The organism is Enterococcus sp. DIV0183, assembly GCF_050541505.1.
In the GTDB taxonomy this organism is placed as follows: Bacteria; Bacillota; Bacilli; order Lactobacillales; family Enterococcaceae; genus Enterococcus; species Enterococcus faecalis.
Genome location: NZ_CP172932.1, coordinates 173,015 through 229,679 on the forward strand (window position 1 = coordinate 173,015; position 56,665 = coordinate 229,679).

The following is a 56,665-nucleotide window of genomic DNA, read 5'->3' on the forward strand; positions in this document are numbered from 1 at the left end:
GATTTTTTAAATCGTCTTCAATAATAGTTGTGCGTGCATAACCAATTCGTTTCATATATTATCCTTCCTATATAAATAATCTTTTTTCACACATTCTTAACGTGCGGGAACATGTAAGGTTTTCGGTCCATCTTCATAACCGACGATTACCATAGAAACCATATTTAAAAATAAGCCGTGTTCAACGACGCCAACCAAGTTGTCTAAATAAGAACCTAAAGCTTCTGGATCTGTAATTTTTTCTAAATGCAAATCGATGATATGGTGGCCTCCATCTGTTATTAATGTTTCGCCAGCAGCGTTTAAACGAAGTGTTGGGTGATAGCCTTTTTCTTCAAATAAATGCACTAATTGGCGGCTGCCATAAGGAACAACCTCAACTGGAAGTGGGAAAGCTCCTAAATCGTCCACCATTTTTGATTTATCCACAATCCAAATACATTTCTTTGAATAAGTGGCCACAATTTTTTCAAAAAGTAAGGCAGCCCCACCGCCTTTGATTCCTTGAAAATCAGCGCTGATTTCATCGGCGCCATCAATCGTAAGATCCACATACGGAACCTCATCAATACTTTTTAAAGGAATGCCCAAGGCCAAGGCTTGTTTCTCTGTTTCTTTTGAAGTAGTAACCCCTACGATTGACAATCCTTCTTCTTTTACGCGACGACCAATTTCGTCTACCATAAATTTTGCTGTTGAGCCAGTACCCAAACCGACAATCATGCCGTCTTCTACATATTTTGCAGCTTCGATTCCTACCATTTGTTTCAGATTCATCGCTGTTTTCCGCCCCCTTCAATAGTCAAAGATATTGTACCGTTATTTAACTAAAAAAGATAGAAAGTTTTTGAAAAAGTCATAAAAATTTTTAAAGGAAAAGTACGTTTAAATAGAAGGAAAAGCTTTTTTTCGAAAGGCGAAAGAAGAGGGTTGACAGCTGATGCTTATCGTGGTATCCTAACAAAGGTGCTTTATCTACAGGTTCCTTATAGGGACGTGCTGACTGTCTATCAAAGCATATTTGATAAAGAGTGCAGAGATTGCATTATTTTTTATCGCGAAAAAAGAACCACCTGGATGTGTGGAACTAGAAGCGAAGTAAGGAAGGAGGAGAACAAGGAATGCCTACAATTAACCAATTAGTACGTAAACCTCGTAAATCTAAAGTAGAAAAATCTGATTCACCAGCCTTAAACAAAGGATATAACAGTTTTAAGAAAACTCAAACAAACGTTAACTCTCCGCAAAAACGTGGAGTTTGTACACGTGTGGGTACGATGACACCTAAAAAACCGAACTCAGCTTTACGTAAATATGCCCGTGTTCGTTTGTCAAACTTAATCGAAGTTACAGCTTATATCCCAGGTATCGGTCACAACTTACAAGAACACAGCGTGGTATTATTACGTGGTGGACGTGTAAAAGACTTACCAGGGGTACGTTACCATATCGTTCGTGGTGCGCTTGATACTGCCGGTGTTAACGACCGTAAACAAAGCCGCTCTAAATACGGTACAAAACGTCCTAAAGCTTAATTATAATAAGACAATAACAACTTGAAAAATCATATTTCGGAAGGAGGAGTTACGGATGCCTCGTAAAGGTCCTGTTGCAAAACGTGATGTTTTACCAGATCCAATTTATAACTCAAAATTAGTAACTCGCTTAATCAACCGTGTAATGGTTGACGGTAAACGCGGGATTGCTGCTAACATTATCTATAATTCATTTGATATCATCAAAGAATCTACAGGTAACGATCCATTGGAAGTTTTTGAACAAGCAATGAAAAACGTTATGCCTGTTCTTGAAGTTAAAGCACGTCGTGTTGGGGGTTCTAACTACCAAGTACCAGTTGAAGTTCGTCCAGAACGTCGTACAACTTTAGGTTTACGTTGGGTAGTTAACTACGCACGTCTACGTGGTGAACACACAATGGAAGAACGTCTAGCGAAAGAAATCATGGATGCTGCTAACAACACTGGCGCTTCTGTTAAAAAACGCGAAGACACACACAAAATGGCAGACGCAAACCGCGCATTTGCTCATTATCGTTGGTAAGATCCTCTCTGTCTGTCGCGTAAAGTGGCAGCAGAAAGTCAATTTACAATCGATTTAAATAAAGAGAGGAGTAAACATACAAAATGGCAAGAGAATTTTCACTTGAAAAAACTCGTAACATTGGTATCATGGCCCACGTTGATGCTGGTAAAACAACAACAACTGAGCGTATCTTGTACTACACTGGTAAAATCCATAAAATCGGTGAAACCCATGAAGGTGCTTCACAAATGGACTGGATGGAACAAGAACAAGAACGTGGTATCACGATTACATCCGCTGCGACAACTGCACAGTGGAAAGGCTACCGTGTAAATATCATCGATACTCCAGGACACGTGGACTTCACAATTGAAGTACAACGTTCTCTACGCGTATTAGATGGTGCGGTAACAGTTCTTGACTCTCAATCAGGTGTAGAACCTCAAACAGAAACTGTTTGGCGTCAAGCGACTGAATATAAAGTTCCTCGTATTGTATTCTGTAACAAAATGGATAAAATCGGTGCGGACTTCTTCTATTCAGTAGAATCATTACATGATCGTTTACAAGCAAACGCTCATCCAATTCAAATTCCAATCGGAGCTGAAGAAGACTTCACTGGAATCATTGACTTGATTAAAATGAAAGCTGAAATCTACACAAATGATTTGGGAACAGATATTCAAGAAACTGATATTCCTGAAGATTATTTAGAAAAAGCGCAAGAATGGCGCGAAAAATTAGTTGAAGCTGTTGCTGAAACTGACGAAGACTTAATGATGAAATATCTTGAAGGTGAAGAAATCACTGAAGAAGAATTAGTCGCTGGTATCCGTCAAGCAACAATCAACGTTGAGTTCTTCCCTGTATTAGCTGGTTCAGCATTCAAGAATAAAGGGGTTCAATTAATGTTGGACGCTGTTCTTGATTACTTACCATCTCCATTAGATATCGATGCTATCAAAGGGATCGATACTAAAACAGACGAAGAAACAACTCGTCCAGCTGATGACGAAGCACCTTTCGCTTCATTAGCATTTAAAGTTATGACTGACCCATTCGTAGGTCGTTTAACTTTCTTCCGTGTTTATTCTGGTGTCCTTGAAAGTGGTTCATACGTATTGAACGCTTCAAAAGGCAAAAAAGAACGTATCGGTCGTATCCTACAAATGCACGCCAACACTCGTCAAGAAATTGACAAAGTGTACTCTGGTGATATCGCTGCTGCTGTTGGTCTAAAAGACACAACAACTGGTGATACATTATGTGCATTAGATGCACCAGTTATTCTTGAATCTATTGAATTCCCTGACCCAGTTATCCAAGTCGCTGTTGAACCTAAATCAAAAGCTGACCAAGATAAAATGGGCGTGGCTCTACAAAAACTTGCTGAAGAAGATCCATCATTCCGCGTTGAAACAAACGTTGAAACTGGTGAAACAGTTATCTCTGGTATGGGTGAATTGCACTTAGACGTTTTAGTAGACCGTATGAAACGTGAATTCAAAGTTGAAGCTAACGTAGGTGCTCCTCAAGTATCTTACCGCGAAACATTCCGTGCTGCGACTAAAGCAGAAGGTAAATTCGTTCGTCAGTCTGGTGGTAAAGGACAATACGGTCACGTATGGGTTGAATTTACACCAAATGAAGAAGGTAAAGGCTTCGAGTTTGAAAACGCAATTGTCGGTGGTGTGGTTCCTCGTGAATACATCCCAGCAGTTGAAAAAGGGTTAGAAGACTCTATGAACAACGGTGTTCTTGCTGGTTATCCATTAGTTGATATCAAAGCAAAACTTTACGATGGTTCATACCACGATGTCGATTCAAATGAAACGGCCTTCCGTGTAGCTGCTTCTATGGCATTGAAAGCTGCGGCTAAAAATGCAAACCCAGTTATTTTAGAACCAATGATGAAAGTTACAATTACTGTTCCTGAAGATTACTTAGGTGATATCATGGGACACGTAACAAGTCGTCGTGGACGTGTGGAAGGTATGGAAGCACACGGTAACTCTCAAATCGTTAATGCGATGGTACCTTTAGCTGAAATGTTTGGTTATGCTACAACATTACGTTCAGCAACACAAGGACGCGGTACATTTATGATGGTATTTGACCACTATGAAGACGTACCTAAGTCTGTTCAAGAAGAAATCATCAAGAAAAACGGCGGCAACGCATAATTTTCCTTGAGAATAAAAGGTTTGTTTTTAGAACTATCCTTTTTTCAAGATTTCGTGTAAAATAGCTTATGATGATCAGACGATTTTTAGTAGCGTCTATCACATATAAAACAAACAATAAAATTTATATTTTTAGGAGGAACATTCAAAATGGCAAAAGAAAAATTTGACCGTTCTAAATCCCATGTTAACATTGGTACTATCGGACACGTTGACCATGGTAAAACTACATTAACAGCTGCAATTGCTACTGTATTATCAAAACACGGTGGCGGGGAAGCACAAAGCTACGATTCTATCGATAACGCTCCAGAAGAAAAAGAACGTGGAATCACAATCAACACTTCTCATATCGAATATGAAACTGAAACTCGTCACTATGCACACGTTGACTGCCCAGGACACGCGGACTACGTTAAAAACATGATCACTGGTGCTGCTCAAATGGACGGAGCTATCTTAGTAGTTTCTGCTGCTGATGGTCCTATGCCTCAAACACGTGAACATATCTTATTATCACGTAACGTTGGTGTACCATACATCGTTGTATTCTTAAACAAAATGGATATGGTTGATGACGAAGAATTATTAGAATTAGTAGAAATGGAAGTTCGTGACTTATTATCAGAATACGATTTCCCAGGCGATGATGTTCCAGTTATCGCAGGTTCTGCTTTGAAAGCTTTAGAAGGCGACGAGTCTTATGAAGAAAAAATCTTAGAATTAATGGCTGCAGTTGACGAATATATCCCAACTCCAGAACGTGATACTGACAAACCATTCATGATGCCAGTCGAAGACGTATTCTCAATCACTGGACGTGGTACTGTTGCTACAGGCCGTGTTGAACGTGGTGAAGTTCGCGTTGGTGACGAAGTTGAAATCGTTGGTATTAAAGACGAAACATCTAAAACAACTGTTACAGGTGTTGAAATGTTCCGTAAATTATTAGACTACGCTGAAGCAGGCGACAACATCGGTGCTTTATTACGTGGTGTAGCACGTGAAGATATCGAACGTGGACAAGTATTAGCTAAACCAGCTACAATCACTCCACACACAAAATTCAAAGCTGAAGTATACGTATTATCAAAAGAAGAAGGCGGACGTCACACTCCATTCTTTACTAACTACCGTCCTCAATTCTACTTCCGTACAACAGACGTTACTGGTGTTGTAGAATTGCCAGAAGGTACTGAAATGGTAATGCCTGGTGATAACGTTGCTATGGACGTTGAATTAATTCACCCAATCGCTATCGAAGACGGAACTCGTTTCTCTATTCGTGAAGGCGGACGTACTGTAGGTTCAGGCGTTGTTACTGAAATCGTTAAATAATTAACTTTTTAACTATGGTTTTAACCAGCGTGAAAAGCTGGGGTATTCGGACGTAAGACCAGAGAATTTATTCTCTGGTCTTTTTTTTGTTTAGAAATTGGCTGGCTAAAAAATAAGCCAATTGGCTGTTTTAGCAGACTTGTTTCTTCAGTATACTTGGAGAAAAGGGTAGGTGATTTAATGGAAAAAGTATTGACGATTGCAGGCTCCGATTCAACTGGAGGGGCAGGGATTCAAGCAGATTTAAAAACATTTGAAGAGTATGGAGTTTTTGGATTTTCAAGTTTAACCTCGATTGTGACGATGGATCCTACGACAGGTTGGTCACATGAAGTAACTGAATTGCCAGAAACGCTCTTAGAAAAACAATTGATTTCGGTTTTTGCAGGCGGTCCAGTAGCGGCTTTGAAAACAGGGATGATGGGTAATGAACAAAATATTAAAATGGCTAGTAAGTACATTAAACAAGAGAAAATTCAAAAAGTCGTGATTGACCCAGTCATTGCTTGTAAGGGAACGGCACAAATTCTGCAACCCAAAAGTGTGGAAGGCCTAAAAAACGATTTACTGCCATTAGCATTAGTTGCCACGCCTAATTTAATTGAAGCGGGCATCTTATCTGGTTTAGGCGAAATTTCTTCCGTGGCGGAGATGGAAGAAGCGGCAAAACGAATTGTACAAATGGGAGCCAAACATGTCGTGGTTAAAGGGGGACATCGCTTAGCTGGAGAAAAAGCACTGGACTTATTTTACGATGGTCACACTGCGCATCTTTTGGAAAATGAATTATATCCTACTGATTATAATCATGGTGCAGGTTGTACTTTTTCAGCGGCAATCACAGCTGGCTTGGCGAAAGGTTATTCGGTGTTAGAAGCAGTAAATTTAGCGAAAAAATTTGTAGCAGCGGCGATTAAACACGGTATTCAAGTTAATCCTTATGTGGGGCACGTGTGGCATGGAGCATACACTCATGCGGAACAACGGATGCGTAAGAAAGAATAATATTTAGAACTAGAGGAGTCTGTCAAGGACTGGCTCTAGTTTTTTTGTGATAAAGAATAACAATAGTAGGTATTACGTTAAAAGAATGTTCAAATTTTTAAAAGAGGAGTAGAATAGAACTGTAATTGCAAAAAAAGAAGCGGAACATAGAAGGGGTGATAACTTTTCTGTGCTTCAGTTTAGAACGGACTGTGGTGTTTGTTTTGACGAACTACCGGAAAGCGACTTCTTTTTGTTTTGGCTTCAAATGGTATTTAATGGAGGGAATGCAATGTTAGAAAAAGAAACGTACAGTCAACTGTTTAAATGGTCTTTTTCAAAAAAGACACAAGTCACATACTGGGATGGTACCGTCAAAGAGTATGGGCAAGGGTCGGGGGATCCGGTTTTTAAAATTGTATTCAATGAAAAAATTCCTGTGAAGGATTTACTGAATAACGCTTCGTTAACTTTAGGGGAAGCCTACATGGATCGCAAAATTGAAATCGAAGGCGATATCCAAGCGCTGATTTATGATGTGTATAACCAAAAGGATAGCTTTTTACACAATGCTAAATTTATTAAATGGCTTCCTAAAGAAAGTCATTCAAAAAAACGCTCGCAAGAGGATATTCACAGCCATTACGATCTAGGAAATGATTTTTACAAAAAATGGCTTGACCAAACAATGACGTATTCATGTGCTTATTTTAAAACGCCTGAAGATACATTAGAACAAGCGCAAGTGAATAAAGTTCATCATATTTTAGATAAATTGTTTATCAAAGAGGGCGACACTTTACTGGATATTGGCTGCGGCTGGGGCACGTTAATTTTAACTGCGGTGAAAGAATACGGAGCCAAAGCAACTGGGATTACATTAAGTGAAGAGCAATTTCATCATATTCGCCATATTATAGAAAAAGAAGGCCTACAAGATCGAATGACTGTCAAGTTGATGGATTATCGTGATTTAAAAGGAGAGTCTTTTGACCATATTACGAGTGTTGGGATGTTTGAACATGTCGGTGCGGAAAATCTACATGAATATTTTGATGTCGTTCAGCGGAATTTAGCGCCTAAAGGTACGGCGTTGATTCATGGGATCAGTCGCCAACAAGGTGGGGCTAAAAATGCTTGGATTAATCGTTATATTTTCCCGGGTGGCTATATTCCTGGTGTCACTGAGCTAGTCGGCCATATGACAGAAAACGACTTGCAAGTGATTGACTTGGAAAGTTTGCGCAGAGATTATCAATTGACGTTGGAACATTGGACAAAAAACTTCCATAATATAGAAACAGAAATTGTTGACGAAAAAGGCGAGCGCTTCTATCGAATGTGGGACTTATATTTGCAAGCATGTGCAGCCTCATTCCAAGCAAGCAATATTGATGTTATTCAATATTTATTGGTTCATCCAGATAACAATGATATTCCAATGCGCCGGATTGGTTAATAGAATAAAAAAGAAAGAATTTGAGATTCTGGTAAAAAAGGAATCCCAAATTCTTTTTTTATAAAAATAGAATGAAAAGAATTGAAAAACAAAACAAATGCTTTTCAAAACAAGAAAAAATTCTTTCAAAAAAACGCAGAAAATCCTTGCTAACACTATCCTTTCATAGTATAATCAAAAAGGTGCTGTTTACAGGAGTGTAAAAAGCATTGGTAGATCAACGATTTGATTTGCCGGCTGTGAAGCGAGAGGTTGCGACACGCTCGGACGCTTTGCCATGAACGAGCATGCCGGATAAATTTTCGTGGAGCTATGTCTACTTTTAAAATAGGCGAAGGAGGGAACAAGATGGCAAAACAAAAAATTCGTATCCGTTTAAAAGCGTATGAACACCGTATTTTAGATCAATCAGCGGATAAAATTGTGGAAACAGCAAAAAGAACTGGAGCTGACGTATCAGGTCCGATTCCATTACCAACAGAACGCTCACTTTACACAGTTATTCGTGCGACTCATAAATACAAAGATTCTCGCGAACAATTCGAAATGCGTACTCACAAACGTCTAATTGACATTGTGAACCCAACACCAAAAACAGTTGACGCTCTAATGAAGCTTGACTTACCGTCTGGTGTTAATATTGAAATCAAACTATAAAATTAAGATGGAGGTGTACTCATGACCAAAGGAATCTTAGGGAAAAAAGTGGGAATGACACAAATCTTTACTGAGTCTGGTGAATTAATTCCAGTAACAGTAGTTGAAGCTACGCCAAACGTAGTTTTACAAGTAAAAACTGTTGAAACTGACGGATACGAAGCTATCCAAGTTGGTTACCAAGACAAACGTGAAGTTTTATCAAACAAACCTGCGAAAGGTCATGTTGCAAAAGCAAACACGGCTCCTAAGCGCTTCATTAAAGAATTCAAGAATGTTGAGCTAGGAGAATATGAAGTAGGTAAAGAAATCAAAGTAGATGTTTTCCAAGCAGGAGACGTTGTTGATGTTACAGGTACTACGAAAGGTAAAGGATTCCAAGGGGCAATCAAACGTCACGGCCAAAGCCGCGGACCTATGTCTCATGGTTCTCGTTATCACCGTCGTCCTGGGTCAATGGGTCCAGTAGCGCCTAACCGTGTATTTAAAAATAAACGACTAGCCGGCCGTATGGGTGGCGACCGCGTAACAATTCAAAACCTTGAAGTTGTTAAAGTGGACGTAGAAAGAAATGTTATCTTAATCAAAGGAAACATTCCTGGAGCGAAAAAATCTTTAATCACAATCAAATCAGCTGTGAAAGCTAAATAAGTGTAGGGAAAGGAGGAACTAAGGAATGCCGAATGTAGCATTATTCAAACAAGATGGAACTCAAAACGGTGAAATCACTTTAAATGAAGAAATCTTCGGAATCGAACCTAATGAAAGTGTTGTCTATGATGCAATCATCATGCAACGTGCTTCATTAAGACAAGGAACACACGCAGTTAAAAACCGTAGCGCTGTTCGTGGCGGTGGCCGCAAACCATGGCGTCAAAAAGGAACTGGTCGTGCTCGTCAAGGTTCAATCCGTTCACCACAATGGCGTGGAGGTGGCGTAGTCTTTGGACCAACACCGCGTTCATACAGCTACAAACTTCCTAAAAAAGTTCGTCGCTTAGCAATGAAATCTGTATTATCAGATAAAGTTGCTGAAAATAACTTGGTAGCAGTAGAAGGTTTAAGCTTCGATGCACCAAAAACAAAAGAATTCAAACAAGTTCTTGCTAACTTGTCTATCGATACTAAAGTATTAGTTGTTTTAGAAAATGGTAACGACTTTGCAGCTTTATCAGCTCGTAACTTACCAAACGTTTCTGTAGTAACTTCTGATAACGTTAGTGTGTTAGATGTTGTGTCAGCTAACAAAGTCTTGGCAACACAAACAGCTCTTACTCAAATTGAGGAGGTGCTTGCATAATGGAATTACTAGACGTAATCAAACGCCCAGTGATCACTGAAAAATCCATGTTAGCTATGGACGAAAAGAAATATACTTTCGAAGTGGACACTCGCGCAAACAAAACTTTAGTAAAACAAGCTGTTGAATCAGCATTCGATGTTAAAGTAGCAAACGTAAACATCTTAAACGTGCGTCCAAAATTCAAACGCATGGGTAAATATGCAGGTTATACAAAAAAACGTCGCAAAGCGATCGTTACATTAACTGAAGATTCAAAAGAAATTCAATTATTCGAAGCTGCTGAATAAGCAGTCCTGAACAATATCAACGTAGGAGGGAAATAAGACGTGGCGATTAAAAAGTACAAACCTACCACAAATGGCCGTCGTAACATGACAAGTTCTGATTTCGCTGAAATCACAACTTCAACACCAGAAAAATCATTGTTACAGCCATTAAAAAACAATGCCGGTCGTAACAACAACGGTCGCATTACGGTTCGTCACCAAGGTGGCGGTCACAAACGTCAATACCGTGTGATTGACTTCAAACGTAATAAAGATAACGTCGCAGCGGTTGTTAAAACGATCGAGTACGATCCAAACCGTTCTGCTAACATCGCGTTAGTTCATTACGAAGACGGGGTTAAGGCATACATCTTAGCACCAAAAGGATTAGAAGTAGGCATGCGCCTAGTATCTGGTCCAGAAGCAGATATTAAAGTAGGTAACGCATTACCATTGGAAAACATTCCAGTTGGTACAGTTATCCACAACATTGAAATGAAACCTGGTAAAGGTGGACAATTAATCCGTTCAGCTGGAACAAGCGCGCAAGTACTTGGTAAAGAAGGCAAATACGTATTAATCCGCTTAAACTCTGGCGAAGTTCGTATGATCTTAGCAACTTGCCGTGCAACAATCGGTTCAGTTGGTAACGAACAACACGAATTAATCAACATTGGTAAAGCTGGCCGCTCTCGTTGGATGCGTAAACGCCCAACTGTTCGTGGTAGCGTAATGAACCCTAACGATCACCCACACGGTGGTGGTGAAGGTAAAACACCAATTGGACGTAAAGCGCCAGTATCTCCATGGGGTCAACCAGCAATTGGATACAAAACACGTAATAAAAAAGCTAAATCAGACAAACTTATCGTTCGTCGTCGTACTAAATAATTTTTTTGACCATGTGTCGTACATTTTGAGAGGAGGTTCACCATGGGTCGTAGTTTAAAAAAAGGACCTTTCGTCGATGATCATTTGATGAAAAAGGTCGAAGCACAACAAGGTGCCGAAAAGAAAAAAGTAATTAAAACTTGGTCTCGCCGCTCTACAATTTTTCCATCATTCGTAGGTTTCACAATCGCTGTATATGATGGACGGAAACATGTCCCTGTTTACATTCAAGAAGACATGGTAGGACATAAATTAGGTGAATTTGCACCAACTAGAACTTATCGTGGCCACGTTGCTGACGATAAAAAAACTAAACGCTAATTTTGAGGGGAGGATATGCAAATGTCAGAACAAATTACATCAGCTAAAGCAACTGCAAAAACAGTTCGCACTTCACCTCGTAAAGCACGTTTAGTAATCGATCTTATCAGAGGGAAAAGCGTTGCGGATGCAATTTCAATCTTGAAATTCACACCGAACAAGTCTGCTGGAATCATTGAAAAAGTTTTAATGTCAGCAGTTGCTAACGCAGAAAACAACTTTGACTTAGACGTTGAAAGCTTAGTCGTATCTGAAGCATTTGTTAACGAAGGACCAACAATGAAACGTTTCCGTCCTCGTGCAAAAGGTTCAGCTTCACCAATCAACAAACGTACTAGTCACATCACAGTAGTTGTAACAGAGAAATAAGTCTCATGAAATAGGCTGTTTTCTTTATGAAAACAGAGCTTAAACATTTAAGAGGAGGGACAATCAGTGGGTCAAAAAGTACATCCAATTGGAATGCGTGTAGGCATCATCCGCGACTGGGATGCGAAATGGTATGCTGAAAAAGAGTATGCTGAATTCTTACACGAAGATTTAAGAATCCGTAAATTTATCGCAACAAAACTTGCTGATGCTGCTGTATCTACAATTGAAATCGAACGCGCTGCAAACCGTGTTAACATTTCAATTCACACAGCTAAACCAGGTATGGTTATCGGTAAAGGCGGATCTGAAGTCGAAAACCTAAGAAAAGAATTAAACAAATTAACTGGCAAACGAGTTCACATCAACATCGTTGAAATCAAAAAACCAGATTTAGATGCAAAATTAGTAGGCGAAGGAATTGCACGTCAATTAGAAAACCGTGTTGCTTTCCGTCGTGCTCAAAAACAAGCCATCCAACGCGCAATGCGTGCTGGCGCTAAAGGAATCAAAACTCAAGTATCAGGTCGTCTAAACGGTGCGGATATCGCTCGTTCAGAAGGATACTCTGAAGGAACTGTACCACTTCATACATTACGTGCGGACATTGATTACGCATGGGAAGAAGCGGACACTACTTACGGAAAACTAGGAGTTAAAGTGTGGATCTATCGTGGAGAAATTCTTCCAACGAAAAAAAACACTGAGAAAGGAGGGAAATAATCATGTTAGTACCTAAACGTGTAAAACACCGTCGTGAATTCCGCGGAAAAATGCGCGGTGAAGCTAAAGGCGGAAAAGAAGTAGCATTTGGTGAATGGGGTTTACAAGCAACTGAATCTCACTGGATTACTAACCGTCAAATCGAAGCAGCCCGTATTGCAATGACTCGTTACATGAAACGTGGCGGGAAAGTATGGATTAAAATTTTCCCTCACAAGTCTTACACAAGTAAAGCTATCGGCGTACGTATGGGTAAAGGTAAAGGGGCACCAGAAGGCTGGGTATCACCAGTTAAACGTGGTAAAATCATGTTTGAAATCGCAGGCGTTCCTGAAGAAGTAGCTCGTGAAGCTCTTCGTCTTGCATCTCACAAATTGCCGGTAAAAACTAAGATCGTAAAACGTGAGGAAATGGGTGGTGAATCGAATGAAGGTTAAAGAAATCAGAGAATTAACCACTGCCGAAATGCTAGATAAAGAAAAACAATTAAAAGAAGAATTGTTCAACTTAAGATTCCAATTAGCAACAGGTCAATTAGAAAACACTGCACGTATTAAAGAAGTACGTCAATCGATTGCACGCATCAAAACAGTATTGCGTGAACAAGCTAACTAATAGTGGAAGGAGGCCAAACGCGTATGACTGAAGAAAGAAATCAACGTAAAGTTTACCAAGGTCGCGTGGTATCAGACAAAATGGATAAAACAATCACAGTTGTCGTTGAAACAAAGAAAAACCACCCTATCTATGGCAAACGTATGAAATATTCTAAAAAATATAAAGCGCATGATGAAAACAACACAGCGAAAGTTGGAGACATCGTAAAAATCATGGAAACTCGTCCATTATCAGCTACAAAACGTTTCCGTTTACTAGAGGTAGTCGAAGAAGCAGTTATTATCTAATAAAACGAGAATTTCCTAATAGATTGAAGCACAAAATCTGAAAGGGGGATACACATCGTGATCCAACAAGAAAGTCGTTTAAGAGTCGCTGACAATTCTGGCGCACGTGAAATTTTAACGATCAAAGTCCTAGGCGGATCTGGTCGTAAAACTGCTAACATCGGTGACGTTATTGTTGCTACTGTCAAACAAGCAACGCCAGGTGGGGTTGTTAAAAAAGGTGAAGTAGTTAAAGCCGTTATCGTTCGTACAAAATCTGGCGCTCGTCGTGCTGACGGTTCTTACATCAAATTTGATGAAAATGCTGCGGTAATTATCCGTGACGATAAAAGCCCACGCGGAACACGTATCTTCGGACCAGTTGCACGTGAATTACGTGAAAACAACTTCATGAAGATCGTTTCTCTAGCACCAGAAGTATTATAATCTCGAGCCCACGTTAAAGGAGGTGCGAAACAGTAATGTTTGTTAAAAAAGGCGATAAAGTAAAAGTTATCACTGGTAAAGATAAAAACAAAGAAGGCGTTGTCTTAGCAGCGTTTCCTAAACAAGATAAAGTTATCGTTGAAGGTGTCAACGTCGTTAAAAAACACCAAAAACCAAACCAAGCAGCCCCACAAGGTGGAATCCTTGAAGTGGAAGCGCCAATTCATGTTTCTAATGTAATGGTGATTGATCCTTCAAACGGAGAAGCTACTAAAGTTGCGTTTAAAGAAGTCGACGGCAAAAAAGTCCGCGTTTCTAAAAAAACAGGTGAAGTTTTAGATAAATAAAAATTGCGGAAGGAGGGCTTACTGAATGAACCGCCTGAAAGAAAAATATATTAAAGAAGTAACACCATCATTGGTGGAAAAATTTAATTACAGCTCAGTTATGCAAACACCTAAAGTTGATAAAATCGTTATCAACATGGGTGTGGGTGATGCAGTATCAAATGCTAAAAACTTAGACAAAGCTGTTGAAGAATTAGCATTAATCACTGGTCAAAAACCACTTATCACAAAAGCTAAAAAATCTATCGCTGGATTCCGTTTACGTGAAGGAATGCCAATCGGTGCGAAAGTAACGCTACGCGGCGAAAGAATGTACGAATTTTTAGATAAATTAGTAACAGTTTCTTTACCTCGTGTACGTGACTTCCACGGTGTCAGCAAAAAAGCTTTCGATGGTCGTGGTAACTATACTTTAGGTATTAAAGAACAATTAATCTTCCCAGAAGTTGATTATGATTTAGTAGATAAAGTACGCGGTATGGACATCGTAATTGTTACAACAGCGAACACTGACGAAGAGTCTCGCGAATTGTTGGCACAATTAGGTATGCCATTCCAAAAATAATATAAGGAGGCGAACTACGTGGCTAAAAAATCAATGATTGCTAAAAACAAACGTCCTGCTAAACATTCAACACAAGCTTATACTCGTTGTGAACGTTGTGGACGTCCACATTCAGTTTATCGTAAATTTCATCTTTGCCGTATTTGCTTCCGCGAACTTGCCTATAAAGGTCAAATTCCCGGCGTGAAGAAAGCTAGCTGGTAAACAAGTAAACTCGCATAAAGGAGGTAAATAGTTCAATGGTCATGACAGATCCAATTGCAGATTTTCTAACTCGCATTCGTAATGCGAACATGGTTAAACATGAAACTTTAGAAGTACCTGCTTCAAAAATCAAACGTGATATCGCAGAAATCCTGAAACGTGAAGGATTTATCCGCGACGTAGAATACATCGAAGATGACAAACAAGGCGTAATCCGTGTTTTCCTAAAATATGGTAAAAACGAAGAACGTGTTATCACAAACTTAAAACGTATTTCTAAACCAGGTTTACGTGCATACGTAAAAGCTGACGAAGTACCAAAAGTATTAAACGGTCTAGGAATTGCAATCATCTCTACATCAGAGGGTGTAATTACTGACAAAGAAGCTAGAGCGAAAAATATCGGCGGCGAAGTAATCGCCTACGTATGGTAATTCTAAAAAATACACAAGGAGGTGTCTCTAAGTGAGCCGTATTGGTAATAAAGTTGTTGTTCTTCCTGCTGGTGTTGAAATCAAGCAAGACGGAAACAACATTACAGTTAAAGGACCTAAAGGTGAATTAACACGCGAATTTTCTTCTGATATCAAAATGAACATCGAAGGAAACGAAGTGACATTCACTCGTCCAAACGATTCAAAAGAAATGAAAACAATCCACGGAACAACTCGTGCAAACTTCAACAACATGGTTGTTGGTGTTTCTGAAGGTTTCCAAAAAGCACTTGAACTTATCGGGGTCGGATACCGTGCCCAAGTACAAGGCAACAAATTAACTTTAAACGTTGGTTATTCTCATCCTGTCGAAATGACAGCACCAGAAGGCGTAACATTTGAAGTACCTGCGAACACACAAGTTATCGTTAAAGGCATCAACAAAGAAGTTGTTGGTGAATTAGCTGCTAACATCCGTGGCGTTCGTCCTCCAGAACCTTATAAAGGCAAAGGGATTCGCTATGTTGGTGAATTTGTACGCCGTAAAGAAGGTAAAACTGGTAAATAATAACAGCTGTGTAGAAAACAGAAGTCAACAACAAGCAACTGTCATTTTATGGGATTTTTCCAATAAAATGCTTTTGTCTTGTCTGCCAGCTTCTCTTTTCCGTAATCTGCTGACTGCTTGAAATATTAGTAGTAAACATTAAATCAAAGAGGTGAAAATTGTGATTACAAAACCAGATAAAAACAAAACACGTCAAAAGAGACATCGTCGTGTACGTAACAAAATCTCTGGTACTGCTGAGTGCCCACGCTTGAACATTTTCCGTTCTAACAAAAACATCTACGCGCAAGTCATTGATGACGTAGCGGGTGTGACGCTAGCAAGTGCCTCTGCCTTGGATAAAGAAATTTCAGGTGGAACAAAAACAGAAACAGCTGCAGCTGTTGGTAAACTAGTTGCTGAACGTGCCGCTGAAAAAGGCATCAAAAAAGTAGTCTTCGACCGTGGTGGATACCTTTACCATGGCCGCGTGCAAGCTTTAGCTGAAGCTGCTCGTGAAAATGGACTAGAATTTTAGGAGAAGGAGGAACACCATTCATGGTTTATATTGATCCAAAACATTTGGAATTAGAAGACCGCGTTGTAGCGATCAACCGTGTAACAAAAGTTGTTAAAGGTGGACGTCGTTTACGTTTCGCAGCTTTAGTTGTTGTCGGTGACAAAAACGGACACGTTGGTTTCGGTACTGGTAAAGCACAAGAAGTACCTGAAGCTATCCGTAAAGCAATCGAAGACGCGAAGAAAAACTTAGTTGAAGTGCCTATGGTTGGTTCTACTATCCCGCACGAAGTAATTGGCGTATTCGGTGGCGGCCGTATCCTTATGAAACCTGCAGTAGAAGGTTCTGGGGTAGCTGCTGGTGGACCAGTTCGTGCCGTATTGGAATTAGCTGGTGTAGCAGATATTACATCTAAATCACTAGGTTCAAACACACCTATTAACGTTGTTCGCGCAACTGTTGAAGGTCTAAAACAATTAAAACGTGCCGAAGAAGTGGCAGCACTTCGCGGTAAATCTGTAGAAGAAATTATCGGTTAAGGAGGACAAAAATAATGGCTGAATTAAAAATTACTTTAAAACGCAGTGTTATCGGACGTCCTCAAAACCAACGTGCTACAGTTAAAGCGTTAGGTTTAGGTAAAGTGAATAGTACTGTTACAAAACCTGCCAATGAAGCAATCAAAGGTATGGTTAACACTATTTCACATTTAGTGGACGTAGAAGAAGTTTAAGATTTATAGATTTGTAATAGAAGATTGCTTAAGGAGGTGCCAAACCTATGAAACTTCATGAATTAAAACCTGCTGAGGGCTCACGCCAAGTACGTAACCGTGTTGGACGTGGTACTTCATCTGGTAATGGTAAAACAGCTGGCCGTGGACAAAAAGGGCAAAAAGCCCGTTCAGGCGGTGGTGTTCGTTTAGGATTTGAAGGGGGTCAAACTCCATTATTCCGTCGTTTACCAAAACGTGGGTTTACAAACATTAATCGTAAAGATTACGCTGTTGTAAACTTAGATACTTTAAACCGTTTTGAAGATGGAACAGAAGTAACTCCTGTTGTCCTAAAAGAAGCAGGAATCGTTAAAAACGAAAAAGCGGGAATCAAAGTTCTTGCAGATGGTGAGTTAACGAAAAAATTAACTGTGAAAGCAGCTAAATTCTCGAAATCAGCACAAGAAGCTATCGAAGCTGCTGGTGGTTCAATCGAGGTGATCTAATTGTTCAAGCTATTAAAGAACGCCTTTAAAGTCAAAGACATTAGATCAAAAATCTTATTTACAGTTTTAATCTTGTTTGTATTTCGCCTAGGTGCGCACATTACTGTGCCCGGGGTGAATGCAAAGGGATTGTCTGATTTAAGTAGCTTACCCTTTTTGAATATGTTGAATATGGTGAGTGGTAGTGCCATGCAAAACTTCTCTATCTTCTCGATGGGGGTTTCGCCATACATTACAGCCTCTATTATTATTCAACTATTGCAAATGGATATTGTACCTAGATTTGTAGAATGGTCAAAACAAGGGGAAGTTGGGCGTAAGAAATTAAATCAAGCAACAAGATATCTAACGATTGTCTTGGGTGTGGCTCAGTCAATGGGGATCACTGCTGGTTTTAATAGCTTAAGTCAAACTGGGATTGTCAACAATCCAACCTTAGGTACCTTTGTGATGATTGCAGTTATTTTAACTGCTGGGACGATGTTTGTGACTTGGATGGGTGAACAAATTACAGAAAAAGGAATCGGAAATGGTGTTTCAATGATTATCTTTGCCGGGATTATTTCTCGTTTGCCAGGAGCAGTCAAAGAAATCTATGAAGATTACTTCGTCAATATCGAGTCTTCTCGTATTTGGCAATCTGTTATTTTCATTGCAATCTTAGTTATTGCTATTTTGGTGATTGTTACAGTCGTAACGTTCTTCCAACAAGCAGAGCGTAAGATTCCAATCCAATATACAAAACGTGTTTCTGGTGCACCAACAAGTAGTTATTTACCGTTAAAAGTAAATGCTGCTGGGGTTATTCCAGTTATCTTTGCCAGCTCGTTAATTGCAACACCAAATGCCATTTTACAAGCTTTCTCATCAAAATTCGCTGGTGAAAATTGGTATGACATTATGACAAAAATCTTCAGTTATAACACAGTTCCAGGGGCAATCATCTATACTGTCCTAATCGTTGCGTTTACGTTCTTCTATGCATTTGTTCAAGTAAACCCTGAGAAATTAGCGGAAAACTTACAAAAACAAGGAAGCTACATTCCAAGCGTGCGACCAGGTAAAGGTACAGAAGAATATGTATCTGGCGTGTTAATGAGATTAAGTGTTGTCGGCTCAATTTTCCTAGGACTTGTTGCTTTACTTCCAATCATTGCGCAAATGGTTTGGAACTTACCTCAATCAATCGGTTTAGGTGGAACAAGTTTACTAATCGTTATCGGGGTTGCATTAGAAACAACGAAACAATTAGAAGGATTAATGATGAAACGTCAATATGTCGGCTTTATCAATAAGTAAGAATCGAGTGTTGAGGTTTTACCTCAGCACCATTCTCACATATGGCTAGCTTCATAAGCCGGTCTTTAAAATTAGGAGGAGAATATATGAACCTCATTTTAATGGGATTACCTGGAGCAGGTAAAGGCACCCAAGCAGAAAAAATCATTGATACGTATGGCATTCCACATATTTCTACTGGAGATATGTTCCGTGCAGCAATGAAAAATGAAACTGCCTTGGGCCTAGAAGCGAAATCTTATATCGATAAAGGTGAACTGGTTCCTGACGAAGTAACAAACGGAATTGTTAAAGAACGCCTTGCTGAACCAGACACAGACAAAGGATTCCTATTAGATGGTTTCCCACGTACACTGGATCAAGCAAAAGCATTAGATACAATGCTTAAAGAATTAAACAAAAAAATTGATGCTGTCATTGACATCCATGTAGAAGAAGATGTATTAATCGAGCGTTTAGCTGGACGATTCATCTGTCGCACATGTGGCGCAACGTATCATAAATTATTCAACCCGCCAAAAGTTGAAGGCACTTGTGATCGCTGTGGCGGACATGAATTCTACCAAAGAGAAGATGATAAGCCCGAAACGGTTAAAAATCGTTTGGCAGTCAACATTGAAAGTAGCGCACCAATCTTAGCTTTCTATAAAGAACAAGGCTTGATGCATACAATCGATGGCAATCGCGAAATCGATACTGTTTTTTCTGATGTGAAAAAAATCATTGACGAAAACTAATTTCCAATTGCCCGCAGTTTAACCCTGTTGTTGTATTCAGTTTCTCTTGCCAAAACATAACTAAATATGGTAGAATATATCAGTCCGACTTCTACAGTTTTGTGACATCAAAATGAATAACGAAGTTAGTTGAGAATTTCTAGGTGGGAGCTGGAGTTTCCGCCGTTTTATCGTGTGAAAACGCGAAACAAGTACAAGGAGGTACTGTGCGTGGCAAAAGAAGATATGATTGAAGTCGAAGGTACAGTCGTCGAAACTTTGCCGAATGCAATGTTTAAAGTCGAACTAGAAAATGGACACCAAGTTCTTGCTACTGTTTCAGGTAAAATCCGTATGCACTACATCCGTATCTTACCTGGTGACAAAGTAACAGTTGAATTATCACCGTATGATTTAACGCGTGGCCGTATTACTTATCGCTTTAAATAATTGTACTCCGTAAAACCACAGGAGGTATTATCATGAAAGTAAGACCATCAGTAAAACCAATGTGTGAACATTGTAAAGTAATTCGCCGTAAAGGACGTGTTATGGTTATTTGCCCAGCAAATCCAAAACATAAACAACGTCAAGGATAATTAGGAGGTGTAACGAATAATGGCTCGTATTGCAGGAGTAGACATCCCTCGTGACAAACGTGTAGTAGTTTCTCTTACTTACATTTATGGTATTGGTAACACTACAGCTAAAAAAGTTTTAGCAAACGTTGGCGTATCTGAAGATGTTCGTGTACGTGATTTAACAAACGAACAAACAGATGCGATTCGTGCGGAAATTGATAAGTTAAAAGTTGAAGGGGATCTTCGTCGTGAAGTGAACTTAAACATCAAACGCTTGATGGAAATCGGTTCATACCGTGGAATCCGTCACCGTCGTGGATTACCAACTCGTGGACAAAACACGAAAAATAATGCACGTACTCGTAAAGGCCCTACTAAAACAGTAGCAGGCAAGAAAAAATAATTCCTAAGTGAAGGAGGTTAGAACTTCATGGCAGCAAAAAAAGTTAGTCGTAAACGCCGTGTCAAAAAGAATATAGAATCAGGTGTAGCACATATCCATTCTACATTCAACAATACAATCGTAATGATTACTGATACACATGGTAATGCATTAGCATGGTCATCAGCAGGATCATTAGGCTTTAAAGGAAGCAAAAAATCAACTCCTTTTGCCGCTCAAATGGCTGCAGAAGCCGCAACTAAAGTGGCAATGGAACATGGACTTAAAACTGTAGACGTAACAGTTAAAGGACCTGGTTCTGGACGTGAAGCAGCAATTCGTTCATTACAAGCAACAGGTTTAGAAGTGACTGCAATTCGTGACGTGACTCCAGTTCCTCATAATGGATGCCGCCCTCCAAAACGCCGTCGTGTTTAATGAGCGCCACTCATTCTGAGTTTGAATTAGGAACGTCATTGAACAAGACACTTTTCGTTTTGAAAGGGGTATAGATAAGAATGATTGAATTTGAAAAACCAAGAATCGAAAAAATTGATGAAAATAGAGATTATGGTAAGTTCGTCGTTGAACCATTAGAACGCGGTTACGGAACTACTTTAGGTAACTCTCTACGTCGTATTTTATTGTCTTCTTTACCAGGAGCTGCAATTACGAATATTCAAATCGATGGTGTTTTACACGAATTCTCAACCATTCCAGGTGTACGAGAAGACGTAACACAAATTATTTTGAATATTAAAGGCTTAGCATTGAAATTATATGCTGAAGAAGAGAAAACCCTTGAGATCGATATTACAGGACCCGCTACCGTGACTGCCGGCGATATTATCGTGGACAGTGATGTTGAGATCCTAAATAAAGATTTAGTTATCTGTAGTGTTGCTGAAGGAGCTACTTTCCATGCTCGCTTAACAGTGAAACCTGGTCGTGGCTATGTTCAAGCAGACGAAAACAAAAAAGAAGATATGCCAATCGGTGTACTTCCAGTTGATTCCATCTACACACCCGTTCGTCGTGTTAACTACCAAGTAGAAAATACACGTGTTGGTCGTCGTGATGATTTCGACAAATTAACAATGGAAATATGGACAGATGGTTCAATCATTCCTCAAGAAGCACTAAGTTTAGCTGCGAAAATCATGACTGAGCATTTAGATATCTTTGTAAACCTTACTGACGAAGCGAAAAACGCTGAAATCATGGTGGAAAAAGAAGAAACTCAAAAAGAGAAAATGCTAGAAATGACGATTGAAGAACTTGATTTATCAGTTCGTTCATATAACTGTTTAAAACGTGCAGGTATTAATACTGTACAAGAACTTACAAACAAATCTGAACCAGAAATGATCAAAGTACGTAATTTAGGTCGTAAATCTCTTGAAGAAGTAAAACTTAAATTGCATGATCTAGGATTAGGATTACGTAAGGACGATTAAGACTTTTACGAAGTTTCCAGTCCTGCTTAACAGCAGTGGCTCGTGAGAACAGAAACGAAGGAGGGAACCCAACGTGAGTTACCGTAAATTAGGACGCACATCAAGCCAACGTAAAGCTATGCTACGTGATATTACAACTGATTTAATCATCAACGAACGCATCGTAACTACTGAAGCTCGTGCGAAAGAAGTACGTTCAACTGTAGAAAAAATGATTACTTTAGGTAAACGTGGAGATCTTCATGCACGTCGTCAAGCAGCTACTTTCGTTCGTAATGAAGTTGCTAGTGTTCGTGAAGAAGATGAGTCTATCGTTGTTGAATCAGCTTTACAAAAGCTATTTAACGATTTAGGACCTCGTTTCGCGGAACGCCAAGGTGGTTACACTCGTATCTTGAAGACAGAACCAAGACGCGGCGATGCAGCACCAATGGTAGTTATCGAATTTGTTAAATAATTAATAAACCGATCACTTTATAGATGTTTCTTTTAGAGTGTTATGATGTTGGAGGCGACTCCGAGTCTAGCTCTGCTTTCCCTGCTAAAGATGGCTTTAGCAGGGGAGCACTCATCATATAAAGGTGATTTTTTTTTGCTTTGGGAAAACGCTGTTTTCTCAAAGCTTTTTTGTTTCATAAAAGCATTGCGGAAGCTTTTGCAGTTTGTTATACTGGTTATTAATTGGAATTTTCAGATAATTAAGCATCTGAGTTAGTAGAAGGGGGAATTATATGTCGCAAATGTTTGCTTTTTCGTTGCTGATGGTTATTTTATACATTGGTGATGTAGTTTCTATCAAAACAAAAGCTTGGATTCCATCTGTTTTTGTTTGTGGTGTTTTATTTATTCTTGGTTATTGGACTATTTTTCCACAAAATATTGTGGAAGTGGCAGGGATTCCTACAGTGGTTGCCACTTTATTAATGTATCTGTTGATTACTAATATGGGCACTCTGCTCTCTGTTAAAGAATTGGTTAATCAATGGAAAACGATTGTGATTGCTTTGTCAGGTATTCTGGGCATTATTGCCTTGTTGTTAGCTGTGGGGACTTTTGTTTTTGACTTAAAAACAGTTTTAGTTGCAATCCCGCCGTTAGTAGGAGGTTTAGTTTCTTCATTAGTAATGTCAGAAGCGGCTCAATCAGCTGGTTTAGCCTCACTTTCAGTTTTGGCAATTTTAATTTATGTCATTCAAGGGTTTGCTGGTTATCCCTTAACTTCAATTGTTCTAAAAAAAGAAGGAAAGCGGAAGCTTCAAGAATATCGAGCAGGGACATGGCAGCCGGTTCATGAACAAGAGGGGCAAGAAACAGGAGCAGAACCAGATGTGCCTAAACTATTTGAAAAAGTACCCAAACGATATCATACAGATTATTCACGAATTTTACGTTTAGCCTTAGTTGCCACACTTGCTTATTATGTTTCTGTGTGGACGGCACCGTTTGTGACGATTAGTCCTTTTGTGCTGTGTTTATGTTTTGGCGTGATTGCAACGTCTTTAGGCTTTTTAGAAAAGCAACCATTGCAGAAAGCAAATAGCTTTGGTTTTGCGATTTTAGGGTTAATGCTTTTTGTCTTTGATGGCTTAAAACAAGCCACACCTGAAATGTTGATGGATTTATTTTTACCAATGATTGGGATTATTGTGATTGGTGTTATCGGGATGTACATCTTTTCAGCAATTGTTGGTCGTGTATTAGGTGTGAGTAAAGAGATGGCATTCGCAGTTTCATTGACAGCTTTATATGGCTTTCCAGCCGATTATATTATTACTAATGAAGTGATTCAATCATTGACAGAAGATGAACAAGAACAGGCGGCTTTAACGAGCCATTTAATGCCACCGATGTTAGTGGCAGGTTTCGTAACAGTCACTATTGTTTCGGTTATTTTAGCGGGTATTTTTTCAAGTATTTTATTAAGTTTGTAGAAACGGGGCGTAAGTATGAAAAAAATCAAAGCACTAGTCATGCAGCATGCACAAGAAATGATTGCTTTTCGACGGGATTTACACCAACATCCAGAATTACAATTTGAAGAATTTCGAACGACAGAAAAAGTCGCGGCAGTTCTTGATCAATTAGGAATTACTTATCGCAAAACAGAACCGACGGGTTTAATTGCTGAAATTGTGGGCGGCAAACCAGGCCGAGTGGTTGCGCTGCGGGCTGATATGGATGCCTTACCTGTACAGGAATTAAATGAAGATTTAGCTTATAAATCTTTAGAAGCTGGCAAGATGCATGCATGTGGGCATGATTCCCATACCGCGATGTTAGTAACAGCCGCTAAAGTATTAAAAGAAATCCAGGAAGAACTTCAGGGAACAGTAAGATTAATTTTTCAACCATCTGAAGAAAATGCGCAAGGTGCTAAAGCAATGGTTGCGCAAGGCGCAATGACCGGTGTTGATGATGTATTTGGCTTACATATCTGGTCACAAATGCCTGTAGGAACCGCTTCGTGTCGAGTGGGCTCAAGTTTCGCATCCGCAGATATTTTTTCTGTTGATTTTAAAGGCCGTGGTGGCCATGGTGCCATGCCAAACGCTTGTATTGATGCGGCAGTCATAGCTTCTTCTTTCGTGATGAATCTGCAAACGATTGTTTCTCGGGAGACAGATCCTTTAGATCCAGTAGTTGTCACGATTGGACGGATGGATGTGGGGACCCGTTTTAATGTGATTGCTGAGAATGCACGTTTAGAAGGAACGGTTCGTTGCTTTAGTGTAGCAACGCGTAATCGAGTAGAACAGGCGCTACAACGCTATGCGGAACAAACAGCCGCTATTTACGGTGGGACGGCTTCGTTAGATTATCAATATGGGACGTTGCCAGTGATTAATGATGAGCAGGATGCCTTGTTTGCCCAAACACTAATTAAGGAAAATTTTGGTGAAGCGGCCTTAAGACAAGAAGAGCCGACAACCGGTGGTGAAGACTTCAGTTATTATACTGAACATGCTTCTGGTTGTTTTGCCTTAGTGGGAAGTGGTAATCCGGAGAAAGATACGGAATGGGCACATCACCATGGTCGTTTTAATATTGATGAAGATGCGATGGCAATGGGTGCTGAGTTATATGCCCAATATGCGTTTGAATATTTGAAGACACATTTTTAAAAGAAAATCAGTAACTTCTTGTTTTATGAGAACAAGAAGTTATTTTTATGAAAAATAGACCTGTCAAGACAGATAAGAGCTCCCATAATGACCGTTCTTTTGGTATAATAAAAAATAGTGTGAAGAATCAGAACAGATGATTGAAAAAACGCTACTTTTTTGGTAGTGTTAGAAAGAATAAATAGATTGAGGGAGTACGCGATGCAACCAATCATTGAACTAAATAATATCCAATTTAATTATCAACCAGAAGATGCTTCTCCCGCTTTAAAAGATGTGTCTTTTTCCATTCAACAAGGCGAATGGGTCGCTATTATTGGCCATAATGGTTCTGGTAAATCAACGTTAGCCAAAACGATCAATGGTCTGTTACTGCCAGCTGCTGGGACTATCAAAGTTGGCGGCAAAGAATTAAATGAAGCAAACGTCTGGGATATCCGGCGTATGGTAGGAATGGTCTTTCAGAATCCAGATAACCAATTTGTCGGTTCAACAGTCGAAGACGATGTGGCTTTTGGTTTAGAAAATCAAGGTATTCCGCGTGATGAAATGGTCGAACGTGTTCACGATGCATTAGAACGGGTTCGTATGTTAGATTTTGCCAAGCGAGAACCTGCTCGGCTATCTGGCGGCCAAAAACAACGAGTAGCTATCGCTGGTGTGGTTGCTTTGCGACCAGATATTATTATTTTAGACGAAGCGACAAGTATGTTAGATCCAGAAGGTCGTGCAGAAGTAATTGCTACCATTCAAAAGATTAAAGAAGAAAGTAATTTAACAGTTATTTCTATTACCCACGATATTGATGAAGCGGCTAATGCGAATCGTATTTTAGTGATGCGCCAAGGACAATTGACAAACGAAGGAACACCAGAAAAGATTTTTTCTGCAGGAGAAGCGCTTGTTGAAATGGGCTTGGATTTACCGTTTCCTGAAAAATTAAAAGTAGCTTTGAAAGAGTGTGGCGTTGTTGTGCCAACGAATTATTTAACAGAAGAAGGGATGGTGGATTGGTTATGGACATCCGTTTTAAACAAGTAGATTTTACTTACCAACCCAATACTCCTTTTGAGCAACGGGCATTATTCGATATTAATTTAACGATTCAAGACGGCTCTTATACAGCGATTGTCGGTCATACTGGCAGTGGCAAATCAACGTTATTACAACATTTGAATGCTTTGGTGAAACCAACTAAAGGCCAAGTGACAATTGGAGAGCGTGTAATTACGCCAGAAACTGATAATAAGAATTTAAAACCAATTCGTAAAAAAGTTGGGATCGTTTTTCAATTTCCAGAAGCACAATTGTTTGAAGAAACAGTGGAGCGAGACATCGCTTTCGGACCGAAAAACTTTGGTGTTTCAGACGAAGAAGCGAAAAAATTAGCTAAGAAAATGCTTGATTTAGTCGGCTTAGATGAAAAATACTTACAACACTCTCCGTTTGAGTTATCAGGTGGTCAAATGCGCCGTGTCGCAATTGCTGGTGTGCTAGCGATGGAACCAGAAGTCTTAGTATTAGACGAACCGACTGCTGGTTTGGATCCTAAGGGTCGTAAAGAAATGATGGAGATGTTTAGTCGTCTGCATAAGGAACATAATATGACCATCGTTTTAGTGACACATTTGATGGATGATGTGGCTAATTACGCAGATCATGTGATTGTTTTAGAAAAAGGACAAATCGTCCGAGCGGGAGCACCACAAGAAGTGTTTCAAGAGACACAATGGCTGAAAGAAAAACAATTAGGCGTGCCAACTGCGGCCGAATTTGCTGAAAAATTAGTGGCAAAAGGCTTTTCTTTTGAGCAATTACCATTAACGGCCGATCAATTAGCCGATCAGCTTCTGAAAAAAATGCAGGAAGCAGGTGAGGCAAAATGATGAATAAATTGATTTTTGGGCGCTATATTCCAGGTGATTCTTTTATCCATCGTTTAGATCCGCGCGCAAAATTATTAGCTAGTTTTTATTTTATTGGAATTATCTTTTTAGCAAATAATTGGCAGAGTTATGTTTTAATAGCAGCCTTTACTGCTTTTGCTATTTCATTATCAAAAATCAGCGCCCGCTTCTTTATCCGCGGTGTTCGGCCATTATTATGGCTAATTCTGTTTACTGTGGCTCTTCAAACCTTGTTTACACAAGGGGGCGAAGTGTACTTTCAGTGGGGAATTATTTCCATTACCCAGTTTGGTGTGACGAATGGGCTATTTATTTTCTGTCGTTTTGTTTTAATTATTTTCATGTCAACGTTATTAACTTTAACGACGGCACCATTAGAGTTATCAGATGCGATTGAATATTTGCTACGTCCACTTCGTGTGGTGAAATTTCCAGTTCATGAAGTTTCATTGATGTTATCAATTGCCTTACGTTTTGTCCCAACATTAATGGATGAAACGGAAAAGATTATGAATGCCCAACGTGCCCGTGGTGTTGATTTTGGCGAAGGAAACTTACTTCAAAAAATGAAAGCTATTGTTCCACTTTTGATTCCGCTTTTCGTAAGTAGTTTTAATCGTGCGGAAGACTTAGCGACTGCCATGGAAGCAAGAGGTTATCAAGGTGGCGAAGGACGGACAAAATACCGCATTCTTCATTGGCACCTACGAGATACAATAGTAATGTTTGGCTTTGTCTTGTTAACCATTGGCTTATTTGTATTAAGAACTTAGAAAAGGTGAATAAAAATTATGCCCCGCTATAAAGCAATCATTGCCTATGATGGCACTCATTTTCATGGCTTTCAAAAGCAGCCTAATGAGCGTACCGTTCAAGAAGAAATAGAAAAAACGTTAGCACGCATGAATAACGGACACTCCGTGACGGTTTTTGGTTCAGGACGAACAGATGCAGGGGTTCATGCAATGGGCCAAGTGATTCACTTTGATTATCCGCAGGAACGTCCGTTGGAAAAAATGCGCTTTGCGTTAGACACACAAACACCAGAAGACATTGCTGTGCGCAGCGTGGAACGTGTTTCAGAAGACTTTCATGCACGTTATCACGTGATCGAAAAAACCTATCAATTTAAAGTGGATATTGGCAAACCGCGAAGTCCATTTCGACGTTTTTATGCCAGTTATTTTCCGTATCCCATTGATCTCGAAAAAATCCAACAAGCTTTACCTGATTTATTAGGTACCCATGATTTTACCTCTTTCTGTGCCTCAGGAAGTTCAGTAGAAGATAAAGTCCGAACCATTCATGAAGCCAGTGTTCATGTCAATGAAACGGGGGATGAATTAACATTCACTTTTCGGGGCGATGGTTTCTTGTACAAAATGATTCGGATTTTAGTTGGTACGCTATTGAAAATCGGCAATGGGCGGCTGGAACCAACCGCGATTCCAGCAATTATCGCAGCCAAAGATCGAAATTTAGCGGGTCCGACTGCTCATCCAGAAGGATTGTATTTAGCAGAAGTGAAATATGAAAACTAAAAAGACGTAGACCTTACAAGAAAAGGTCTGCGTCTTTTTAGTTGCAAAATTTAGATGTATTTAACAGCTGTTCCGTAAGCCACGACAGATTGCATGTCTGTGCCAATTGTGCCAGAATCAAAACGCATCATCACAACGGCATCTGCACCTAATTTAGAGGCTTCTGCTTTTAAACGTTCGATTGCTTGGTCGCGTGCTTCTCGTTGCATATCAGTGTAACCTTTGATTTCACCGCCAACTACGCTTTTTAGTCCAGCACCTAAATCTTTAAACATATTTTTAGAACGTGTGGTTAACCCGAAAACTTCTCCAATAATTTCATATTCTTGACCGCTAATTCTCTCGGTTGTTGTAACTAACATGGGCAATTTCCTCCAGTACTTGTTGGTAACTTCAATTTACCATAGTCAAGAGTTTGGTACAACGAATATACATAAAAACGACACTAGAAAAGATGCGCTTTCGCATTTTTTCTAGTGTCGTTTTGGTAAGAATTAATCAAGAATAGGATCTTTTTTAGAAATCATGACCCAAACCCAACTAATTAGAAAAGCAACCGTTGCTGGAACGACCCAGCCCATGCCAATAGTGAACAATGGTAAGTATTGGCCGGCTTTTTCTAAAAGCGTTGTTACAAACGCCGTATCTTTGATAAAGGTAGGCGCGCTATTTAATGCATCTAAAACAGCAGCAATCAATGTGATATAGGTCGTTGCTTGATAGACTTCCCGTCGATGTTTGAAAATAGGACTGATGATTACCAAAAGCATTAAAGTAATCGCCAATGGATAAAGGAACATCAAGACTGGAACGGCAAATTGAATGATGTTGGTTAAGCCGACATTTGCAAAAATAGCTGGTAAAATAACAACAATTGCCAAGAATTTTTGATAGGAAACTTTCGGAAACATTTCTTCAAAAGTCTCAGAAAAGGCTGTGCTTAAGCCGATACCAGTTTTTAAACAAGCAAGAACTACGATAAAAGCCAGTAAAATACTCCCTGGTAGGCCTAAATAGTAATTAGCAATTTGGGCTAAGGCAATCCCGCCGTTTTCACTGATTGGAAAAGCCCCGATACTCATTGTTCCCATATAAGCAAGTAAGGTATAGATAATCCCCATCAATACAACACTGAAAGCACCTGATTTAATCATTCCTTTAGCGATATCTCCTGGTTTTTCGACGCCCATATTTCGTAAAGTGGAAACGACAACAATCCCAAAAGCTAATGAAGCTAAAGCATCCAACGTATTATAACCTTCTGTAAATCCTTTAAAAAAAGGACTTGAAATATAATTTTCACCAACAGCGGCACTGGCCACATGACCTAATGGTTTTACAAAGGCTAAAACAATCAAAATTCCTAGCAATGCTAAAAATAACGGATTTAAAAATTTACCCACATAATCTAAGATTTTACTTGGCTTTCTAGAGAAGAGCCAAACAGCTAAGAAAAATAATGCGGAAAAACCAGCAAGAACCAGCCATTGCAAGTCTTTAGGGACAAATGGTGCAAGACCAATCTCAAAAGAAGTAGTTGCTAACCTTGGTAAAGCAAAGAAAGGACCAATCGTTAAATATAATAGTAAGGTAAAAATAAGAGCATAACGACGATTAATCCGAGAAGCTAAGTCAAAAACACCTGAACTTTTAGAAACACCCATAGCAATGACACCAAGAAAAGGTAAGCCAATTCCAGTGGCTAAGAAGCCCAAGTTTGCTAAAAAGACGGAAGCCCCCGCTTCTTGTCCCATATGTACAGGGAAAATTAAATTTCCAGCACCGAAAAACAAACCGAATAACATTGAACCAACGTATAGATAATCACGCCAAACTAACTTTTTTTGCATAGATTCACACTCCTTAATATTGTCTTATTATTTAAAATAACAGAAGAAGAAACAGAGAGCAACTAGTTTTTATAGAAAACATTGGTTTTCTTATTTTTCTATGAAATAAGCATACTGATAATCATCACAATAGTGTCCATTTATATAAAATTCTTCTTTAAAATGTGCTTCCTGCACAAAACCATGTTTTTCATAGAATCGAATGGCTTCTTGATTGGTAGCCATTACTCGCAAACTCAGCTTATGAATCCCGCTTATCTGGGCCATCTCTTTGACATACGACAACAAAGAACCACCAATCCCTTGGCCTTGGAAATCTGGCGAAACGCCAATACTTAGTAGCCATTGTTTTTGATGAGCTGCTAACGAAGTGGGCGGATGGACTTCAATAAATCCAGCGAGTTGTTGTCCGCTGATGGCAACAAAAATCGTTTCATCTTTCATTTTTTCTTGATATGCCGCAAGCGAGAGTGGTTGTATCTCGGCAGGGGTATTCTTTTTTGTCCAAATGATTTGGTCCAAGGCATGTAATGCGGGCCAATCGGCTTCGGCAACTAAGCGAATAGTGAGTGAGGTAGACAAGATAATAGGGCTCCTTTTTCTGAAATTTTAAAATATAAAAAGACTATAGCATTTATTGTCTGAAAATTCAAATACTTTTAAAACGAAAAGAAAAATGGCTGCACCTTTTCGAGAAAATCAAAATATGCTACCATAGCTACCAGAGGATAGATGGTAAAAAAGAATCTATCTAAATGGAGGGTATGTTTGTGAAAAAAATGGCAGTATATTGTGGCGCCAGTCTGGGGAATGAGCCAATCTATCAGCAAGCTGCAGTAGCGTTAGCCGCTTGGATGAAAGAAAATCACTATGATCTAGTTTATGGCGGTGGCAATGTTGGTCTAATGGGTACGGTGGCTGACACGCTTTTAGCAGAAGGTGGAGAGGTAATTGGTGTTATGCCCACTTTTTTAATGGAGCGGGAGATTGCACATAATGGCATTACAAAGATGCATACAGTTAGCGATATGCATGCGCGTAAGAAAAAGATGATTGAATTGGCAGATGTATATTTAGCTTTACCCGGTGGGCCCGGCACGCTAGAAGAAATTAGCGAGGTGATCTCTTGGGGCCGAGTCGGTGAACATATGAATCCTTGTATTTTATACAACGTGAATGGTTACTATGATTTATTAGCTGCTTTTTTTGATAAAATGGTAGAAACTAGTTTCTTAACAGAAGCGGATCGAGCTAAAATTTTCATTTCAGATTCCTTAGAAGAAATTGGTGCATTTATTGATTCCTATGAACCGCCAATGATTCGTCAATACAAAAAGTAACAAAAGAGGCAGTCACTCTAACCAGAATGACTGCCTCTTTTTTACTAGTTTTTCGTTAAAATCCGATGTAAGAACTCTTTTGTCCGAGCTTCTTTTGGATGGACAAAGATATCTTCAGCGGTCCCTTCTTCGGCAATGACACCTTTATCCATGAAAATAACACGATCGGATACGTCCCGCGCAAATTCCATTTCATGTGTTACAATCACCATTGTTAGCCCTGTATGGGCAAGATTTTTCATTGTTTTTAGCACTTCGCCAACCATTTCAGGATCCAATGCAGAAGTTGGTTCATCGAAAAGTAAAACATCTGGATCCATTGATAATGCTCGAGCAATGGCTACCCGTTGCTTTTGTCCACCAGATAATTGAGCAGGTTTGGCATCAATAAAACGAGCCATGCCAACTTTTTCTAAATTTTCTAAGGCAATTTTTTTGGCTTCTTCTTTGTTTCTTTTTAGGACAGTCATCTGACCAGAAGTACAGTTTTCTAAGACATTCATGTTATTAAATAAATTGAATGATTGGAAAACCATACCTAAATGGGTCCGATATTTGGGCAAACTATAACCACGTTCTAAAACATTTTTACCATTATAGATGATTTTGCCATCTGTTGGTTTTTCTAACAAATTAATACAACGTAATAACGTTGATTTACCAGAACCAGAAGAACCGATAATGGTGACAACTTCTCCTTTATTGACGTTCATATTGATATCTTTTAATACTTCGTTTTCGCCAAAGCTTTTTCGTAAATGTTCAATTTCAATAATTGCACTCATTTGTTTGCCTCCTAGCTTTCTTTTCCTTCTTCAGTTAATTCTTCTACTTTAACGTAAGCAGAAGGGCCATCCATTTTACGTTCCACAACACGTAAGATTCGTGTAATCACAAAAGTCATTACCAAGTACATGATGCCGACAATTGTAAAGGTTTGGAAGAACTGGAAGTTTGCGCCAGAAGCAGCATTCCCTTGGAAGAATAAATCTGCAACACCGATAACACTTAACACGGCCGTATCTTTGATATTAATGACAAATTCATTCCCTGTTGCAGGTAAAATATTACGTAATACTTGGGGAATAACGACTTTACGCATTGTTTGTCCATGGGTCATCCCAATCGCTTGTGCTGCCTCGAATTGTCCTTTATCTACTGCGAAAATACCTCCGCGAACAATTTCAGACATATAGGCACCAGTATTTACAGAAACGATAAATAGTGCGGCCACTGTTCGGTCTAAAGAGATGCCAAAAGCTAGAGCTAAACCATAGAAAATAACCATTGCTTGAACCATCATTGGTGTACCACGGAAAACTTCAATATAAATAGAAAGAATTAAATTTCCTAATTTTTGGAAGAAACGAGCGACTGGGTTTTCAGAATCTGGAATTGTACGGAAGACACCAATTAGTAAACCAAGGGTTGTTCCGACAACTGTCCCAATTAACGCGATAAATAGCGTTAAACCAGCACCACGTAAAAACATGTCGCCATATTGATTCCAAATATTTTTGAAATCGTTAATAAGTCCTGTTTTTTGTTCATCACTATCTGTTGCTGCAGGTTGATCCTTGATTGCTTGGTCCATAATTTTTGTCCGTTCATCTTGAGAAATACCTGCTAAAATTTTGTTTACTTTTTCAATGTCTGGATCGCCTTTACGCATGCCGACTGCTACTTGCGAGTCTTCAGCGCTAGCATCAAAGCCATTTTCTTTTGGAAATTCTAACATTTTTAATTCTTTATTGACACTAGTTGCTGTTATGCCTTCAGGGCGTTCACTAACATACCCGTCAATCATGCCAGAAGCAAGTGCTGTTCGCATAGCTGAAAAGTTATCCATTGCTTGCTGTTTATTGACATTTGGAATTTGATCAATTAATCCGTAGTGGAATGTATTTAGTTGAGCCGTAATTTTAGCATCAGCTAAATCTTTCAAGCTTTTTGCATTAGCGTATTTGCCATCTTTTTTTACAATTACGACAAATTGTGATTCATAATAAGGGTTTGTAAAAGCAATTTCTTTTTTTCGTTCAGCGGTTGGGCTCATTCCGGCGATAATGGCATCAATTTTTCCAGATTGTAAGGCGGGCGCCAAGCCATCCCATTTGGTTTGGACGATTACTAATTTACGACCTAAACCATCGGCAATTTTTTTAGAAATTTGAACATCATAGCCGCCTGCATAAGAGTTGCCTTGAATAGGCACTGCGCCATGTGCGTCATTTTTCTGTGACCAGTTAAAAGGGGCGTAGCCAGCTTCCATGCCGACACGAAATTCACCATTTTCCTCCGCCGAAGCGTTGGTTGTCATGCCAAGTAACGAAAATAGCGTGACAAGTAGTAGACTGAATGAAAAAACTTTTTTGTTCATCTTTTTCTCTCCTTTAAATTTCTTGTCTGATTGATCGTTTTGTCTTTTTTCAATCAACAAGCTTTGATAATCAGCTGAGCAAAAGCGATTCTGTCTTTTTAAAGGAGAATACTTCTGTCACAACCTATTTTTGAATACAAAAAAACAACCAAACAGATGTAAGGTTGCTAGGTAATGTCGAAAAAAATTCCTCAACGAAACATAGCACAACTTAGCATCACTACTAAGACAGTCCGCAAGCTCTTAACTTACGTCCCAACACACAACAGAAGAGGCTCCGTTATGCATTTCGGCGATTGATCCTAAACTTGCTTCCCAGTGTCCTCTCACTCCACAAGCGTAATAAAAACCGCGACCTCTACCTCTTTTTTGAGGCACTATTCAGTTATTAAATTCAGTTATTAATTTTAGGATAAATCCAGAAGAAAGTCAATATGTTCCAGCAAAGGAATTTATCAAGAGGACACAAACACCATGAAATTAGCGTAACATTTTCCCTACGAAATAGAAACTAATACGAAAAAAGCAACCATTCCTAAAGGAACAGTTGCTTTTTACTTAAGCTTTGACAGCTTTTGGTTCACGACCTAAAATAGCTTGAAGAACAGTCAATACACCTAAAGAAGCTAAAATTGTATAAATTAGACTTGAGTAAGTTAAGATACCGAAATCCCAAGTTTTGTAAACTAATAAAACAATTGCTAAGGCGATAATAGCGATAACGTTGAAGAACGCAAAAGCCCAAAGATTTCCGTTTTCTTTACGAGAAAGATAAAAAACAGAGAACCAAATGCTTAAAACGCCCCAAGCGATGCAGGCAATAATTGCAGCCCAATAAATAATAAATGCGACCATTGTTGTTTCACCTCACTTTTACTCATGCATATTTTACCACGAGTTGAGAAATTTGTCACAAACTCTTTCAAGATAAATCAATATATAGGTAAGAAGTTTTCAAAAAGTGGAAAAACTTTTGGTGCTAATGTTAAAATACGTTATAATATAGAAGATTAGGAGCTGAATCGATATGCAAGATATCACGCAAGCTGAGGCAATTCATTGGTTGGCAACCCAACAAAAAATCACATTTTTAACAGGTGCGGGTATCTCGACAGCCTCAGGTGTGCCAGATTATCGTTCCTTAAAAGGTGTCTATCAAGGAATCCAGCAACCGGAATACTTATTGAGCCGGACTTGCTTAAAAACAGAGCCAGAAAAGTTTTATCAATTCGTTAAAACGCTCTATCATCCAGACGCACAACCTAATATCATTCACCAGAAAATGGCACAATTAGAGCAAATGAAACGGGGAAAAATTGTTTCACAAAATATTGATGGGCTTCATCGAAAAGCAGGTAGCCAAGAAGTGGTGGACTTTCATGGTAATTTATATGAATGTTATTGCCAAACTTGTGGTGCAACGGTTCCTTGGCAAGACTATTTGCTTAGTGATCGGCACGCTGATTGTCATGGACAAATCCGTCCAGCTATTACTTTGTATGAAGAAGGACTATCCGAAGAGGCAATTGAAAAAGCCATTCAGGCCGTTGCTTCTGCCGACTTAATCGTGATTGTCGGCACGAGTTTTCAAGTGCATCCATTTTGTGATTTGATTCATTATAAACAACCAACGGCAACTATTTTAGCCATTAATCAAACGCCGCTATTTTTACAACAACCTTATTATTTTTTAGAAGCGAAAGCCGAAACGATATTTGCAGAATTAACGATAAAGGAGTAACGGAATGGAAGAATTTAAATCAGAAAAAGAAAAAATGATCGCAGGTGCACTATATTTTGCCTCAGATCCTGAATTAGTGGCTGATCGCAAAAAAGCCCGTGAACAAATGGCGTTAATTAACCAACAACCAGACACATATATTCGTCGTCAATTAATAGAAGAAACATTTGGAAAAGTGGGTGTCGGGACGTACATCGAACCGATGATTCAATTTGATTATGGCTACAACATTTCTGTGGGAAAAAATTTCTATGCCAATTTTAATAACGTTTTTTTAGATGTTTGTCCAATCGAAATTGGCGATAACTGTATGTTTGGACCCAATGTGCAACTTTATACAGCCGAGCATCCATTACAAGCGGCCAAGCGTAATAGCGGAATGGAATCAGGGAAACGAATTATCATTGGCAACAATGTTTGGATTGGCGGTGGAGCGATTGTCCTTCCTGGCGTAACATTAGGCGATAATGTAGTGGTGGCAGCAGGTGCTGTTGTGACCAAATCGTTCCCAGAAAACTGTGTGATCGCAGGTAATCCAGCACGGATAATTAAAGAATTGACTGAAGATGACGCCCCAACAACTTCTTTAGAACAACAACGAGCAAAGATTAACCAAATCGATAAGGAACTGGTCCGTTTATTAGAACAGCGGATGGACGTCGTCGCAGAGATTGCTGCAGTGAAAAAGAAAGCAGGTCATGCGGTTTTTGATTCTGAAAGAGAACAACAAGTATTAGAAACTATTCTGAATCATGTTGAAAATGCCGAGTATGAAGAAACATTATCTGAGACTTTCCAGGGAATTATGGACGCCTCTAAACGTTTCCAAGAAAAACATTTAGGAGAGTGAGGCGAAGGTCGTGGATGGAGAAATCAGAAGAAGAGAGATTGTTAAAAGATTAAGAGAGACCGAAAAGCCAATTAGTGCCACTCGTTTTGCAAAAGCTTTTGATGTCAGCAGACAAATTATTGTAGGAGATGTCGCTCTATTACGGGCGACAGGGGTCGAAATTGTCGCAACAGCTCGAGGGTATATGTTGGAACAACCTTTAGAAGGAATTGAGCGGAAAATTGCTTGTCAACATACGCCTGAACAAACGAGAGAAGAATTGTCAGTCATTGTTGCCAAAGGTGGAGAAGTGGTAGATGTGAGTATTGCACATCCGCTTTATGGGGAATTAATCGGCAGTTTGCGCATTCAATCAGAGAAAGATATTGATAAATTTATGGACAAGTATCAAAAAGAGCATGCTACATTACTATCAGTTTTAACAGGAGGCGTCCATCTGCATACTATTCGCTGTGCAGACGAAGAAACTTTCCAAGAAATCAAAGAGGCACTTCGAAAAAAAAGTATTTTGTTTGAAGGATAACGAGAAAAAGAGAGGACGTTGATGTTTGTTCAAGCCCTTTCTTTTTTTTCTTAGAAAATTACCAAAAAAAGATAGAAGAATTTGTGAATTTTCTTCTATTTTTTTAACTTTTTGCTAGAAATTTTTTATGAAACAGTATACTATTAAAAAAGGAGCCATTTAAACAATAACTATGTCAATTATATATGTTGGTACATAAAAATAAATGGAGAAAAATAAAAAAGGAGAATGAGTATGAAAAAACAATTTGCCCTGTTCTCTACCTTATTACTTTTAGGTTCATCAATGCCAGTAGGTGCATTTGCAGAAGGTAATAACTTGGTAGCTGAAAATAGTTCTGTCGCAGAAACAACCGCAGAAGCAACAACTGCTGAAGCCACTGAAACGACAGCGACTAGTGAAACAACAGAAGCGACAGAAGAATCAACAACTGAAACAGAAAGTTCAACCGAATCAAGTGAATCTGCAACCACGGAGTCCACGGAAACGTCAGGAACCGAAACGACAGATTCCACAACGGATTCTACATCCACAAGTACGACAGAATCGACTACTGACTCCACCTCGACGAGTACAACAGAGTCAACCACAGATTCTACGTCAACAAGTACAACTGAATCAAGTACCACGCCAACGACCACACCAAGTTCTTCTAAAGAACAGCCAAAACCTGGCACGAGTACTTCTGAATCAAAACAGCCGGCGAAACCAGTGACACCAACAGCACCAGCTGAAAAGCCAGTAGAGCAACCAGCAGCGTCAACACCGCAGCCTGAAATAGTCCCACCAGTTACAAATGAAGCGGTTGGGTTAGTGGAAGACGATGAGACGTTTACGGTCAGCAAAACGAAGAAGACAGAAGAGTTTATTCAAGAAATCGGTGAATCTGCTCGGAAAGTGGCCAAGGACAAAAACTTATATGCTAGTGTGATGATTGCTCAAGCAATTTTAGAAAGTGGCAGCGGCAATAGTAAATTAAGCCAGAAACCAAACTACAATTTGTTTGGTATTAAAGGCGATTACAAAGGTCAATCTGTTTCTTTTATTACCTATGAAGACAATGGTTTCGGTAACCTATACACAGTAGAAGCAAAATTCCGTCAATATCCAACGTATAAAGAATCAATGGAAGATTATGCGAAATTATTGAAAAATGGTTTAGATTCCAATAAAGATTTCTATCATGGTGTCTGGAAAACGGAAGCCAAATCATACAAAGAAGCGACACGTTTCCTAACAGGAAAATACGCAACGGACAAAGATTACCATAAGAAATTAAATGCGTTAATTAAAACATACGATTTAACTTATTATGATAAAGAAAAAGCAACCGTTGAACCAATGGAATCAAATTTCCCAGCCTATAATGGCAAAAACTATGACACCTTTAATAGTTATGCTTGGGGCAACTGTACACAATATGTCTACAACCGTATTACGCAATTAGGTAAACGTGTGGACTTAACAATGGGGAATGGTCAAGATTGGGGCGAAACAGGTCGTGCACGCGGGTACAAAGTAAGTCGTACACCAAAAGCAGGTGCAGCGGTTTCCTTCCCAGCTGGTGTTTTAGGCGCAGACAATACTTATGGTCATGTCGCATTTGTGGAAAAAGTCTTTAAAGATGGTAGCATCTTAATTTCTGAAATGAACGTGAAGGGATTAAACGTTGTTTCGACACGTACAATCTCAGCCGATGAAACACATTTGATGAACTATATCGTTCCAAAAGATAAATAAAAAAATCAGCTCTTTGTCAATAAGAACGAATGAGTTGGAAAAATCAAAGCTAGCACTGAAGAAGCAATTTTAATTCTTCAGTGCTAGCTTTTTTTTGTGGCAAAAGTTCTCTCCAATAAAGTTTAATACATTCAGATATTGCCAGGAGGCTTCAGGTCGGGATGAGTTAGCAACAGTCGCTGAGAGCTATATTTTTTTTAGGTAGAATCATTTACTTTTAGGTGGAAGATGTCTTATAATTGTAAGCGGATACAAAAATAAAAAAAGAGGTGGGTAAATGAGTAAAAAAGAAATAAATCAAGTAGTTGCCAGTAGCTATCAATTGTATATTAATGGAGAGTGGACAACAGGTAGTGGTAACAAAATGATTGCTAGTTACAATCCTAGTAATGGCGAAAAATTAGCAGAATTTGTTGATGCCACAAATGCAGATGTGGATCGAGCTGTAGAAGCAGCTCAAGAAGCGTTTCAGACATGGAAAGATGTTGACGTTGTAACAAGAAGCAATCTTTTGTTGAAAATTGCTGATTTGATTGAAGAAAATCAAGAACATTTGGCTATGGTGGAGACTTTAGATAATGGAAAACCGCTTCGGGAAACGCAATCGATTGATGTCCCTGCCAGTGCAGACCATTTTCGGTATTTTGCTAGTGTGATTCGTGGAGAAGAAGGGTCTGTCAAAGAATTTGATAAGGATACGTTATCCATTGTTGTGAAAGAACCCATCGGTGTTGTGGGTCAAATTATTCCGTGGAATTTCCCCTTATTAATGGGTGCTTGGAAATTAGCACCAGCGTTGGCAGCAGGTAATACGGTTGTGATTCATCCGTCCTCGAGCACATCATTAAGTCTGTTGGAATTGTTTAAAATTTTTGATCAAGTCTTGCCGAAAGGAGTAGTGAATTTAATCACCGGTCGTGGTTCTGATTCAGGAAATTATATGTTGGCACATCCAGGGTTTGATAAGCTAGCTTTTACAGGCTCAACAGAGGTGGGATACACTGTCGCTAAAGCGGCGGCCGACCGCCTAATTCCAGCCACTTTAGAACTTGGCGGAAAATCAGCCAACATTATTTTTGAAGATGCCAATTGGGAACGTGCATTAGAAGGCGTGCAGTTAGGGATTTTATTCAATCAAGGGCAAGTTTGTTGTGCTGGGTCTCGTGTGTTCGTTCAGTCAGGTATTTATGATCAATTTGTAGAAGCTTTAAAGGAAAAATTTGAACAAGTGAACGTTGGTTTCCCGTGGGAAAAAGATGTTGAAATGGGCGCTCAGATCAATGAGCATCAATTGGAAGAAATTTTAAAATATGTCGAAATTGGTGTGAAGGAAGGAGCTACACTGATTACTGGTGGGCAACGTTTAACAGAAAATAGGCTAGACAAGGGGGCGTTTTTAGCACCTACGTTATTAGCGAATGGTACGAATACAATGTGTGTGGCCCAAGAAGAAATCTTTGGTCCTGTTGCAACAGTGATTAAATTTGAAACGGAAGAAGAAGTCATTCGTTTAGCTAATGATTCTGAATATGGTCTAGGTGGTGCCGTCTTTTCTCAAGATATCAATGTGGCATTACGGGTTGCTCGTGGTGTACGGACAGGTCGGATGTGGGTCAACACATACAATCAATTGCCTGCGGGCGCGCCATTTGGCGGTTATAAAAAATCAGGAATTGGTCGAGAAACGCATAAATCAATGCTAGATGCTTATACGCAAATGAAAAATATTTACATTGTGACAAAAGAAGAAGCAGATGGACTGTATTAAGTAGTGTAGTGAATTTTAGATAATAAACTTATTTTTGGTTATTGTTATTTTTCGAGCTAAACAAAACAATAATTTTTTTAAAAAGTTGAGTGATGAGTAAAGTAAAACAGATTAAAAGTAAAGCCTGGTACAAAAATCACTTTGGATTTTTGTACCAGGCTTTAAAGCGGAGTAACAATAGTGTTCACTCTTGGTTGTTTTTAATTTTTGACTATTGTAGAAGGAGTTATTTTGCTTCTTCTGCTTCAAATTTAGCAAAAGCTGTTTCAATAACTTCTTTTAATGCAGAAGCAGAAGCTTCCATTTTTTCTTGTTCAGCATCTGTTAATGGAATTTCAATGACTTGTTTAACGCCTTGGCGGTTGATGATCGCTGGTGCACCGATATAAATATCGTTTTGACCATATTCACCTTCTAAATAAACAGATAGTGGTAACACAGAGTTTTCATCGTTTAGGATAGCTTTAGTGATACGCGCTAGTGCAACCGCGATTCCATAGAAAGTAGCTCCTTTTTTCTCGATGATTGTGTAAGCAGCGTCGCGTACGTTGAAGAATAAATTAACCATTGCTTCTTCATCGACGTCAGGATTATTTTTCACCCATTCGTAAATTTGTAAGCCAGCGACATTCGCATGTGACCAAACTGGGAATTCTGTATCTCCGTGTTCCCCTAAGATGTAGGCATGGACATTTCGTGCATCAACATCAACTAATTCGGCAATTGCTTGACGGAAACGAGCAGAATCTAGTGAAGTTCCTGAACCGATTACTCGTTCTTTCGGGAAGCCAGAGAATTTCCAAGTTGAATAAGTCAAAATATCAACTGGGTTTGCGGCAACTAAGAAGATACCGTTGAAACCAGAATCAACAATTGTTGTAACGATTTCTTTATTAATTTTCAAGTTTTTATGAACTAAGTCTAAACGAGTTTCGCCTGGTTTTTGAGGCGCACCAGCTGTTAAGACAACTAAGTCTGCATCATGGCAATCGTCATAAGTAGCAGCATAGATTTTTTTAGGAGAAGTAAATGCTAATGCGTGAGATAAGTCCAACGCGTCTCCTTCAGTTTTTGGTACATTAATATCAATAATCCCAACTTCTTGAGCAATATTCTGAGTTACTAAAGCAAAGGCATAGCTAGAACCTACGGCACCGTCCCCGACTAAAATTACTTTTTGGTGATCTTTATTCCCTGCGGCTGCAGTCATGTGTACCATTCCTTCCTCTACATTCTTTTTCGTGAGCAACGAGTTTTTATTTCCTGTTGCTAAAGTGATAGTAACATGGTTTGTAAAAAATGTCACGAACTTTGATTGTAAAAATGATACAGTTTTCAGACCTGTTTCAAAATGGTAGCTCTTACATGTGCGTAATTTCACTATCTTGCGCATGTTTAAATTTCTAAAAAATTTTTTTACATCTTTCTTAATCTTCAAAGACTGCGAGTTTTTTTATTTCTATGGTATAATGAATAAAACTGGGTAGCGCATACGCTTCCCAGCCATTTTGTGTTGGCAAGCTTATAATCCAAGGAGAATGAAAGATGAAAGTAATCGTAGGACTGGGAAATCCCGGTAGTAAATACAAAGAAACAAAACACAACATTGGCTTTATTACGCTAGATGAAATTGCGTATCGGCAAAATGTTTCGTTTAATAATAGTAATTTTGAAGCAGATATTGCAGAGTTTTTTATAGGGACTGAGAAAGTATTGTTAGTGAAACCATTAACATTTATGAATGAATCAGGTCGCTCTGTTGGGCCGCTGTTGACCTACTTTGGGGTAGATGAGGAAGACTTGATTGTTATTTATGATGACTTAGACTTAGAGGTCGGTAAAATTCGTTTACGGCAAAAAGGTAGTGCTGGCGGCCACAATGGGATAAAAAGTCTGATTGCCCATTTAGGAACAAATGTCTTTCCTAGAATTAAAATTGGCATTGGTCGGCCCTCAAAAAATGATACAGTTATCCACCATGTACTAAGTACTTTTCCCAAAGAAACACACGAAGAGATGTTACTTGCTGTAAAGAAAGCAGCCGATGCCGCTTTATATGCATGCGAAGGACATACGTTTGTTGAAACAATGAATCAATTTAATGGAAAATAGCAGAAAGGAGGGCCCTTGTTTGAATATTATCGAACGAATTAGCCAAACAGAAATTGCTAAATCATGGCGCAGTCAACTAATGACAACAGGAACGCGCCAACTAATTACTGGGTTATCAGGCTCTGCTAAAACATTACTGATGGCAGGCGCTTTACAAAAGACGCATCAAAAAATTGTTATTGCGGTCCCAAACCTATACTATGCCAATCAATTAGTAGATGATTTTTTAAATATTTTACCTTCAGAACAAGTTCATCTATTTCCAGTAGATGAAGTGTTATCTGCCGAAATGGCCTTTTCTTCACCAGAAGCGCGCGCAGATCGAGTGAGTGCGTTAAATTTCCTGATGACAGCGAATGCAGGAATCGTGGTCGTACCAGTAGCTGGACTACGAAAATATTTGCCAACGAAAGAAACGTGGCAAAATGCGCAACTTCATTGGGAAATCGGGACGGAAGTAGAACCTGAAATCCTCGCGCAACGCTTAGTGTTAATGGGCTATGAACGCCAATCGATGGTCGGAAAGCCCGGCGAATTTAGTATTCGTGGAAGCATTGTTGATGTCTATCCGCTAAATGCCGAATACCCTGTTCGGGTGGAACTGTTTGATGTTGAAATTGACTCAATCCGTTATTTTGAAGCAGATACTCAACGCTCATTAGAAAATCTTGAAGAAGTAACGATTTCACCAATGACTGATTTAGTATTCTCAAAGGCAGATATGAATCATGGCATGACGAGGTTACAAGATGCTCTAGAAAAACGTTTAGCGACAGCTAAAGATCAAACGGAGACCGATTTTTTAGAAGAATATTTTGGTCAGTTGCTGTCTTCTTGGGAACAAGGGATTCCTACAGAAAATGCTCACTATTATACAGATTTTCTGTACCAACAAAAAACTACGCTGTTAGATTATTTACCAGAAAATAGTTTGCTTTTTGTGGATGATTATTCTCGTATGATGGAAACGGAACGAGAAATCGCTAGAGAGGAAGCGGAATGGCAAACCCTGAAAATTGAAGAAATGCGCGTGTTTTCTGAACAAACTTTTGGCGTAGACTTTCATGATCAATTGCGAAAAACTGCACGAAATACGACCTTCTTTTCACTTTTTCAAAAAGGAATGGGGAATCTTCGTTTCCAAGAAGTCCATAATTTCCAATATCGTTCAATGCAACAATTCTTCGGTCAAATGCCGTTGCTAAAAGCGGAAGTGGACCGTTGGCAAAAGCAAAACCAAACGGTCGTTGTTTTTGTTCCTACGAAAGAACGGATTCAAAAAGTCGAAGAGCTATTTCAGGACTTTGACATACCTAGCGTAGTAAGCAATTGGGATCAGTTGTTAGATGGGCATGTCCAAATTGTCCAAGGGGCATTACAAACAGGGTTTGAATTACCTAAAAACAAGCTCGTGGCGATTACGGAAAAAGAAATTTTTCATACGACGACCAAAAAACGGGCACGTCGTCAAACAATCTCTAATGCGGAACGTTTGAAAAGTTATAGCGACTTAAAAACGGGCGATTATGTCGTTCATGCAAATCACGGGATTGGTAAATATATTGGTATGGAAACCTTAGAAGTTGATGGGGTCCATCAAGATTACATGACTATCTTGTACCAAAATGATGACAAGTTATTTATTCCAGTAACACAATTGAACTTGATTCAAAAGTTCGTTGCTTCCGAGTCTAAAACGCCGAAAATTAACAAGCTAGGCGGCAGTGAATGGACGAAAACTAAACGAAAAGTTGCTTCGAAAATTGAAGATATCGCGGATGATTTAATCTTACTTTATGCGACAAGAGAATCGGAAAAAGGTTATGCTTTTCCGCCAGATGATGCGTATCAAAAAGAATTTGAAGAGGCTTTTCCGTATTCTGAAACAGATGATCAATTACGTAGTGCTGCCGAAATTAAACACGACATGGAAAAATCTCGACCAATGGATCGTTTGTTAGTTGGCGATGTAGGGTTTGGTAAAACAGAAGTGGCTTTACGAGCGGCTTTCAAAGCTGTTAGCAACAATAAACAGGTTGCCTTTTTAGTGCCAACAACTATTTTAGCGCAACAACATTACGAAACGATTCAAGAGCGGTTTGAGGGCTTTCCTGTAGAAATTGGTTTATTAAGTCGTTTCCGCACGAAAAAACAGCAAAATGAAACAATTGAAAAAATTAAACATGGCCAAGTAGATATTGTGATTGGTACCCATCGTTTATTGTCGCAAGATATTAATTTTAGTGATTTAGGCTTGTTGATTATTGATGAGGAACAACGGTTTGGAGTGAAACATAAAGAACGACTAAAACAATTGCGTTCACAAGTGGATGTCTTGACGTTAACAGCAACGCCAATCCCAAGGACCCTTCATATGTCGATGTTAGGTGTCCGTGATTTATCCGTCATCGAAACCCCACCAGAGAATCGTTATCCAATCCAAACGTATGTCATGGAAAATAATCCTGGGGCGATTCGGGAAGCGATTGAGCGAGAAATGGCCCGAGATGGTCAAGTCTTTTATTTATACAATCGAGTAGATACGATTGAACGAAAAGTTGAAGAGTTACAAGCACTAGTTCCAGATGCACGAATTGCGTATGCACATGGTCAAATGACAGAAGTACAACTGGAGAATACTTTGTTTGATTTTATTGAAGGACAATATGATATATTAGTCACTACAACAATTATTGAAACAGGAGTAGATATTCCTAATGCTAATACCTTGTTTGTAGAAAATGCGGACTACATGGGCTTATCTACGTTGTATCAATTACGTGGTCGTGTGGGGCGTAGCAATCGAGTGGCCTATGCTTATTTTATGTACGAACAGCAAAAAATCCTAAACGAAGTTAGCGAGAAACGTTTAGAAGCAATTAAAGACTTTACGGAATTAGGTTCTGGGTTCAAAATTGCGATGCGTGACCTTTCCATTCGAGGAGCCGGGAACCTTCTTGGTGCCCAACAACATGGCTTCATTGATTCGGTTGGGTTTGATATGTACTCACAGATGTTATCTGAGGCAGTTGCTCGTAAACAAGGAAAAAATATCCAAGACCAAAAAACGTCTGTTGAGATTGATTTGGGCATTGATGCTTATATTCCAGGAACGTACATTACAGACGAACGACAAAAAATTGAAATTTATAAACGGATTCGTCAATTAGAAAATATGGATATGTACGAAGAATTAGAAGCGGACTTGTTAGACCGCTTTGGAGAGTATCCTGACGAAGTGGCGCATTTATTAACCACTGGCCGTATCAAAATGGATGGCGACCGTGCCTTGTTAGAAAGTATTCGTAAACGCGACCAAAAAGTCAAGTTTGTGTTAAGTAAAATTGGCACAAAAACATACTCTGTGGAGCAGTTGTTTGAGGCGTTATCGGCCACCAGCTTAAAAGCGGATCTAGCAGTTGAGAAAGAACAAATGACTATTTCCTTGAAGTTGCCGAAAGATTGTAAAGAAGCTGTTTGGATTCAAGAAATTGCTACTTTTACAACCGCATTGCGACAAGAAAAATACAAACATTCGCAAGAAACGGATTCCCTTTAAAAGGAGGCCTAGAAGATGGCACAAAAAGAAATGCAACGAATGATGCAAGGTGCCGTTGTGTTAACCATTGCTTCCTTCATTGCAAAAGTGTTGAGTGCGTTTTATCGCGTTCCTTTTCAGAACTTTGTAGGGGATGAAGGATTTTACGTGTATCAGCAAGTTTATCCAATCTATGGGATTGCGATGACATTAGCATTGTCAGGCTTACCGCAATTTATTTCCAAAATTGTTGCTGAACAACCAGATATTCGGAGTCAAAAACAAGTGTTGCGCCAACTATATCCCTATGTGTTATGGTTAGCGATTGCTTGTTGGGCCTTCTTTTTCTTTGGTAGTCAAGAAATTGCTATTAGTATGGGGGATGCTGCACTCCAACCATTAATGGAAGTTGTTTCCTTTACCTTTTTACTCGTTCCAATTCTTTCCTTCTATCGTGGGAATTTTCAAGGTCATTTGTTGATGGTGCCTAGTGGTATTTCACAGGTGATGGAACAGTTTGTGCGTGTCGGGGTTATTCTAGTAGCTGCGTTGTCCTATCATTACTTTGGTGGCTCCATTTACCAAACGGGGACGGTGGCTATGAGTGGTGCGTTGGCTGGCGGTGTCTTAGCGGTACTTGTCTTATGGTACTACAATCGAAAAATTCTTAGTGGAAGTACGGAATACTTGCATCAATGGAAGATTATGCCTCAAACCACAGGACTATTTAAACGTTTAATGATTGAGGGTGGTTTGGTCTCTTTATATAGTGCTTTTCTGATTCTATTTCAATTAATTGATTCCTTTAAAGTAAAAAATGCCCTCATGCTTTTCGGGCTCTCTGATTTAGCTGCGAAAGTGGACAAAGGGGTCTATGATAGAGGACAACCACTAGTTCAATTAGGATTGGTAATTGCTTTAGCTTTAAGCTCGACCTTTTTACCAGGTTTGACAAAATATTTTATGAAAAAAGACCGTCAACAATTTTTACAAGTTGCAAAAATCTTTTTGCGTCTTACCACAACCTTGGCATCGGCGGCTTCGATTGGTCTGATGATGTTATTGCCGTACATGAACTTTACGCTTTTTAAAGATTATAAAGGCAACGATGTTTTAGGGGTGTATGTTTTATCCATCGCTTTTATGGCCATTATTCAGGCCTACCAAAGTATTGAACAAAGTCGCAATCGTTTTAAAGGTCCTTTAGTGGCAGCTGGTGTGGGCTTATTAGTGAAATTACTGACAACGGGCTTTTTCACCATTCGTTGGGGAACATTAGGTGCTAGTTGGTCTACTATTCTTGGGTTACTAGCGACGTTATTCGTTTTAGTCCGACAATCGGATGCAGCGATTAATTGTTTTGTTCGAGAACGAAACTTTTTGAAAAAACTGTTGCTTAGTTTAGCAATCATGATGCTGTCATTACTGGTCTATCAAGGAATTATCTCCATCTTGTTCCAAGGTGTGCATCACCGAAGTCAAGCGTTTTTCGTTACAGTTTTAGGTGTTGCAGTGGGTGGTACAGTTTTTATTAGCACCATCATTAAGTTAGAATTATTTACGATACGTGAATGGTTAAGTTTACCGTATGGCGCAAAAATTTTACGGATGAGACAAAAAAAATAAAAGAGGTGAATGTGATGCGGTTAGATAAATTTTTAAAAGTTTCTCGCATTATTAAAAGAAGAACAGTTGCCAAAGAAGTCGCTGATAAAGGTCGGATTCAAATCAACGGAGTCTTAGCCAAATCTTCTAGTACTGTGAAGATTGGTGACCTTGTCAAAATTCAATTTGGGAACAGAATTTTAGAAGTAGAAGTCCTGCAACTAAATGACTCTACGAAAAAAGAAGATGCCACAAAAATGTATGAAATAAAATCAGAAACACGTGTCTCTGAAGAATAAGCAGGTGAGGATGGAGCGCTTGGCAAGTTCATTGAAAAGATGAATATTCCAAGCGCTTCATCCTTTCAGCGTTTTAATGAAACAGACGCGCCGCTTTTGAAAAAAATTAATAAATCAACCACTGTTATTTCAAAAGCAAAGAATATTTTAGAAAAAAGCTTGATTTTCTTTAACTTCTCTGAAATTAACATTAGACAAGGTTCTTAGATGTTGGTATAATAAAACGGACAATCCAAAGCGAGTGGAGCGAGACGATGGGAAAGAATGAAAAAAACTCGAAGAAAGTTGCGGCATTGGAAAATGACTACACGAAAGAACAGTATGTCGAATTCCAAAAACAACAGAAACAATTGATTTTTAGACGCAGACGCTTGGCAGCGATTTTTCTCGTGGCCTTCATTATTTTTGCCTTTTCTGGCATCCAATTGATGAAAGATTATCATCGCTTAGGTGCTTTCAAACAAGAACGAGCAGATGCAATTGCTGAATCCGTAGCAGTTGATAAGAAGGTCAAGGATCTAAAAAAAGACGTTGCTTTGTTAAAAGATGATGATTATGTGGCAAAATTAGCACGTAGCCGTTTCCTTCTCTCAAAAGAAGGCGAACAGATTTATCCCACACCAGAACAAATGAAAAAAACACAGACTTCTGGAGCGGAAGAAAGCAAGAGCAGTTCAGAAAAAAATAGTCAATCACAGTCTTCAACTGAAACAACTAAGTCTTCAGCTGAATAAACTGCAATTATAATTAGGGAAAAAATAGGAGGAACAATTTTTTTATGTCAATCGAAGTAGGAGCTAAATTGCCAGGAAAAGTGTCAGGGATTACTAACTTTGGTGCATTTATTGATTTAGGAGAAGGAAAAACTGGGTTAGTACACATCAGTGAAGTGTCTAATGGATTCGTTAAAGATATTCATGATGTATTAACAGTAGGTGACGAAGTAACAGTGAAAGTAACCTCAGTTGGTGACGACGGCAAAATTGGCTTATCGATCCGTAAAGCGCAAGAGCCAGCAGAAGGGCAACAACCAAAACGTGAATTTCAACGTCGTGAAAACAATTATGAGAATCGTGACCGTAATCCACGCGCAGGGGGCAAAAAGCCTTTCAATAAACCACAAGCAAATAACAATAACAATAAACAAGATTTTGACTCATTGATGAGCTCTTTCTTGAAAGATAGTGATGACCGTTTATCTTCATTAAAACGTAATACTGAAGGCAAACGTGGCGGACGTGGCGGACGTCGCGGCTAAGCACAAACAAATAGGGGGACTGGGGATAACGAATGGGTTATTTCTCGGTTCCTCTTTTATTCTAAGGAAGAAAGAAGGGCGAACAATGTTTTGGCAGTTTTATAAACGAGGAAAAGAACAAGGATTTTGGCAACCGCATCAAACAATCGTGGTCGCCGTTTCTGGTGGTGTAGACTCCATGGCCCTTTTGACGTTAATGGAACAGGTGGCAGAAAAAGAACAATTACAATTGGTTGTTGCACACGTCAATCATCAATTGCGAGAAGCGTCGGCACAGGAAGCGCAATATCTCGCTACCTATTGTCAGCATCGAGAGCTAACGTATTATGAAACACGTTGGGAAGACCCTGAAAAGCAACGGAATTTAGAAGCAAAAGCGCGCACATTTCGTTATGAATTTTTTAAAGAAGTCATGGAAATTGAAGGTGCGGCGGTCTTAATGACGGCACATCATCTAGACGATCAAGCGGAAACGATTTTAATGAAGCTGATTCGAGGAACTAATTTTTCCCATTCCGCAGGCATTAAAGAGAGACGTCCTTTTGCGACAGGGGAATTGATTCGTCCGTTACTTATTTATCCAAAAGAAGAATTGTATCAATTTGCACAGCGCCAAGCATTCGTTTATTTTGAGGACGAAACGAACCAAACCAATGAATATTTGAGAAATCGGCTCCGTAATCAGGTTTTGCCGCTATTAAAGCAGGAAAATCCGCAATTCTTAGATCAGATTGCTTCTTTTAGTAATGAACAACGTTTTGCCCAAGAATTTATTCAGGAACAAATTGAGCCTCAATTATCTGAAGCCGTAGAACCGACCAAACAAGGCTGGCGCATTCCTTTGAAGAGATTATTAAAAGAAACGCCTGCGTACCAGCACTTCTTTTTAACCGCGTTTTTCCAAAAAACATTAGTGCCATTAGGGGTTTCGTTAAACCAACGCCAGATGACACAAATTTTAAAAGTTTTGAATGATGAACGCCAACCGCAAGGCTCGGTTATGTTAGAACAGCAATGGCAACTAGCTAAAAGTTACGATTGGCTGTGCTTAGAACAAAAACAGGTTGCACTGCGAGAAGAAGTTACACATTTATTAGTACCTGGTGCGGGGATTTATTTATCGGAAACCGAGTGGCTAGGATTAATTGCGACAGACAAACCGTTTCCTCTTCCTGAAGAGATTAATCAATGGGCGGGCCAGTTGTTGGCAATCCCGTTGACCACAGCCACACCTTTGACCGTTCGTCATCGCCAAAGTGGTGATCGGATTACATTAAAACTAGGGTTTACGAAAAAATTAAGCAGAGTTTTTATTGATCAAAAAGTGCCAAATGAAGCGAGAGAGAGTGCTTGGGTCATTACGGATGAGCAAGAGGAAATCATTTGGGTACCAAAATTTGCAAATTCCTATTTGAGTATTCCTTTAGAAACTGATAAAATACACTACAGACTCCTTTTTAAGACAAAGGAGTAATGCTGAAAGGAGCGCACTATGATAGAAAAAGATATTGAGAAAGTCCTAATCTCCAAAGAAGAAATTCTTGCGAAGTCTGCAGAGCTTGGCAAGCAACTGACAGAAGAATATCAAGGGAAAAATCCTTTAGTGGTCGGTATTTTAAAAGGTGCAGTACCATTTATGGCTGATTTGACTCGTGAAATCAATACTTATTTAGAATTGGACTTTATGGATGTATCTAGCTACGGCAACGCGACAGTTTCTTCAGGCGAAGTAAAAATTGTCAAAGACTTGGACACAAATGTCGAAGGTAGACATATTTTAATCGTAGAAGATATCATCGATAGTGGTCGTACATTAGCGTATTTAGTAGATTTGTTTAGATACCGTAAAGCTGCATCTGTGAAAATTGTTACCTTATTAGATAAACCAGAAGGCCGTGTAGTAGACATTAAAGCTGACTACGTAGGGTTTGATGTGCCCAATGAGTTTGTGGTCGGTTACGGATTAGACTATGCAGAAACGTACCGCAACTTGCCTTATATTGGCGTTTTAAAACCTGAAGTTTACGAATCAAATTAATATCTATCAAGGAATTAATTGTGTTACAATGTAAAGGTCAGGATTGATAAAAGAATAACATGAATTGTAATGATGAGCATAAGGAGGACAGGCATGAACAAAAAGAATAATGGCATGAAAAATGGTTTATACTACGTCTTAGTAGTACTTGCCATGGTCATGGTTGTCTATTTCATTTTTGGAAATAACAACCAACAATCGCCAGACATCGATTACTCAACCTTCCAACAACAATTGGAAGACGGAAAAGTCAAAGACATGACCATTCAACCAACCAATGGGGTTTACCGGATTGAAGGTCAGTATAAAGAAAAACAAGAAGTGAAAGACACAGGTGGTCTGTCATTGTGGGGCTCAACGCAAGCGTCGTCAAAAGGCTTCACAACAACCGTTTTACCTAGTGATACAACCTTAGCTGGCATTCAAGATGCGGCACAAAATAACAAGGTGAAGCTAGTTGTCAAAGAACAATCAACAAGTGGTGCTTGGTTGTCACTGTTGTTTAGTTTCTTACCATTAGTGATTATTTTCTTCTTCTTCTACATGATGATGAGCCAACAAGGCGGTGGCGGTGGCGGCGGTGGCCGTGTGATGAACTTCGGTAAATCAAAAGCCAAAGAAGCCGATAAAAAAGCTAACCGTGTCCGCTTCTCAGATGTAGCTGGTGCGGAAGAAGAAAAACAAGAATTAGTTGAAGTAGTGGAATTCTTAAAAGATCCACGTCGTTTCGCTGAATTAGGCGCACGGATTCCTGCGGGCGTACTATTAGAGGGACCTCCAGGGACTGGTAAAACGTTACTTGCTAAAGCCGTAGCAGGTGAAGCAGGTGTGCCATTTTACTCAATCTCAGGTTCAGATTTCGTTGAAATGTTTGTCGGGGTCGGTGCTAGCCGTGTCCGGGATTTATTTGAAACAGCGAAGAAAAACGCGCCTGCGATTATCTTTATCGATGAAATCGATGCAGTTGGTCGTCAACGTGGTGCTGGTATGGGTGGCGGACACGACGAACGTGAACAAACCCTTAACCAATTATTAGTTGAGATGGATGGTTTTGATGGCAATGAAGGAGTTATCGTAATTGCTGCAACGAACCGTTCAGACGTGTTAGACCCAGCGTTGTTACGTCCAGGTCGTTTTGACCGCCAAATCTTGGTAGGACGTCCAGATGTCAAAGGTCGTGAAGCGATTTTACGTGTTCATGCGAAAAACAAACCGTTAGCTGATGACGTTGATTTGAAAGTTGTTGCACAACAAACACCAGGTTTTGCTGGTGCTGATTTAGAAAATGTCTTAAACGAAGCAGCCTTAGTTGCCGCTCGTCGTAACAAGAAAAAAATTGATGCTTCTGATGTGGATGAAGCCGAAGACCGCGTAATTGCTGGTCCAGCTAAAAAAGATCGCGTGATTAATAAAAAAGAACGCGAAATGGTGGCTTACCATGAAGCGGGACACACAATCGTTGGTTTAGTCTTAAGCCGTGCCCGTGTTGTCCATAAAGTAACAATTATCCCTCGTGGTCGCGCAGGCGGTTATATGATTGCTTTACCAAAAGAAGATCAATTCTTAATGACTAAAGAAGATATGTTTGAACAAATCGTTGGCTTACTTGGTGGACGTACAGCAGAAGAAATTATCTTTGGCGTTCAATCAACAGGGGCTTCAAATGACTTTGAACAAGCAACAGGGATTGCCCGTAGCATGGTAACGGAATATGGAATGAGTGACAAATTAGGACCTGTTCAATATGAAGGAAACCATCAAGTCTTTGTCGGTCGTGATTATGGTCAAACAAAAGCTTACTCAGAACAAGTGGCGTTTGAAATCGATCAGGAAGTTCGCCGTATCTTAATGGATGCTCATACAAAAGCGCATGAAATTATCGAAGCGCACCGTGAACAACATAAACTAATCGCTGAAAAACTATTAGAATATGAAACATTAGATGCAAAAGCAATCAAATCATTATTTGAAACAGGTAAAATGCCTGAAGGTGCTGACAGCGACTATCCTAGTGAAAAAGAAGCGCAAACATTCGAAGAAGCAAAACGTGCTTTAGAAGAAAAAGAAGCGCAAAAACAAGTTGAAGAAAAACAAGACTTTGAAGAAGCGAAAAAAGAATTACATGATGAAGCAGAAGAAGTCAAAGTAGAAAGCGAACAAACAGAAAAAGAAGTCCAATCTGAAGAGAAAAAAGATTCAGATTCCAATTCTGAATATGATCGCAATAACTACGAAGATCGTTATAAATAACCAATTAGTAGAAGGTGCAGTATTTGTCGAGTTGACGAATACTGCACCTTCTATAATATTAAGATATTCTATAGAAGGAAGATTATTTGGTTGAAAAAACACCTGATTCCTAGTATTATCTGACTAATGGACAAAAAAGCACCAAGAGAAGAGGAAAAAGAATGGAAGATTATTTAGTAAAAGCCCTTTGTTATAAAGGTTCAATACGAGCATATGCCATCAGTGCCACTGAAACTGTTAGTGAAGCGCAAAGAAGACATGATACATGGAGTTCTTCTACCGCAGCGTTAGGACGCACATTGATTGGAGCCCTTTTACTAGGAGCGACTTTAAAAGGTGACGATAAATTAACTGTAAAAGTACAAGGAAATGGCCCAGCTGGCGCTATTATTGTCGATAGTAATGGCCGTGGAGAAACAAAAGGCTACATTAAAAATCCACATGTCAGCTTAAAGTTGAATGCAACAGGTAAAATTGATGTACGTGGTGCTGTCGGTAACGAAGGAATTTTCACAGTCATTAAAGATTTAGGATTAAAAGAAACCTTTTCTGGACAAACACCTATTGTTTCTGGTGAAATCGGTGAAGACTTTACATATTTTATGGCGGTCTCTGAACAAGTTCCTTCAGCTATCGGTTTAGGTGTATTGGTGGACACGGATGAATCTGTGAAAGCAGCCGGTGGTTTTATGATTCAAGTAATGCCAGGTGCCGATGAAAGTACCATTGATTTTATTGAACAGCGTCTAGCGGAAGTGCCACCAATTTCACAATTACTAGAAAATGGAGAAACACCTGAACAAGTCTTGTATCGCTTATTGGGAGAAGACGAAGTAGAAATTTTAGAAAAAATGCCTGTACAATTTAAATGTGACTGTTCCAAAGAAAAATTTGCGACCGCTTTGATTGCTGTTGGGATCGATGAATTAAATGCGATGATTGATGAAGATCATGGAGCAGAAGCAGTTTGTCAATTCTGTAACAATAAATATCACTATAGTGAAGAAGAATTAATTGAACTTCGCGATGAAGCGATTCGCAATACGAAACAAAAGTAGGAGGAAAGACTATGTGGAAAATTGGAGACGTTGAAATCCCCAACCGTGTTGTCGTAGCTCCGATGGCGGGTATTAGTAACGCCGCTTTTCGTGTGACTGTAAAAGAATTTGGCGCAGGATTAGTCGTTTGTGAAATGATTAGTGACAAAGGAATTAAATTAAGAAACAAAAAAACCTTAGAAATGCTATATATTGATGAGCGAGAATATCCTTTAAGTGTACAAATTTTTGGTGGAGATAAAGAAACATTAGTGGAAGCTGCTAAGTTTGTGGAAGAAAATACGCAAGCGGCGATTATTGATATTAACATGGGTTGCCCTGTCAATAAAATAATTAAAGCTGAAGCTGGTGCGAAATGGTTGCTGGAACCGAATAAAGTGCATGAGATGGTTCACGCAGTCTCTTCGGCAGTTTCTTTGCCTGTTACTGTAAAAATGCGAACAGGCTGGGATGAAGATCATCTATATGCTGTAGACAACGCTTTGGCTGCCGAACAAGCAGGGGCTTCGGCAATTGCTATGCATGGTCGGACACGTGTCCAAATGTACGAAGGGACAGCCAACTGGGACGTTTTAAAGGAAGTGAAAAAGCATTTAACCATTCCTTTTATGGGAAATGGCGATGTCAAAACGCCTGAAGATGCTAAACGCATGTTAGAATATGTTGGAGCGGATGGTGTGATGATTGGTCGAGCTGCTTTGGGCAATCCTTGGATGATTCAACGGACGAAAGAATACTTGGAAACGGGCGAATTGATGCCTGAGCCTTCACCAGCTGAAAAAATTAACATTGCAAAAGTTCATTTACAACGATTAGTGGATTTAAAAGGTGAAAAAATTGCGGTCCGTGAGTTTCGCCAACATGCTTCTTACTATCTAAAAGGAATCTCGCGAGCGGCCAAAGTCAAAGTTGCGATTAACCAAGTTGAAACACAACAAGCAGTTGTCGATTTACTTGATGCCTTTGTAGAGAAGATTTCCAAAGTTGCTGTAACTACTATAGAAGAATAAAAAATTCAAGCCGAAAGTAAAATTCGGCTTGCTTTTTTTCGAATTACTGTGGCATTATTAGGATAGGTTAAAATCAAGAATGGAGGAACAACAGTGGCAGAAGAACAACAAGCGCATTTAGAGGATTTAAATGATCAAATGCTCGTGCGCCGCGAAAAAATGGAAGCTTTACGTGAAGAAGGGATTGATCCTTTCGGTAAACGTTTCGATCGCACTCATAATTCAGCAGAACTTCATGAACAATATGATAATCATACAAAAGAAGAACTTAGTGAAATGAATACAGAAGTCAGCGTTGCTGGACGTATGATGACAAAACGTGGTAAAGGAAAAGCTGGTTTCGCCCATTTGCAAGACCGTGAAGGCCAAATTCAAATTTATGTTCGGAAGGACCAAGTTGGAGACGAAGCCTATGAACTATTTAAACATGCTGACTTAGGCGACTTCTTTGGTGTGACAGGTCAAGTAATGAAAACCAATACGGGGGAAGTTACTGTTAAAGCTCAAACAATTACGTTACTAACTAAAGCTTTGCGTCCATTGCCAGATAAATACCATGGATTAACGAATGTGGAACAACGCTATCGTCAACGC

69 protein-coding genes and 1 riboswitch (2 of these 70 cut by a window edge) are annotated in these 56,665 nt (G+C 39.3%); of the genes, 60 read left to right on the forward strand and 9 right to left on the reverse strand.

Translation table 11 applies throughout. From position 1 onward, the window contains the following. Both IGK72_RS00780 and rpiA read right to left on the reverse strand, forming a co-directional pair. A protein-coding gene (locus IGK72_RS00780) for a recombinase family protein (RefSeq protein WP_023894795.1) crosses the window boundary here: on the reverse strand, nt 1-55 show its 5' end (the start). The gene continues 521 nt to the left of window position 1, outside the view; the window shows 55 of its 576 coding nt (coding positions 1-55); its start codon is at nt 53-55; the stop codon falls past the left edge of the window. A gap of 41 nt (nt 56-96) precedes the next feature. Beyond that, nucleotides 97-777, reverse strand: coding sequence for a ribose-5-phosphate isomerase RpiA (gene rpiA / locus IGK72_RS00785; protein ID WP_002363468.1), 681 nt, complete (start codon nt 775-777; stop codon nt 97-99). Nucleotides 778-1,121: 344 nt separating this feature from the next. On the opposite strand from rpiA, the gene rpsL reads away from it, so the two are divergent. From rpsL to truA, 42 genes are all read left to right on the forward strand, one after another. Beyond that, a complete protein-coding gene (gene rpsL / locus IGK72_RS00790; RefSeq protein WP_002356190.1) occupies nt 1,122-1,535 on the forward strand; it encodes a 30S ribosomal protein S12 in 414 nt (137 codons plus the stop codon). Nucleotides 1,536-1,590: 55 nt separating this feature from the next. Then, nucleotides 1,591-2,061: a 30S ribosomal protein S7 gene (gene rpsG / locus IGK72_RS00795; protein WP_002356191.1), complete on the forward strand. Its 471-nt coding sequence runs from the start codon at nt 1,591-1,593 to the stop codon at nt 2,059-2,061. Between the two features lie 83 nt (nt 2,062-2,144). Continuing rightward, on the forward strand, nt 2,145-4,226 hold the full coding sequence (gene fusA / locus IGK72_RS00800; RefSeq protein ID WP_002356192.1) for an elongation factor G: 2,082 nt from the start codon (nt 2,145-2,147) through the stop codon (nt 4,224-4,226). A 150-nt stretch (nt 4,227-4,376) separates the two neighbouring features. Then, entirely contained in the window at nt 4,377-5,564 is a 1,188-nt protein-coding gene (gene tuf / locus IGK72_RS00805; protein ID WP_002356194.1) for an elongation factor Tu, read from the forward strand. 180 nt (nt 5,565-5,744) lie between these two features. Then, on the forward strand, nt 5,745-6,569 hold the full coding sequence (thiD, locus tag IGK72_RS00810) for a bifunctional hydroxymethylpyrimidine kinase/phosphomethylpyrimidine kinase (RefSeq protein WP_002407548.1): 825 nt from the start codon (nt 5,745-5,747) through the stop codon (nt 6,567-6,569). Between the two features lie 271 nt (nt 6,570-6,840). After that, nucleotides 6,841-8,007, forward strand: coding sequence for an SAM-dependent methyltransferase (locus tag IGK72_RS00815; RefSeq protein WP_002389616.1), 1,167 nt, complete (start codon nt 6,841-6,843; stop codon nt 8,005-8,007). Nucleotides 8,008-8,355: 348 nt separating this feature from the next. Further along, nucleotides 8,356-8,664 carry a 30S ribosomal protein S10 gene (rpsJ, locus tag IGK72_RS00820; protein WP_002389727.1) on the forward strand — a complete coding sequence of 103 codons (309 nt, stop codon included), beginning with the start codon at nt 8,356-8,358 and terminating at the stop codon, nt 8,662-8,664. Nucleotides 8,665-8,685: 21 nt separating this feature from the next. Beyond that, nucleotides 8,686-9,315 (forward strand): 50S ribosomal protein L3, encoded by a 630-nt coding sequence (gene rplC / locus IGK72_RS00825; RefSeq protein WP_002356199.1) that lies wholly within the window; start codon nt 8,686-8,688, stop codon nt 9,313-9,315. Nucleotides 9,316-9,340: 25 nt separating this feature from the next. Then, nucleotides 9,341-9,964, forward strand: a complete 624-nt coding sequence (gene rplD / locus IGK72_RS00830) for a 50S ribosomal protein L4 (protein ID WP_002356200.1) — start codon at nt 9,341-9,343, stop codon at nt 9,962-9,964. Beyond that, entirely contained in the window at nt 9,964-10,254 is a 291-nt protein-coding gene (locus IGK72_RS00835) for a 50S ribosomal protein L23 (RefSeq protein ID WP_002356203.1), read from the forward strand. Before rplD ends, IGK72_RS00835 begins: the two co-directional genes overlap by 1 nt. A 39-nt stretch (nt 10,255-10,293) precedes the next feature. Next, nucleotides 10,294-11,124 carry a 50S ribosomal protein L2 gene (gene rplB / locus IGK72_RS00840; RefSeq protein WP_002356204.1) on the forward strand — a complete coding sequence of 277 codons (831 nt, stop codon included), beginning with the start codon at nt 10,294-10,296 and terminating at the stop codon, nt 11,122-11,124. Nucleotides 11,125-11,166: 42 nt separating this feature from the next. Continuing rightward, complete coding sequence (gene rpsS / locus IGK72_RS00845; RefSeq protein WP_002356205.1) at nt 11,167-11,445, forward strand: 30S ribosomal protein S19; 279 nt, start codon at nt 11,167-11,169, stop codon at nt 11,443-11,445. Between the two features lie 21 nt (nt 11,446-11,466). Beyond that, complete coding sequence (rplV, locus tag IGK72_RS00850; protein ID WP_002356206.1) at nt 11,467-11,814, forward strand: 50S ribosomal protein L22; 348 nt, start codon at nt 11,467-11,469, stop codon at nt 11,812-11,814. Between the two features lie 66 nt (nt 11,815-11,880). Next, a complete protein-coding gene (rpsC, locus tag IGK72_RS00855) occupies nt 11,881-12,537 on the forward strand; it encodes a 30S ribosomal protein S3 (RefSeq protein ID WP_002356207.1) in 657 nt (218 codons plus the stop codon). 2 nt (nt 12,538-12,539) lie between these two features. Beyond that, nucleotides 12,540-12,974 (forward strand): 50S ribosomal protein L16, encoded by a 435-nt coding sequence (gene rplP, locus IGK72_RS00860; RefSeq protein ID WP_002356208.1) that lies wholly within the window; start codon nt 12,540-12,542, stop codon nt 12,972-12,974. Continuing rightward, entirely contained in the window at nt 12,964-13,152 is a 189-nt protein-coding gene (gene rpmC, locus IGK72_RS00865; protein WP_002383858.1) for a 50S ribosomal protein L29, read from the forward strand. The genes rplP and rpmC overlap by 11 nt, the downstream gene beginning before the upstream one ends. A gap of 23 nt (nt 13,153-13,175) precedes the next feature. Next, nucleotides 13,176-13,442 carry a 30S ribosomal protein S17 gene (gene rpsQ, locus IGK72_RS00870; RefSeq protein ID WP_002359348.1) on the forward strand — a complete coding sequence of 89 codons (267 nt, stop codon included), beginning with the start codon at nt 13,176-13,178 and terminating at the stop codon, nt 13,440-13,442. Nucleotides 13,443-13,499: 57 nt separating this feature from the next. Continuing rightward, complete coding sequence (gene rplN / locus IGK72_RS00875; RefSeq protein ID WP_002356211.1) at nt 13,500-13,868, forward strand: 50S ribosomal protein L14; 369 nt, start codon at nt 13,500-13,502, stop codon at nt 13,866-13,868. A gap of 35 nt (nt 13,869-13,903) precedes the next feature. Continuing rightward, nucleotides 13,904-14,215 (forward strand): 50S ribosomal protein L24, encoded by a 312-nt coding sequence (rplX, locus tag IGK72_RS00880; RefSeq protein WP_002356212.1) that lies wholly within the window; start codon nt 13,904-13,906, stop codon nt 14,213-14,215. Between the two features lie 25 nt (nt 14,216-14,240). Next, nucleotides 14,241-14,780 (forward strand): 50S ribosomal protein L5, encoded by a 540-nt coding sequence (rplE, locus tag IGK72_RS00885; RefSeq protein ID WP_002356213.1) that lies wholly within the window; start codon nt 14,241-14,243, stop codon nt 14,778-14,780. 18 nt (nt 14,781-14,798) lie between these two features. Then, nucleotides 14,799-14,984: a type Z 30S ribosomal protein S14 gene (locus IGK72_RS00890; RefSeq protein ID WP_002356214.1), complete on the forward strand. Its 186-nt coding sequence runs from the start codon at nt 14,799-14,801 to the stop codon at nt 14,982-14,984. A gap of 35 nt (nt 14,985-15,019) precedes the next feature. Further along, a complete protein-coding gene (gene rpsH, locus IGK72_RS00895; protein WP_002356215.1) occupies nt 15,020-15,418 on the forward strand; it encodes a 30S ribosomal protein S8 in 399 nt (132 codons plus the stop codon). 31 nt (nt 15,419-15,449) lie between these two features. Continuing rightward, on the forward strand, nt 15,450-15,986 hold the full coding sequence (gene rplF, locus IGK72_RS00900) for a 50S ribosomal protein L6 (RefSeq protein ID WP_002356217.1): 537 nt from the start codon (nt 15,450-15,452) through the stop codon (nt 15,984-15,986). A 160-nt stretch (nt 15,987-16,146) separates the two neighbouring features. Next, nucleotides 16,147-16,503, forward strand: coding sequence for a 50S ribosomal protein L18 (gene rplR / locus IGK72_RS00905; protein ID WP_002356218.1), 357 nt, complete (start codon nt 16,147-16,149; stop codon nt 16,501-16,503). Between the two features lie 20 nt (nt 16,504-16,523). Next, entirely contained in the window at nt 16,524-17,024 is a 501-nt protein-coding gene (gene rpsE, locus IGK72_RS00910; RefSeq protein ID WP_002356219.1) for a 30S ribosomal protein S5, read from the forward strand. A 14-nt stretch (nt 17,025-17,038) separates the two neighbouring features. Further along, nucleotides 17,039-17,218, forward strand: a complete 180-nt coding sequence (gene rpmD, locus IGK72_RS00915) for a 50S ribosomal protein L30 (protein ID WP_002356220.1) — start codon at nt 17,039-17,041, stop codon at nt 17,216-17,218. A 47-nt stretch (nt 17,219-17,265) separates the two neighbouring features. After that, entirely contained in the window at nt 17,266-17,706 is a 441-nt protein-coding gene (rplO, locus tag IGK72_RS00920) for a 50S ribosomal protein L15 (RefSeq protein ID WP_002356221.1), read from the forward strand. Beyond that, entirely contained in the window at nt 17,707-19,005 is a 1,299-nt protein-coding gene (gene secY / locus IGK72_RS00925) for a preprotein translocase subunit SecY (protein WP_002359350.1), read from the forward strand. An 86-nt stretch (nt 19,006-19,091) separates the two neighbouring features. Beyond that, nucleotides 19,092-19,742 (forward strand): adenylate kinase, encoded by a 651-nt coding sequence (locus tag IGK72_RS00930; protein ID WP_002356223.1) that lies wholly within the window; start codon nt 19,092-19,094, stop codon nt 19,740-19,742. A gap of 210 nt (nt 19,743-19,952) precedes the next feature. Next, nucleotides 19,953-20,171: a translation initiation factor IF-1 gene (infA, locus tag IGK72_RS00935; protein WP_002356224.1), complete on the forward strand. Its 219-nt coding sequence runs from the start codon at nt 19,953-19,955 to the stop codon at nt 20,169-20,171. 32 nt (nt 20,172-20,203) lie between these two features. After that, nucleotides 20,204-20,320 carry a 50S ribosomal protein L36 gene (gene rpmJ / locus IGK72_RS00940; RefSeq protein ID WP_002288710.1) on the forward strand — a complete coding sequence of 39 codons (117 nt, stop codon included), beginning with the start codon at nt 20,204-20,206 and terminating at the stop codon, nt 20,318-20,320. Nucleotides 20,321-20,339: 19 nt separating this feature from the next. After that, nucleotides 20,340-20,705 carry a 30S ribosomal protein S13 gene (rpsM, locus tag IGK72_RS00945; RefSeq protein WP_002356225.1) on the forward strand — a complete coding sequence of 122 codons (366 nt, stop codon included), beginning with the start codon at nt 20,340-20,342 and terminating at the stop codon, nt 20,703-20,705. Nucleotides 20,706-20,732: 27 nt separating this feature from the next. Then, entirely contained in the window at nt 20,733-21,122 is a 390-nt protein-coding gene (gene rpsK, locus IGK72_RS00950; protein ID WP_002356226.1) for a 30S ribosomal protein S11, read from the forward strand. Between the two features lie 80 nt (nt 21,123-21,202). Then, complete coding sequence (locus IGK72_RS00955; RefSeq protein ID WP_002356227.1) at nt 21,203-22,141, forward strand: DNA-directed RNA polymerase subunit alpha; 939 nt, start codon at nt 21,203-21,205, stop codon at nt 22,139-22,141. Between the two features lie 73 nt (nt 22,142-22,214). Beyond that, on the forward strand, nt 22,215-22,598 hold the full coding sequence (rplQ, locus tag IGK72_RS00960) for a 50S ribosomal protein L17 (RefSeq protein ID WP_002356228.1): 384 nt from the start codon (nt 22,215-22,217) through the stop codon (nt 22,596-22,598). Nucleotides 22,599-22,643: 45 nt separating this feature from the next. Next, the gene (locus IGK72_RS00965; RefSeq protein ID WP_070416008.1) at nt 22,644-22,856 is read left to right on the forward strand and encodes a hypothetical protein; all 213 of its coding nucleotides are present in this window, start codon (nt 22,644-22,646) and stop codon (nt 22,854-22,856) included. 16 nt (nt 22,857-22,872) lie between these two features. Then, nucleotides 22,873-24,072 (forward strand): DUF819 family protein, encoded by a 1,200-nt coding sequence (locus tag IGK72_RS00970; protein ID WP_002356229.1) that lies wholly within the window; start codon nt 22,873-22,875, stop codon nt 24,070-24,072. A gap of 15 nt (nt 24,073-24,087) precedes the next feature. Further along, nucleotides 24,088-25,263, forward strand: coding sequence for a M20 family metallopeptidase (locus IGK72_RS00975; RefSeq protein ID WP_016632943.1), 1,176 nt, complete (start codon nt 24,088-24,090; stop codon nt 25,261-25,263). A 201-nt stretch (nt 25,264-25,464) separates the two neighbouring features. Beyond that, nucleotides 25,465-26,304 carry an energy-coupling factor ABC transporter ATP-binding protein gene (locus IGK72_RS00980; RefSeq protein WP_016632942.1) on the forward strand — a complete coding sequence of 280 codons (840 nt, stop codon included), beginning with the start codon at nt 25,465-25,467 and terminating at the stop codon, nt 26,302-26,304. Next, on the forward strand, nt 26,280-27,149 hold the full coding sequence (locus IGK72_RS00985) for an energy-coupling factor ABC transporter ATP-binding protein (RefSeq protein WP_002381364.1): 870 nt from the start codon (nt 26,280-26,282) through the stop codon (nt 27,147-27,149). Before IGK72_RS00980 ends, IGK72_RS00985 begins: the two co-directional genes overlap by 25 nt. Beyond that, nucleotides 27,146-27,943 (forward strand): energy-coupling factor transporter transmembrane component T family protein, encoded by a 798-nt coding sequence (locus IGK72_RS00990; RefSeq protein ID WP_002373841.1) that lies wholly within the window; start codon nt 27,146-27,148, stop codon nt 27,941-27,943. The genes IGK72_RS00985 and IGK72_RS00990 overlap by 4 nt, the downstream gene beginning before the upstream one ends. Before the next feature lie 18 nt (nt 27,944-27,961). Then, nucleotides 27,962-28,711, forward strand: coding sequence for a tRNA pseudouridine(38-40) synthase TruA (gene truA, locus IGK72_RS00995; protein ID WP_002356237.1), 750 nt, complete (start codon nt 27,962-27,964; stop codon nt 28,709-28,711). 50 nt (nt 28,712-28,761) lie between these two features. On the opposite strand, the gene IGK72_RS01000 is transcribed toward truA, so the two are convergent. From IGK72_RS01000 to IGK72_RS01010, 3 genes are all read right to left on the reverse strand, one after another. Continuing rightward, the gene (locus tag IGK72_RS01000; RefSeq protein ID WP_002381365.1) at nt 28,762-29,073 is read right to left on the reverse strand and encodes a heavy metal-binding domain-containing protein; all 312 of its coding nucleotides are present in this window, start codon (nt 29,071-29,073) and stop codon (nt 28,762-28,764) included. A gap of 132 nt (nt 29,074-29,205) precedes the next feature. Then, complete coding sequence (gene brnQ, locus IGK72_RS01005) at nt 29,206-30,561, reverse strand: branched-chain amino acid transport system II carrier protein (RefSeq protein WP_002383868.1); 1,356 nt, start codon at nt 30,559-30,561, stop codon at nt 29,206-29,208. A gap of 90 nt (nt 30,562-30,651) precedes the next feature. Continuing rightward, nucleotides 30,652-31,143: a GNAT family N-acetyltransferase gene (locus tag IGK72_RS01010; RefSeq protein ID WP_002376398.1), complete on the reverse strand. Its 492-nt coding sequence runs from the start codon at nt 31,141-31,143 to the stop codon at nt 30,652-30,654. Between the two features lie 173 nt (nt 31,144-31,316). On the opposite strand from IGK72_RS01010, the gene IGK72_RS01015 reads away from it, so the two are divergent. After that, nucleotides 31,317-31,901 (forward strand): TIGR00730 family Rossman fold protein, encoded by a 585-nt coding sequence (locus tag IGK72_RS01015; RefSeq protein ID WP_002383869.1) that lies wholly within the window; start codon nt 31,317-31,319, stop codon nt 31,899-31,901. A gap of 44 nt (nt 31,902-31,945) precedes the next feature. On the opposite strand, the gene IGK72_RS01020 is transcribed toward IGK72_RS01015, so the two are convergent. The 3 genes from IGK72_RS01020 to IGK72_RS01030 form a co-directional block, all read right to left on the reverse strand. Then, the gene (locus IGK72_RS01020) at nt 31,946-32,686 is read right to left on the reverse strand and encodes an amino acid ABC transporter ATP-binding protein (RefSeq protein ID WP_002356242.1); all 741 of its coding nucleotides are present in this window, start codon (nt 32,684-32,686) and stop codon (nt 31,946-31,948) included. Nucleotides 32,687-32,697: 11 nt separating this feature from the next. After that, entirely contained in the window at nt 32,698-34,281 is a 1,584-nt protein-coding gene (locus tag IGK72_RS01025) for an ABC transporter substrate-binding protein/permease (protein ID WP_002381368.1), read from the reverse strand. A 194-nt stretch (nt 34,282-34,475) separates the two neighbouring features. Then, nucleotides 34,476-34,650, reverse strand: a riboswitch (Lysine riboswitch). 189 nt (nt 34,651-34,839) lie between these two features. Continuing rightward, nucleotides 34,840-35,136: a hypothetical protein gene (locus IGK72_RS01030; RefSeq protein WP_002356244.1), complete on the reverse strand. Its 297-nt coding sequence runs from the start codon at nt 35,134-35,136 to the stop codon at nt 34,840-34,842. Nucleotides 35,137-35,308: 172 nt separating this feature from the next. Here IGK72_RS01030 and IGK72_RS01035 point away from each other — a divergent pair, with 172 nt between their 5' ends. From IGK72_RS01035 to IGK72_RS01055, 5 genes are all read left to right on the forward strand, one after another. Continuing rightward, a complete protein-coding gene (locus IGK72_RS01035; protein WP_002381369.1) occupies nt 35,309-36,022 on the forward strand; it encodes an NAD-dependent protein deacylase in 714 nt (237 codons plus the stop codon). Nucleotides 36,023-36,026: 4 nt separating this feature from the next. Further along, complete coding sequence (locus IGK72_RS01040; RefSeq protein ID WP_002363448.1) at nt 36,027-36,872, forward strand: chorismate mutase; 846 nt, start codon at nt 36,027-36,029, stop codon at nt 36,870-36,872. Nucleotides 36,873-36,882: 10 nt separating this feature from the next. After that, nucleotides 36,883-37,395 carry a transcription repressor NadR gene (locus tag IGK72_RS01045; RefSeq protein ID WP_002356248.1) on the forward strand — a complete coding sequence of 171 codons (513 nt, stop codon included), beginning with the start codon at nt 36,883-36,885 and terminating at the stop codon, nt 37,393-37,395. 228 nt (nt 37,396-37,623) lie between these two features. Next, on the forward strand, nt 37,624-39,135 hold the full coding sequence (locus tag IGK72_RS01050; RefSeq protein WP_002367644.1) for a glucosaminidase domain-containing protein: 1,512 nt from the start codon (nt 37,624-37,626) through the stop codon (nt 39,133-39,135). 277 nt (nt 39,136-39,412) lie between these two features. Beyond that, complete coding sequence (locus tag IGK72_RS01055) at nt 39,413-40,903, forward strand: aldehyde dehydrogenase family protein (protein ID WP_002367645.1); 1,491 nt, start codon at nt 39,413-39,415, stop codon at nt 40,901-40,903. Between the two features lie 226 nt (nt 40,904-41,129). On the opposite strand, the gene IGK72_RS01060 is transcribed toward IGK72_RS01055, so the two are convergent. Further along, nucleotides 41,130-42,113, reverse strand: coding sequence for an L-lactate dehydrogenase (locus IGK72_RS01060; RefSeq protein WP_002356251.1), 984 nt, complete (start codon nt 42,111-42,113; stop codon nt 41,130-41,132). A 335-nt stretch (nt 42,114-42,448) separates the two neighbouring features. Between IGK72_RS01060 and pth the strand changes: the two genes are divergently transcribed. The 12 genes from pth to lysS all read left to right on the forward strand — a co-directional run. Further along, entirely contained in the window at nt 42,449-43,015 is a 567-nt protein-coding gene (gene pth, locus IGK72_RS01065) for an aminoacyl-tRNA hydrolase (protein ID WP_002361556.1), read from the forward strand. A gap of 19 nt (nt 43,016-43,034) precedes the next feature. Next, nucleotides 43,035-46,574, forward strand: coding sequence for a transcription-repair coupling factor (gene mfd / locus IGK72_RS01070; protein WP_002388750.1), 3,540 nt, complete (start codon nt 43,035-43,037; stop codon nt 46,572-46,574). A 15-nt stretch (nt 46,575-46,589) separates the two neighbouring features. Then, entirely contained in the window at nt 46,590-48,179 is a 1,590-nt protein-coding gene (locus IGK72_RS01075) for a putative polysaccharide biosynthesis protein (RefSeq protein ID WP_002364515.1), read from the forward strand. 14 nt (nt 48,180-48,193) lie between these two features. Continuing rightward, entirely contained in the window at nt 48,194-48,457 is a 264-nt protein-coding gene (locus tag IGK72_RS01080) for an RNA-binding S4 domain-containing protein (protein WP_002356255.1), read from the forward strand. Nucleotides 48,458-48,711: 254 nt separating this feature from the next. After that, the gene (locus tag IGK72_RS01085; protein ID WP_002356257.1) at nt 48,712-49,191 is read left to right on the forward strand and encodes an FtsB family cell division protein; all 480 of its coding nucleotides are present in this window, start codon (nt 48,712-48,714) and stop codon (nt 49,189-49,191) included. A 44-nt stretch (nt 49,192-49,235) separates the two neighbouring features. Beyond that, nucleotides 49,236-49,715, forward strand: coding sequence for a S1 domain-containing RNA-binding protein (locus tag IGK72_RS01090; RefSeq protein WP_002356258.1), 480 nt, complete (start codon nt 49,236-49,238; stop codon nt 49,713-49,715). An 85-nt stretch (nt 49,716-49,800) separates the two neighbouring features. Next, entirely contained in the window at nt 49,801-51,189 is a 1,389-nt protein-coding gene (tilS, locus tag IGK72_RS01095) for a tRNA lysidine(34) synthetase TilS (protein ID WP_023894658.1), read from the forward strand. A gap of 18 nt (nt 51,190-51,207) precedes the next feature. Then, nucleotides 51,208-51,753: a hypoxanthine phosphoribosyltransferase gene (gene hpt, locus IGK72_RS01100; protein ID WP_002356260.1), complete on the forward strand. Its 546-nt coding sequence runs from the start codon at nt 51,208-51,210 to the stop codon at nt 51,751-51,753. Nucleotides 51,754-51,846: 93 nt separating this feature from the next. Then, nucleotides 51,847-54,003: an ATP-dependent zinc metalloprotease FtsH gene (gene ftsH, locus IGK72_RS01105; protein WP_002363441.1), complete on the forward strand. Its 2,157-nt coding sequence runs from the start codon at nt 51,847-51,849 to the stop codon at nt 54,001-54,003. Nucleotides 54,004-54,164: 161 nt separating this feature from the next. After that, complete coding sequence (gene hslO / locus IGK72_RS01110) at nt 54,165-55,061, forward strand: Hsp33 family molecular chaperone HslO (protein WP_002359370.1); 897 nt, start codon at nt 54,165-54,167, stop codon at nt 55,059-55,061. 11 nt (nt 55,062-55,072) lie between these two features. Then, nucleotides 55,073-56,071, forward strand: a complete 999-nt coding sequence (dusB, locus tag IGK72_RS01115) for a tRNA dihydrouridine synthase DusB (RefSeq protein WP_010710986.1) — start codon at nt 55,073-55,075, stop codon at nt 56,069-56,071. Between the two features lie 93 nt (nt 56,072-56,164). Then, nucleotides 56,165-56,665, forward strand: the beginning of a protein-coding gene (lysS, locus tag IGK72_RS01120) for a lysine--tRNA ligase (protein ID WP_002359372.1). It continues 996 nt past the right edge of the window; the window shows 501 of its 1,497 coding nt (coding positions 1-501); it begins with the start codon at nt 56,165-56,167; its stop codon lies beyond the right edge, outside the window.

Excerpts from the sequence above, each read along its gene's own strand:
- IGK72_RS00985 (WP_002381364.1), top strand. The coding sequence starts at position 26,280 with ATGGACATCCGTTTTAAACAAGTAGATTTTACTTACCAACCCAATACT.
- tilS (WP_023894658.1), top strand. The coding sequence starts at position 49,801 with ATGTTTTGGCAGTTTTATAAACGAGGAAAAGAACAAGGATTTTGGCAA.
- IGK72_RS00835 (WP_002356203.1), top strand. The coding sequence starts at position 9,964 with ATGGAATTACTAGACGTAATCAAACGCCCAGTGATCACTGAAAAATCC.
- IGK72_RS00955 (WP_002356227.1), top strand. The coding sequence starts at position 21,203 with ATGATTGAATTTGAAAAACCAAGAATCGAAAAAATTGATGAAAATAGA.
- fusA (WP_002356192.1), top strand. The coding sequence starts at position 2,145 with ATGGCAAGAGAATTTTCACTTGAAAAAACTCGTAACATTGGTATCATG.
- hslO (WP_002359370.1), top strand. The coding sequence starts at position 54,165 with ATGGAAGATTATTTAGTAAAAGCCCTTTGTTATAAAGGTTCAATACGA.
- rplD (WP_002356200.1), top strand. The coding sequence starts at position 9,341 with ATGCCGAATGTAGCATTATTCAAACAAGATGGAACTCAAAACGGTGAA.
- rpsJ (WP_002389727.1), top strand. The coding sequence starts at position 8,356 with ATGGCAAAACAAAAAATTCGTATCCGTTTAAAAGCGTATGAACACCGT.
- IGK72_RS01015 (WP_002383869.1), top strand. The coding sequence starts at position 31,317 with ATGGAGGGTATGTTTGTGAAAAAAATGGCAGTATATTGTGGCGCCAGT.
- IGK72_RS00965 (WP_070416008.1), top strand. The coding sequence starts at position 22,644 with ATGTTGGAGGCGACTCCGAGTCTAGCTCTGCTTTCCCTGCTAAAGATG.
- IGK72_RS01020 (WP_002356242.1), bottom strand. The coding sequence starts at position 32,686 with ATGAGTGCAATTATTGAAATTGAACATTTACGAAAAAGCTTTGGCGAA.
- truA (WP_002356237.1), top strand. The coding sequence starts at position 27,962 with ATGCCCCGCTATAAAGCAATCATTGCCTATGATGGCACTCATTTTCAT.
- ftsH (WP_002363441.1), top strand. The coding sequence starts at position 51,847 with ATGAACAAAAAGAATAATGGCATGAAAAATGGTTTATACTACGTCTTA.
- rpsL (WP_002356190.1), top strand. The coding sequence starts at position 1,122 with ATGCCTACAATTAACCAATTAGTACGTAAACCTCGTAAATCTAAAGTA.
- rpsS (WP_002356205.1), top strand. The coding sequence starts at position 11,167 with ATGGGTCGTAGTTTAAAAAAAGGACCTTTCGTCGATGATCATTTGATG.
- hpt (WP_002356260.1), top strand. The coding sequence starts at position 51,208 with ATGATAGAAAAAGATATTGAGAAAGTCCTAATCTCCAAAGAAGAAATT.
- IGK72_RS01000 (WP_002381365.1), bottom strand. The coding sequence starts at position 29,073 with ATGTTAGTTACAACAACCGAGAGAATTAGCGGTCAAGAATATGAAATT.
- thiD (WP_002407548.1), top strand. The coding sequence starts at position 5,745 with ATGGAAAAAGTATTGACGATTGCAGGCTCCGATTCAACTGGAGGGGCA.
- IGK72_RS00930 (WP_002356223.1), top strand. The coding sequence starts at position 19,092 with ATGAACCTCATTTTAATGGGATTACCTGGAGCAGGTAAAGGCACCCAA.
- IGK72_RS00990 (WP_002373841.1), top strand. The coding sequence starts at position 27,146 with ATGATGAATAAATTGATTTTTGGGCGCTATATTCCAGGTGATTCTTTT.
- rpmC (WP_002383858.1), top strand. The coding sequence starts at position 12,964 with ATGAAGGTTAAAGAAATCAGAGAATTAACCACTGCCGAAATGCTAGAT.
- rpmJ (WP_002288710.1), top strand. The coding sequence starts at position 20,204 with ATGAAAGTAAGACCATCAGTAAAACCAATGTGTGAACATTGTAAAGTA.
- IGK72_RS01060 (WP_002356251.1), bottom strand. The coding sequence starts at position 42,113 with ATGACTGCAGCCGCAGGGAATAAAGATCACCAAAAAGTAATTTTAGTC.
- IGK72_RS00970 (WP_002356229.1), top strand. The coding sequence starts at position 22,873 with ATGTCGCAAATGTTTGCTTTTTCGTTGCTGATGGTTATTTTATACATT.
- IGK72_RS01050 (WP_002367644.1), top strand. The coding sequence starts at position 37,624 with ATGAGTATGAAAAAACAATTTGCCCTGTTCTCTACCTTATTACTTTTA.
- rpmD (WP_002356220.1), top strand. The coding sequence starts at position 17,039 with ATGGCTGAATTAAAAATTACTTTAAAACGCAGTGTTATCGGACGTCCT.
- IGK72_RS01040 (WP_002363448.1), top strand. The coding sequence starts at position 36,027 with ATGGAAGAATTTAAATCAGAAAAAGAAAAAATGATCGCAGGTGCACTA.
- IGK72_RS00980 (WP_016632942.1), top strand. The coding sequence starts at position 25,465 with ATGCAACCAATCATTGAACTAAATAATATCCAATTTAATTATCAACCA.
- IGK72_RS00975 (WP_016632943.1), top strand. The coding sequence starts at position 24,088 with ATGAAAAAAATCAAAGCACTAGTCATGCAGCATGCACAAGAAATGATT.
- dusB (WP_010710986.1), top strand. The coding sequence starts at position 55,073 with ATGTGGAAAATTGGAGACGTTGAAATCCCCAACCGTGTTGTCGTAGCT.
- rplO (WP_002356221.1), top strand. The coding sequence starts at position 17,266 with ATGAAACTTCATGAATTAAAACCTGCTGAGGGCTCACGCCAAGTACGT.
- rpiA (WP_002363468.1), bottom strand. The coding sequence starts at position 777 with ATGAATCTGAAACAAATGGTAGGAATCGAAGCTGCAAAATATGTAGAA.
- rplC (WP_002356199.1), top strand. The coding sequence starts at position 8,686 with ATGACCAAAGGAATCTTAGGGAAAAAAGTGGGAATGACACAAATCTTT.
- IGK72_RS01085 (WP_002356257.1), top strand. The coding sequence starts at position 48,712 with ATGGGAAAGAATGAAAAAAACTCGAAGAAAGTTGCGGCATTGGAAAAT.
- rpsH (WP_002356215.1), top strand. The coding sequence starts at position 15,020 with ATGGTCATGACAGATCCAATTGCAGATTTTCTAACTCGCATTCGTAAT.
- IGK72_RS01080 (WP_002356255.1), top strand. The coding sequence starts at position 48,194 with ATGCGGTTAGATAAATTTTTAAAAGTTTCTCGCATTATTAAAAGAAGA.
- rplE (WP_002356213.1), top strand. The coding sequence starts at position 14,241 with ATGAACCGCCTGAAAGAAAAATATATTAAAGAAGTAACACCATCATTG.
- rpsG (WP_002356191.1), top strand. The coding sequence starts at position 1,591 with ATGCCTCGTAAAGGTCCTGTTGCAAAACGTGATGTTTTACCAGATCCA.
- rpsE (WP_002356219.1), top strand. The coding sequence starts at position 16,524 with ATGGTTTATATTGATCCAAAACATTTGGAATTAGAAGACCGCGTTGTA.
- rplV (WP_002356206.1), top strand. The coding sequence starts at position 11,467 with ATGTCAGAACAAATTACATCAGCTAAAGCAACTGCAAAAACAGTTCGC.
- rplX (WP_002356212.1), top strand. The coding sequence starts at position 13,904 with ATGTTTGTTAAAAAAGGCGATAAAGTAAAAGTTATCACTGGTAAAGAT.
- IGK72_RS01035 (WP_002381369.1), top strand. The coding sequence starts at position 35,309 with ATGCAAGATATCACGCAAGCTGAGGCAATTCATTGGTTGGCAACCCAA.
- IGK72_RS01075 (WP_002364515.1), top strand. The coding sequence starts at position 46,590 with ATGGCACAAAAAGAAATGCAACGAATGATGCAAGGTGCCGTTGTGTTA.
- IGK72_RS01090 (WP_002356258.1), top strand. The coding sequence starts at position 49,236 with ATGTCAATCGAAGTAGGAGCTAAATTGCCAGGAAAAGTGTCAGGGATT.
- rpsK (WP_002356226.1), top strand. The coding sequence starts at position 20,733 with ATGGCAGCAAAAAAAGTTAGTCGTAAACGCCGTGTCAAAAAGAATATA.
- rpsQ (WP_002359348.1), top strand. The coding sequence starts at position 13,176 with ATGACTGAAGAAAGAAATCAACGTAAAGTTTACCAAGGTCGCGTGGTA.
- IGK72_RS01030 (WP_002356244.1), bottom strand. The coding sequence starts at position 35,136 with ATGGTCGCATTTATTATTTATTGGGCTGCAATTATTGCCTGCATCGCT.
- rplP (WP_002356208.1), top strand. The coding sequence starts at position 12,540 with ATGTTAGTACCTAAACGTGTAAAACACCGTCGTGAATTCCGCGGAAAA.
- IGK72_RS01055 (WP_002367645.1), top strand. The coding sequence starts at position 39,413 with ATGAGTAAAAAAGAAATAAATCAAGTAGTTGCCAGTAGCTATCAATTG.
- pth (WP_002361556.1), top strand. The coding sequence starts at position 42,449 with ATGAAAGTAATCGTAGGACTGGGAAATCCCGGTAGTAAATACAAAGAA.
- tuf (WP_002356194.1), top strand. The coding sequence starts at position 4,377 with ATGGCAAAAGAAAAATTTGACCGTTCTAAATCCCATGTTAACATTGGT.
- brnQ (WP_002383868.1), bottom strand. The coding sequence starts at position 30,561 with ATGCAAAAAAAGTTAGTTTGGCGTGATTATCTATACGTTGGTTCAATG.
- IGK72_RS00815 (WP_002389616.1), top strand. The coding sequence starts at position 6,841 with ATGTTAGAAAAAGAAACGTACAGTCAACTGTTTAAATGGTCTTTTTCA.
- rpsM (WP_002356225.1), top strand. The coding sequence starts at position 20,340 with ATGGCTCGTATTGCAGGAGTAGACATCCCTCGTGACAAACGTGTAGTA.
- IGK72_RS01025 (WP_002381368.1), bottom strand. The coding sequence starts at position 34,281 with ATGAACAAAAAAGTTTTTTCATTCAGTCTACTACTTGTCACGCTATTT.